The organism is Nocardia violaceofusca NBRC 14427 (assembly GCF_963869435.1).
Lineage (GTDB): Bacteria > Actinomycetota > Actinomycetes > Mycobacteriales > Mycobacteriaceae > Nocardia > Nocardia aobensis.
Genome location: NZ_CAWMPM010000031.1, coordinates 1 through 55625, shown reverse-complemented (window position 1 = coordinate 55625; position 55625 = coordinate 1). Strand labels below are relative to the sequence as shown.

Annotated in this window: 55 protein-coding genes (1 of these 55 running past the window's edge); 26 read left to right on the top strand and 29 right to left on the bottom strand. The window is 68.6% G+C overall.

All coding sequences use genetic code 11. The features are described from left to right. Positions 1-774 carry the 5' portion of a helix-turn-helix domain-containing protein gene (locus AC5592_RS24745; RefSeq protein ID WP_063920376.1) on the bottom strand. Its footprint begins 108 nt before the window's first position, so 774 of the gene's 882 nt are visible here — the first part of the coding sequence; the start codon lies at positions 772-774; its stop codon lies off the left edge, out of view. 298 nt (positions 775-1072) lie between these two features. On the opposite strand from AC5592_RS24745, the gene AC5592_RS24740 reads away from it, so the two are divergent. The 4 genes from AC5592_RS24740 to AC5592_RS24725 all read left to right on the top strand — a co-directional run bounded on the left by AC5592_RS24740 (position 1073) and on the right by AC5592_RS24725 (position 3522). Then, on the top strand, positions 1073-1633 hold the full coding sequence (locus AC5592_RS24740; RefSeq protein WP_036500898.1) for a hypothetical protein: 561 nt from the start codon (positions 1073-1075) through the stop codon (positions 1631-1633). Positions 1634-1639: 6 nt separating this feature from the next. Beyond that, entirely contained in the window at positions 1640-1912 is a 273-nt protein-coding gene (locus AC5592_RS24735) for a hypothetical protein (protein ID WP_036500897.1), read from the top strand. Next, positions 1909-2229 (top strand): hypothetical protein, encoded by a 321-nt coding sequence (locus tag AC5592_RS24730; RefSeq protein WP_036500895.1) that lies wholly within the window; start codon positions 1909-1911, stop codon positions 2227-2229. Before AC5592_RS24735 ends, AC5592_RS24730 begins: the two co-directional genes overlap by 4 nt. Positions 2230-2724: 495 nt before the next feature. Continuing rightward, on the top strand, positions 2725-3522 hold the full coding sequence (locus tag AC5592_RS24725) for an SDR family NAD(P)-dependent oxidoreductase (protein ID WP_036500891.1): 798 nt from the start codon (positions 2725-2727) through the stop codon (positions 3520-3522). A 28-nt stretch (positions 3523-3550) separates the two neighbouring features. On the opposite strand, the gene AC5592_RS24720 is transcribed toward AC5592_RS24725, so the two are convergent. Continuing rightward, positions 3551-4153 carry a TetR/AcrR family transcriptional regulator gene (locus AC5592_RS24720; protein WP_036500890.1) on the bottom strand — a complete coding sequence of 201 codons (603 nt, stop codon included), beginning with the start codon at positions 4151-4153 and terminating at the stop codon, positions 3551-3553. Between the two features lie 102 nt (positions 4154-4255). Between AC5592_RS24720 and AC5592_RS24715 the strand changes: the two genes are divergently transcribed. Both AC5592_RS24715 and AC5592_RS24710 read left to right on the top strand, forming a co-directional pair. Continuing rightward, a complete protein-coding gene (locus AC5592_RS24715) occupies positions 4256-5794 on the top strand; it encodes an MFS transporter (RefSeq protein ID WP_063065554.1) in 1539 nt (512 codons plus the stop codon). A 131-nt stretch (positions 5795-5925) separates the two neighbouring features. Further along, complete coding sequence (locus AC5592_RS24710) at positions 5926-6960, top strand: Gfo/Idh/MocA family protein (RefSeq protein WP_063065553.1); 1035 nt, start codon at positions 5926-5928, stop codon at positions 6958-6960. 7 nt (positions 6961-6967) lie between these two features. Here AC5592_RS24710 and AC5592_RS24705 read toward each other — a convergent pair whose 3' ends face one another. After that, positions 6968-7765: an SAM-dependent methyltransferase gene (locus AC5592_RS24705; RefSeq protein WP_063065552.1), complete on the bottom strand. Its 798-nt coding sequence runs from the start codon at positions 7763-7765 to the stop codon at positions 6968-6970. A 491-nt stretch (positions 7766-8256) separates the two neighbouring features. Here AC5592_RS24705 and AC5592_RS24700 point away from each other — a divergent pair, with 491 nt between their 5' ends. Continuing rightward, positions 8257-9753, top strand: coding sequence for a flavin-containing monooxygenase (locus tag AC5592_RS24700; RefSeq protein ID WP_063065551.1), 1497 nt, complete (start codon positions 8257-8259; stop codon positions 9751-9753). A gap of 138 nt (positions 9754-9891) precedes the next feature. Here the strand turns inward: AC5592_RS24700 and AC5592_RS24695 are convergent, their stop codons facing one another. Then, positions 9892-10500: a dihydrofolate reductase family protein gene (locus AC5592_RS24695; RefSeq protein ID WP_063065550.1), complete on the bottom strand. Its 609-nt coding sequence runs from the start codon at positions 10498-10500 to the stop codon at positions 9892-9894. A 370-nt stretch (positions 10501-10870) separates the two neighbouring features. Here AC5592_RS24695 and AC5592_RS24690 point away from each other — a divergent pair, with 370 nt between their 5' ends. Then, complete coding sequence (locus AC5592_RS24690; RefSeq protein ID WP_051024553.1) at positions 10871-12124, top strand: PucR family transcriptional regulator; 1254 nt, start codon at positions 10871-10873, stop codon at positions 12122-12124. Positions 12125-12133: 9 nt separating this feature from the next. On the opposite strand, the gene AC5592_RS24685 is transcribed toward AC5592_RS24690, so the two are convergent. Both AC5592_RS24685 and AC5592_RS24680 read right to left on the bottom strand, forming a co-directional pair. Then, a complete protein-coding gene (locus AC5592_RS24685; RefSeq protein WP_036500880.1) occupies positions 12134-13321 on the bottom strand; it encodes an AI-2E family transporter in 1188 nt (395 codons plus the stop codon). A 75-nt stretch (positions 13322-13396) separates the two neighbouring features. After that, positions 13397-14419 (bottom strand): alpha/beta hydrolase, encoded by a 1023-nt coding sequence (locus AC5592_RS24680; protein WP_063065549.1) that lies wholly within the window; start codon positions 14417-14419, stop codon positions 13397-13399. Positions 14420-14721: 302 nt separating this feature from the next. Between AC5592_RS24680 and AC5592_RS24675 the strand changes: the two genes are divergently transcribed. After that, entirely contained in the window at positions 14722-15762 is a 1041-nt protein-coding gene (locus AC5592_RS24675; protein ID WP_063065548.1) for an alpha/beta hydrolase, read from the top strand. A 13-nt stretch (positions 15763-15775) separates the two neighbouring features. Here the strand turns inward: AC5592_RS24675 and AC5592_RS24670 are convergent, their stop codons facing one another. Together AC5592_RS24670 and AC5592_RS24665 are read right to left on the bottom strand one after the other, a co-directional pair. Next, positions 15776-16369: a dihydrofolate reductase family protein gene (locus AC5592_RS24670; RefSeq protein WP_063065547.1), complete on the bottom strand. Its 594-nt coding sequence runs from the start codon at positions 16367-16369 to the stop codon at positions 15776-15778. Positions 16370-16392: 23 nt separating this feature from the next. Beyond that, entirely contained in the window at positions 16393-17202 is an 810-nt protein-coding gene (locus AC5592_RS24665) for a metalloregulator ArsR/SmtB family transcription factor (RefSeq protein WP_063065546.1), read from the bottom strand. A 153-nt stretch (positions 17203-17355) separates the two neighbouring features. On the opposite strand from AC5592_RS24665, the gene AC5592_RS24660 reads away from it, so the two are divergent. Both AC5592_RS24660 and AC5592_RS24655 read left to right on the top strand, forming a co-directional pair. Then, positions 17356-17991: an AAA family ATPase gene (locus AC5592_RS24660; protein WP_063065545.1), complete on the top strand. Its 636-nt coding sequence runs from the start codon at positions 17356-17358 to the stop codon at positions 17989-17991. Positions 17992-18053: 62 nt separating this feature from the next. Next, on the top strand, positions 18054-18416 hold the full coding sequence (locus tag AC5592_RS24655) for a GFA family protein (RefSeq protein ID WP_063065544.1): 363 nt from the start codon (positions 18054-18056) through the stop codon (positions 18414-18416). 97 nt (positions 18417-18513) lie between these two features. Here the strand turns inward: AC5592_RS24655 and AC5592_RS24650 are convergent, their stop codons facing one another. After that, positions 18514-19494: a zinc-dependent alcohol dehydrogenase family protein gene (locus tag AC5592_RS24650; protein ID WP_063065543.1), complete on the bottom strand. Its 981-nt coding sequence runs from the start codon at positions 19492-19494 to the stop codon at positions 18514-18516. A 97-nt stretch (positions 19495-19591) separates the two neighbouring features. Between AC5592_RS24650 and AC5592_RS24645 the strand changes: the two genes are divergently transcribed. Continuing rightward, the gene (locus AC5592_RS24645) at positions 19592-20191 is read left to right on the top strand and encodes a TetR/AcrR family transcriptional regulator (protein WP_051024548.1); all 600 of its coding nucleotides are present in this window, start codon (positions 19592-19594) and stop codon (positions 20189-20191) included. A gap of 211 nt (positions 20192-20402) precedes the next feature. Here the strand turns inward: AC5592_RS24645 and AC5592_RS24640 are convergent, their stop codons facing one another. Together AC5592_RS24640 and AC5592_RS24635 are read right to left on the bottom strand one after the other, a co-directional pair. Then, complete coding sequence (locus AC5592_RS24640; protein ID WP_063065542.1) at positions 20403-21269, bottom strand: alpha/beta fold hydrolase; 867 nt, start codon at positions 21267-21269, stop codon at positions 20403-20405. Between the two features lie 4 nt (positions 21270-21273). Beyond that, positions 21274-22068, bottom strand: coding sequence for a dienelactone hydrolase family protein (locus tag AC5592_RS24635; protein ID WP_063065541.1), 795 nt, complete (start codon positions 22066-22068; stop codon positions 21274-21276). Positions 22069-22236: 168 nt separating this feature from the next. Between AC5592_RS24635 and AC5592_RS24630 the strand changes: the two genes are divergently transcribed. Beyond that, positions 22237-23217 (top strand): helix-turn-helix transcriptional regulator, encoded by a 981-nt coding sequence (locus AC5592_RS24630; protein ID WP_036507966.1) that lies wholly within the window; start codon positions 22237-22239, stop codon positions 23215-23217. A 56-nt stretch (positions 23218-23273) separates the two neighbouring features. Next, positions 23274-23900 carry a hypothetical protein gene (locus AC5592_RS24625; RefSeq protein WP_036507968.1) on the top strand — a complete coding sequence of 209 codons (627 nt, stop codon included), beginning with the start codon at positions 23274-23276 and terminating at the stop codon, positions 23898-23900. A 52-nt stretch (positions 23901-23952) separates the two neighbouring features. Here AC5592_RS24625 and AC5592_RS24620 read toward each other — a convergent pair whose 3' ends face one another. The 4 genes from AC5592_RS24620 to AC5592_RS24605 form a co-directional block, all read right to left on the bottom strand. Beyond that, positions 23953-24948, bottom strand: a complete 996-nt coding sequence (locus AC5592_RS24620; protein WP_036507971.1) for a M56 family metallopeptidase — start codon at positions 24946-24948, stop codon at positions 23953-23955. Beyond that, positions 24945-25343, bottom strand: coding sequence for a BlaI/MecI/CopY family transcriptional regulator (locus AC5592_RS24615; RefSeq protein ID WP_036507975.1), 399 nt, complete (start codon positions 25341-25343; stop codon positions 24945-24947). The genes AC5592_RS24620 and AC5592_RS24615 overlap by 4 nt, the downstream gene beginning before the upstream one ends. Positions 25344-25451: 108 nt before the next feature. Continuing rightward, positions 25452-26198: a DUF8020 domain-containing protein gene (locus AC5592_RS24610; RefSeq protein WP_036507978.1), complete on the bottom strand. Its 747-nt coding sequence runs from the start codon at positions 26196-26198 to the stop codon at positions 25452-25454. 400 nt (positions 26199-26598) lie between these two features. Beyond that, positions 26599-28059, bottom strand: a complete 1461-nt coding sequence (locus tag AC5592_RS24605) for a hypothetical protein (protein WP_371507451.1) — start codon at positions 28057-28059, stop codon at positions 26599-26601. Between the two features lie 65 nt (positions 28060-28124). Here AC5592_RS24605 and AC5592_RS24600 point away from each other — a divergent pair, with 65 nt between their 5' ends. Next, positions 28125-29012, top strand: coding sequence for an IclR family transcriptional regulator (locus AC5592_RS24600; protein ID WP_063065539.1), 888 nt, complete (start codon positions 28125-28127; stop codon positions 29010-29012). On the opposite strand, the gene AC5592_RS24595 is transcribed toward AC5592_RS24600, so the two are convergent. Further along, positions 29009-30055 (bottom strand): alpha/beta hydrolase, encoded by a 1047-nt coding sequence (locus AC5592_RS24595; protein ID WP_063065538.1) that lies wholly within the window; start codon positions 30053-30055, stop codon positions 29009-29011. The genes AC5592_RS24600 and AC5592_RS24595 overlap by 4 nt on opposite strands. Before the next feature lie 249 nt (positions 30056-30304). Here AC5592_RS24595 and AC5592_RS24590 point away from each other — a divergent pair, with 249 nt between their 5' ends. Genes AC5592_RS24590 through AC5592_RS24580 form a run of 3 tightly spaced genes read left to right on the top strand, consistent with a single transcriptional unit; the run spans position 30305 to position 34282 of the window. Then, the gene (locus AC5592_RS24590; RefSeq protein WP_063065537.1) at positions 30305-31729 is read left to right on the top strand and encodes a condensation domain-containing protein; all 1425 of its coding nucleotides are present in this window, start codon (positions 30305-30307) and stop codon (positions 31727-31729) included. After that, a complete protein-coding gene (locus AC5592_RS24585) occupies positions 31726-33294 on the top strand; it encodes a glycosyltransferase family 39 protein (protein WP_063065536.1) in 1569 nt (522 codons plus the stop codon). Before AC5592_RS24590 ends, AC5592_RS24585 begins: the two co-directional genes overlap by 4 nt. A gap of 10 nt (positions 33295-33304) precedes the next feature. Further along, the gene (locus tag AC5592_RS24580; protein WP_051025379.1) at positions 33305-34282 is read left to right on the top strand and encodes a glucosyl-3-phosphoglycerate synthase; all 978 of its coding nucleotides are present in this window, start codon (positions 33305-33307) and stop codon (positions 34280-34282) included. On the opposite strand, the gene AC5592_RS24575 is transcribed toward AC5592_RS24580, so the two are convergent. Then, complete coding sequence (locus AC5592_RS24575) at positions 34209-36275, bottom strand: acyltransferase family protein (RefSeq protein WP_232329529.1); 2067 nt, start codon at positions 36273-36275, stop codon at positions 34209-34211. The two genes, AC5592_RS24580 and AC5592_RS24575, sit on opposite strands and share 74 nt — an antisense overlap. 250 nt (positions 36276-36525) lie before the next feature. Here AC5592_RS24575 and AC5592_RS24570 point away from each other — a divergent pair, with 250 nt between their 5' ends. The 3 genes from AC5592_RS24570 (at position 36526) to AC5592_RS24560 (ending at position 41651) form a co-directional block, all read left to right on the top strand. Further along, positions 36526-36990, top strand: a complete 465-nt coding sequence (locus tag AC5592_RS24570) for a nitroreductase family deazaflavin-dependent oxidoreductase (protein ID WP_063065534.1) — start codon at positions 36526-36528, stop codon at positions 36988-36990. Positions 36991-37050: 60 nt separating this feature from the next. Further along, a complete protein-coding gene (locus tag AC5592_RS24565) occupies positions 37051-39474 on the top strand; it encodes a beta-glucosidase family protein (protein WP_232329528.1) in 2424 nt (807 codons plus the stop codon). 113 nt (positions 39475-39587) lie between these two features. Beyond that, complete coding sequence (locus AC5592_RS24560; RefSeq protein WP_167332027.1) at positions 39588-41651, top strand: neutral/alkaline ceramidase; 2064 nt, start codon at positions 39588-39590, stop codon at positions 41649-41651. 9 nt (positions 41652-41660) lie between these two features. On the opposite strand, the gene AC5592_RS24555 is transcribed toward AC5592_RS24560, so the two are convergent. Then, positions 41661-42275, bottom strand: coding sequence for a TetR/AcrR family transcriptional regulator (locus AC5592_RS24555; RefSeq protein WP_063065532.1), 615 nt, complete (start codon positions 42273-42275; stop codon positions 41661-41663). 99 nt (positions 42276-42374) lie between these two features. Between AC5592_RS24555 and AC5592_RS24550 the strand changes: the two genes are divergently transcribed. Beyond that, on the top strand, positions 42375-43208 hold the full coding sequence (locus AC5592_RS24550) for an alpha/beta fold hydrolase (RefSeq protein ID WP_063065531.1): 834 nt from the start codon (positions 42375-42377) through the stop codon (positions 43206-43208). Between the two features lie 25 nt (positions 43209-43233). Here AC5592_RS24550 and AC5592_RS24545 read toward each other — a convergent pair whose 3' ends face one another. From AC5592_RS24545 to AC5592_RS24530, 4 genes are all read right to left on the bottom strand, one after another. Beyond that, positions 43234-44313, bottom strand: coding sequence for a DoxX family protein (locus tag AC5592_RS24545; protein WP_063065530.1), 1080 nt, complete (start codon positions 44311-44313; stop codon positions 43234-43236). Between the two features lie 84 nt (positions 44314-44397). Next, positions 44398-44883, bottom strand: a complete 486-nt coding sequence (locus AC5592_RS24540) for a universal stress protein (protein WP_232329527.1) — start codon at positions 44881-44883, stop codon at positions 44398-44400. A 9-nt stretch (positions 44884-44892) separates the two neighbouring features. Continuing rightward, positions 44893-45312, bottom strand: a complete 420-nt coding sequence (locus tag AC5592_RS24535; RefSeq protein WP_036508520.1) for a MarR family winged helix-turn-helix transcriptional regulator — start codon at positions 45310-45312, stop codon at positions 44893-44895. Next, complete coding sequence (locus AC5592_RS24530; protein WP_063065529.1) at positions 45305-46678, bottom strand: MFS transporter; 1374 nt, start codon at positions 46676-46678, stop codon at positions 45305-45307. The genes AC5592_RS24535 and AC5592_RS24530 overlap by 8 nt, the downstream gene beginning before the upstream one ends. Before the next feature lie 106 nt (positions 46679-46784). Between AC5592_RS24530 and AC5592_RS24525 the strand changes: the two genes are divergently transcribed. Then, on the top strand, positions 46785-48203 hold the full coding sequence (locus AC5592_RS24525) for an amino acid permease (RefSeq protein ID WP_036508525.1): 1419 nt from the start codon (positions 46785-46787) through the stop codon (positions 48201-48203). Between the two features lies 1 nt (position 48204). Here AC5592_RS24525 and AC5592_RS24520 read toward each other — a convergent pair whose 3' ends face one another. The 5 genes from AC5592_RS24520 to AC5592_RS24500 all read right to left on the bottom strand — a co-directional run bounded on the left by AC5592_RS24520 (position 48205) and on the right by AC5592_RS24500 (position 51231). Beyond that, entirely contained in the window at positions 48205-48858 is a 654-nt protein-coding gene (locus AC5592_RS24520) for a hypothetical protein (protein ID WP_063065528.1), read from the bottom strand. Between the two features lie 30 nt (positions 48859-48888). Continuing rightward, on the bottom strand, positions 48889-49446 hold the full coding sequence (locus AC5592_RS24515; RefSeq protein WP_084507094.1) for a TetR/AcrR family transcriptional regulator: 558 nt from the start codon (positions 49444-49446) through the stop codon (positions 48889-48891). 129 nt (positions 49447-49575) lie between these two features. Then, positions 49576-49857, bottom strand: coding sequence for a hypothetical protein (locus AC5592_RS24510; protein ID WP_063065620.1), 282 nt, complete (start codon positions 49855-49857; stop codon positions 49576-49578). A gap of 166 nt (positions 49858-50023) precedes the next feature. Next, positions 50024-50239 carry a hypothetical protein gene (locus AC5592_RS24505; RefSeq protein ID WP_036508533.1) on the bottom strand — a complete coding sequence of 72 codons (216 nt, stop codon included), beginning with the start codon at positions 50237-50239 and terminating at the stop codon, positions 50024-50026. 191 nt (positions 50240-50430) lie between these two features. Then, a complete protein-coding gene (locus AC5592_RS24500) occupies positions 50431-51231 on the bottom strand; it encodes an SAM-dependent methyltransferase (protein WP_036508535.1) in 801 nt (266 codons plus the stop codon). Positions 51232-51651: 420 nt separating this feature from the next. Here AC5592_RS24500 and AC5592_RS24495 point away from each other — a divergent pair, with 420 nt between their 5' ends. Further along, the gene (locus AC5592_RS24495; RefSeq protein WP_030515774.1) at positions 51652-51882 is read left to right on the top strand and encodes a DUF397 domain-containing protein; all 231 of its coding nucleotides are present in this window, start codon (positions 51652-51654) and stop codon (positions 51880-51882) included. 127 nt (positions 51883-52009) lie between these two features. Beyond that, the gene (locus tag AC5592_RS24490) at positions 52010-52909 is read left to right on the top strand and encodes a Sco1979 family transcriptional regulator (protein WP_036508538.1); all 900 of its coding nucleotides are present in this window, start codon (positions 52010-52012) and stop codon (positions 52907-52909) included. A gap of 99 nt (positions 52910-53008) precedes the next feature. Here AC5592_RS24490 and AC5592_RS24485 read toward each other — a convergent pair whose 3' ends face one another. Beyond that, positions 53009-53287, bottom strand: coding sequence for a hypothetical protein (locus tag AC5592_RS24485; protein WP_232329526.1), 279 nt, complete (start codon positions 53285-53287; stop codon positions 53009-53011). A gap of 544 nt (positions 53288-53831) precedes the next feature. Between AC5592_RS24485 and AC5592_RS24480 the strand changes: the two genes are divergently transcribed. Further along, positions 53832-54674, top strand: a complete 843-nt coding sequence (locus AC5592_RS24480; protein ID WP_063920381.1) for an acyl-CoA thioesterase domain-containing protein — start codon at positions 53832-53834, stop codon at positions 54672-54674. On the opposite strand, the gene AC5592_RS24475 is transcribed toward AC5592_RS24480, so the two are convergent. Next, entirely contained in the window at positions 54671-55516 is an 846-nt protein-coding gene (locus AC5592_RS24475) for a hypothetical protein (protein ID WP_063065527.1), read from the bottom strand. The two genes, AC5592_RS24480 and AC5592_RS24475, sit on opposite strands and share 4 nt — an antisense overlap. Positions 55517-55625 lie beyond the last annotated feature (109 nt).

The following is a 55625-nucleotide window of genomic DNA, read 5'->3' as shown; positions in this document are numbered from 1 at the left end:
GTCGGACTTGTCCAGGTACAAAGCGCCAGTGTAGCCCTCGACATATGCGACAGGCGGCTCGGTGAGCGCGGGGTTCGGGTGGTGCGGGAATTCGAGCAACACGAACGATCCGGCCTGCAGCCCGAGGTAACCGCCGAACGTGAGAGGCACGACACTGATGGATACGTTAGGACGATTGCTGAGATCGATCAGATGGCGTACTTGGTCCGCCATTACGGTTCGCCCGCCGATGTGGTGGCGCAGCGCCGCCTCACTGAGCATCACGTCCAGCGTGAAGGCGTCGGCCGAATCTTCGAGGCGTCGTTGTCGTTTGGCGAGGAGCTCGACGTGTCGCTCGATCTCCTCCTCGGTGACGGCGGGATCGAACGCGAGAGCGATCGCGCGCCGGTATTCGGCCGTCTGCACCAGACCGGGCAGCAACGTCAACTGAAACGATGTGATGCGTCGCGCCGACTGCTCGAGGCCGATGAACAGGCCGACGTAGTCCACGATCTCCTCGCGGTACGACTGCCACCAGCCGTCCTTTCGTGACTGTTCGGCAAGCCACAACAATGCGGTCCGGTCGTCCTCGGTTGCTTCGTACACATCACACAAGGCCCGAATGACCATCTTCTTGATCTGGCTGCCTTGGCCGGTTTCCAAGCGCCACAACGTATGTGTGCTGATCTCGGAAAGCTGAGCGGCTTTGTCGCGAGTCAGCTTCGCCGTCTCGCGGAGCTCGAACAAGCGGCGAGCGAGAAGGCGTCGGGGCAGCGTCGTTGTCTGTGCGGGCATGCATCCACCTCGTTGACAGAAGCCGTTGGATCATTGCAGCTGATTTGCACTGATTTGAGTTGCCATGAATCGTAGTGCAAGTAGTGCAGTTTGGGCTCGGGCAATGGTCTACTCGACGTGTGCAAGCGGTGGGGCGGCCGACCCGGCAATCCGTAAGCACCTCAACCACATCCCCGTCTTCGGAAGCCCGAACATGTCGAAATTTCCCATGCTCGAACAGCCGGACACACAACCGGACACCGATGGAGGACGACGAAATGATAAGCGCCCCAGAGCTATCGGGCTTGTTCTACCCGGCGTGTCCGGCGCGGACACATCCCGCCACGCACTGGCGATCGAACGGCATGCCGAGCGGCTGGGTTATCACTACGTCTACACCGTGCGGCCGCCCGAGGATCGGCCCGACCCCGTCGGTTACGGTCTGGCGATCGCCCTCGGTATCGACGCTGCGGCGGTCGTGGTCTACGACTTGAGCACCGTCGACCACAGTCCGGCGCGGGTGTGCGATTGGTGCGATCTGGAAACGGTGTGCCCGCCCGAGACGTGGGCGCGCAGCCCGATCTCACCGGAGTATGCCGGTCCGCCGCATCCGCTCACCGAGTCGATCGCTGGGCGAATCATGCAGCAGCACAAGGCGTGTAGTGCCCATCATTGTCCCCGTAAAGCCGCTGCGTTCGGGTTCCTCGTGCGGGCCGGGAAGATCGTTCCGCCGGTTCACACGCTGCGAGAGCGTGCCGCGGCGCGCGGTATCCGGCTCGACCCGATCGGCAGCGAACTGCCGGTGGCGGCGGGTCCGGACCTCGGCACGCTCCTGAGCGTGCTGGACGGGCTGCTCACCGATATGCGGGACCAGGGGTAGGCGGTGATGGACGACAGGACCAGGTGTACCGAGGCGGACGGCCTGGAAGCGGTCTGGGCGATACAGAAATTCCGTCATATCGAGATCAGGCGGGCGCGCGACACGGCCACCGGCGAAGTGATCGAGTTCGCGCCGGGCACCGATCTCGCGGCGGCGCGGGAACAGACGGCGCGCCGCTGGACTGCTGTCTGGGATCGCGTCGCCCACGAGATGTGGACCGAATGGATACCGGGACACCGCAATTCGGAATCTACGCCCATGACGCGGTTCCTCGGATGAGCGCGGAGCTGGACAAGTCGAAGTGGCCCAAAGCAATCGGATACGTTCGCTCCGATCTGGCGGGCGGTCGGCGAACCCGGATCGAAGCCGCGATTCGCCGGCGCGCGACCGAGGCGGGTTATCGCTTGCTAGGGATCGTCGCCGACGTGCAGGTGCCTGATCTGCTGGTCGCCCTGCGCCGGGTCGACGCGGTGGCGGTGATCGTCCATGATCTGGAGCATGTCGGCGGCAGTCCGCGATCGGTCTGCGGATTCGCGGCGCTGGTCACGGTGGAGCCCGCAGACATGTGGCGCTGGGGCTACCAGCCGGATTGGTAGTGCGGTCGGGAACGCTCGTCGCGGTGATGTGTCTGCGGTGCGACGTCGGTGATTGCCGGGCCCGCAATCCGCACACCCGAATTTTTCGTGCAAACCTCCGCGAAAATGCGCGAAAACCGCCAAAAACGCCGGGGTTTGCACGATTAGTTCATCGTCACGGACGCGGTCCGGCCGAGCGCGGCTACACGGTGACCTGCGAGGAGGACGGGCGTGGTGCGATGGGCGACCTGCACCACCTCCGGATGGACGAACGATTCGATGGCGGTGCCGGGCCGGCGGGCCGATGCGGTGGCGACCGAAACCCCCGGCCGATCGGCTCGTCACAGTGGGGCTGCGGCTCAGTAGGCCCGGAGCCGTGGACGCGGCCTCGATCCTCGGGGTCATCGCGGGGTGGTCCGGGCCGATACCGGCGAGAGCGAGGACTACCGAACCGGATTCTGTTCAGCCCGATCCGGATCGGCGACGCGCCCGGCGAGCGTTGTTACCGTCGCTGCCATGGATTTGCAGCTGAGCGGTAAGCGGGCCATCGTCACGGGCGGCAGTAAGGGAATCGGCCTGGCCGTCGCGCGCGGACTCGCGGCCGAGGGCGTCGACGTGGTGCTCGCCGCCCGATCCGCCGAACCGCTCGTGGCGGCCGCGCAGGCACTCGCCCAGGAGAGCGGGCGGCGGATCGTCGCGGTGCCCACCGACACCGGCGACGACGAACAGGTGCGGGCGCTGGTCGAGCGCACCGTGGCCGAGTTGGGTGGGGTCGACATCCTGGTCAATGCCGCGGCCACGCCGTGGAGTGCCGGCGCGCCCGCGGATCTGAACGCCACCAGCGACGACATCGTGCGCCGCGAGGTCGAGATCAAGGTGCTCGGATATCTGCGCACCGCCCGCGCGGTCGCGCCGCATCTGATCGCGCAGGGCTGGGGACGGATCGTCAACATCAGCGGACTCGGTGCGCGGCAGGCGAATTCGATCGCGCAGACGGTGCGCAACGTCGGCGTCTCGGCCCTGACCAAGAATCTCGCGGACGAACTCGGCCCGCACGGGATCAACGTGACGGTCGTGCACCCGGGCCTCACCCGGACCGAGCGGCTCACCGGACGGCTGGCCGCCCAGGCCGCCGAATCCGGCGCCACCGTCGAGGAATTGGAGGCCGGTCTGGTCGCCAACTCGATCCGCCGGGTGATCGATGCCCGCGAGGTCGCCGACGTGGTCACCTTCCTGGCCTCGCCGCGCAGCATCGCGATCACCGGCGATGCCGTCGCGGCGGGCGGGGGAGTGCCGGGGCCCGTCTACTACTGAGGCGAAACCGACCTGCGCGCAAGACCTTTCAGCGTTCGCAGGCGGCGAGGAAATCGTCGACGATGCGGGTGCAGTCGGCGCGCCCGGCGCGGCCGATGCCGGTGAGCCGCACGAAGACGATCGGCCCGACGAGCTGCGCCAGCACCGCGGTGAGATCCCGATCGCCGAGCAGTGCGCGCGCCCGCGGGTCGTCGAACAATTCGTCGAACGGGCGGCGGTAGGTGTCGATGAGATGAGCGCGCAGCGAACCGGACCGCACACCCTCGCCGTGGGCCTGCGCGTCTCCGGTCGCCAGCCACGCCAGCGTGGTCAGATGCAGCGGTACGTCGTTGATCGCCGCGGCCTGTCGGGTGAGCAGTTCGATCAGCCGCTCCCGCAGCGGACCCGCGTCCGGTATCTCGACAACCGGCGGCATCAGCTCTTCCAGCGTCGCGGCACGCAGCCGCGCCACGGTGTCGAAATGCCGGTACAGCGTGGTGCGCGCGACGCCCGAGCGTCGCGTCACCGCATCGATGGTGACCGCGTCCAATCCGCCGTCGCGCAACAATTCGGCCGCGGCGGCGAGCAGGCGGCGACGTGAGCGCGCCTTGCGCGGGTCGTCCTCGGATTCGATCGCGGCAGTCGATGTCATGGTCTCAGGATTCCTCCTCGGCAAGATCGGCGGCCGCACGGGACGGAAACGATACTTCGAGTAGCATAGCGAAACTAAAAGTATCGTTTCTCGGGAGGCGCGATGAACGCAACCATGACCGAGCTCGTACCCGTGCGCACCCGATGGGTGATCGTCGTGTCCTGCCTGGCCGTCGCGCTGGTCGTCGCGTCGATGGCGGCGCTCTACACCGCCCTGCCGCAGATCGCCTCGGCCACCGGCGCCACGCAGTCCCAATTGACCTGGATCATCGACGGTTACACGCTCGCGCTGGCCTGTCTGGTACTGCCGGCCGGCGCCCTGGGCGACCGCTACGGCCGCCGCATCGTCATGATCATCGGACTGGCGGTGTTCGCGATCGCCTCGGCGATCCCGCTGGTGGTCGCCGGACCGGAATGGCTGATCGGCTCGCGGGCAATCGCCGGAGTCGGTGCGGCACTGGTGATGCCGTCGACGCTCTCGTTGCTCACCGCCGGGGTCGAGCCGGATCGCCGCAACGTCGCGGTCGGCATCTGGGCGGGCACGGTCGGCGGCGGCGCGGTCATCGGCATCCTGGGCTCCGGAGTGCTGCTGTGGCGCTGGTCGTGGCTGTCGATCACGCTCGCGATGGCGGTCTCGGGTGCGGTTCTGGCGGTCGCGGCGTGCACGGTCCCCGAATCGCAGGACGGTGAGCGCGCGCGCTTCGATCCGTGGGGTGCGGTGAGCGGCGCGGTCGCGGTCGGCCTGATCGTGATCGCGGCACTCGAGGCCCCGCAGCGCGGCTGGACCGATCCGATGGTGCTGGGCGCGGTCGTCGCCGGGTTGGCGGTCGGCGCGGCCTTCGCCGTGATCGAACTGCGCGCCGAGCACCCGCTTCTGGATGTGCGGCTGTTCGCCGGGCGCGGCTTCGGCACCGGGACGCTGTCGGTGGCGGTGCAGTTTCTGGTCTCGTTCGGGTTGTTCATGGTGATCGTGCAGTTCTTCCAATTGATCCTGGGTTATTCGCCGCTGCTCTCGGCGGTCGCGATGGCGCCGATGATCGTGCCGATGGTGGCGCTGTCGGTGATCGCGCCGTGGCTGGCTCAGCGGTTCGGGCTGCGGCTGCCCACCACGGTCGGGCTGGTCGTCGTCGGGGCCGGGCTGCTGTGCCTGTCCCGGCTGACGTCGGTGAGCACCTTCGTGGATGTGCTGTGGCCGCTGCTGATCATGAGTACCGGCCTCGGCTTGGCCGCGGCGCCGGCCACCGCGGCGATCGTGGACGGCGCGCCGGCCGACAAACAGGGTGTGGCGGCCGCGGTGAACGACGCTGCTCGCGAGATGGGCGCCGCGCTGGGCATCGCTCTCGCCGGCAGTGTGCTGGCGGCCGGTTACGGCCACCGCATGGCCGAGATCGCCGACCGGATTCCCGAACCGATCCGCGGGCCCGTCACCGGCTCGCTCGCGGGTGCGCTGGTCGTCACCGAGCGCATCGGCCCACAGGCGAAACCGCTTGCGGAACAAGCGAAATCGGCCTTCGCACACGGCCTGCACCAGGCCACCCTGGTGCTCGGAGTGGTGACTCTCGTGGTCGCGGCGATCCTGGGTGTGTGGGCGCCCGCGCGGGCGCGCTCCGCCGCAGAGCCCGCCGGCGCGGCGCAGCGCTGAGCCGGTGTGTCGGGGCCGTCGTCCCCGCGCCGGAGTGCGCGGCCGTGTTGTGATGGATGCGGGCCGGGCACCGGTCACCCGCGGGTGTGCTGGCCGGCCCGCGCGAGCGGAGGTCGAATCGAGGAGCGGCGATGGCGCAGGCGAATGTGGCGGTGATCGGATACGGATTGTCCGGGGCAGTGTTCCACGCCCCGCTGATCGCCGCCGACCCCCGGCTCCGCGTGGCCGCGGTGGTGACCTCCTCGCCGGAGCGGGCCGACCAGGCGCGCGAGGAACATCCCGGCGTGCGGGTGTTCGCCACAGCCGACGAATTGTTCGGCGCCGCAACGGATATCGATCTGGTGGTGATCGCGAGTCCCAACCGCACCCACAGCTCCCTGACGCTGCAGGCCGTGGCGGCCGGGCTGCCGGTGGTGGTCGACAAACCCTTCGCCCTGACAGCCGCCGAGGGCGAGGCGATGATCGAGGCCGCCCGGAGGGCCGGCACCATGCTGACGGTATTTCAGAATCGGCGCTGGGACAGCGACTTTCGCACGGTACGCCGGCTGATGACCGACGGCGCGCTGGGCGAGGTGCGCCGCTTCGAATCCCGTTTCGAGCGCTGGCGGCCGCGGATCAAGGGCGGGTGGCGAGAGGTCGGTGGCGCCGACGAAGGCGCCGGCATCCTCTACGACCTCGGCAGTCATTTGATCGACCAGGCGCTCGACCTGTTCGGCCCGGTCGACGACGTCTACAGCGAACTCGACGCCCGCCGCCCCGGCGTGCGGGCCGACGACGATGTCTTCGTGGCGCTCACTCATGCCTCGGGCGTGCGGTCGCATCTCTGGATGAGCGCCGTGGCGCCCCAGCTGGGTCCGCGCTTCCGGGTGCTCGGCTCCGAGGCCGGTTACGTCTGTTACGGGCTGGACCCGCAGGAGGCGGCGCTGCGGGCCGGTCGTCGCCCCGGCGACGGGCAGCCGTGGGGGAGTGTCGATCCCGTCGACTGGGGTCAGCTCGGCGCCGAGGGTGATCTGCGCCTGATCCCCAGCGAACCCGGTGCCTATCCGGACTTCTACGCCGGGGTCGCCGCCGCCCTGCTGGACGGCGCCGAACCGCCCGTGGATCCCGCCGATGCCGTTGCGGCCCTGCGCATCATCGAGCGGGCGCGCGCGGTGGCGGCGCGTTGAGCGGCCGTCAGGGTTTGCGGGCGACGCCGCCGTAGGCCGCGATCTCGGCGGTGCGGCCGACCTCACTGGAGTCGGCCTGCCACTGTGTGATGCAGGTGAAGCCGGGCTCGACGAATTCGAGTCCGTCGAAAGCCGCGGCGATCTCGGCACGCGTTCGCGGATAGTACGGTGTGCCACCGGTTTTCGCGTATTCCGCGCACAGGTCGACATACGGCTGACTGTCGTCGGTGCCGTCCCAGAGCACGAGGTAGCTGCCGGAGGGGACCGCCGCCAGCACCGTGCCCACGATGCGCAGCATGTCCTCGTAGCTGCGGGCGTGGCCGAGGACGCCCATGAACATGACGGCCACCGGCTCCTGCAGATCCAGGATGGCCTCCGCCTCGGCGATGATCTTCTCCGGCTCGTGGAAATCGGCGTTGACGTAGGTGGTCACGCCCTCCGGAGTGGTGCTGGTGAGCAGCGCGCGGGCGTGCGCGAGGACCAGCGGGTCGTGGTCGACGTAGACGACCTTGGCGTCGGGCACGACGCTCTGCGCCACCTCGTGGGTGTTCTGCATCGTCGGCAAACCGGTGCCGATATCGAGGAATTGCCGGATTCCGGCCGCACCGGCCAGGTGGCGCACCGCCCGGATCAGGAATTGCCGCGACTGCACCGCCATGGTCGCGATATCCGGATCGATCTGCAGACTCGCCTCACCGACGGCGCGGTCGACCTCGTAATTGTCCTTGCCGCCCATCCAGAAATTCCAGATGCGCGCCGAGTGCGGGATATCGGTGCGGATCTGCGCCGGATCGTCGATGGCCATAAGTGCTGAGCTCCCGTAGGTGTGGGGCGCCGCCGAACCGCGCGGCATCTCGTCGGTGCGAACTACGCGAGTATAGACCTCCTCGCCGCGGCCATGTCGGAATATGTTGCAGGGCCGAAATATTCGCAACCGATCTGAGGGAACGGCGGTGCGGACCGAGCGGATTAACCGGTACCTGTTGCGCGGCAACGTCATTCAGGGAGCCGGCGCGGCGGCACAGGGGGCGACGGCACCTTCCTGTCTAGTTAGCTGAAAGTGTGCCAATCGTCTTGACTGCGCGCGTCGGCTGTCGGCGTCGTACGCACTCGCCCTCGCTTTCGACGGCGGAAGCCTGGTGTCTCTCAACACTAATCAAGCGTCCAATCTGGAAAGTTGTCCATATCCGCACATCGAATCGACTCGTCCCCATTCGGTCTGTGCAGGCGTGGTTTTAGGTTTTCCTTGCCTCGGGACGTAAGGTTGCCGATCGGTTACTGGATATCTCTTCTCACATGGAGGTGGTAGAGGGCTTGCACAGCACAGTGGTCGTCGTCGGGTCCGGATTCGGGGGGATCGGCATGGGAACGGCGCTGCGGCGCGCGGGGATGGACGATTTCGTCATCCTGGAGGAATCGTCCGAATTGGGTGGCGTGTGGCGTGACAACACGTATCCGGGGTGCAACTGTGACGTACCGGCGCACCTGTATTCGTTCTCGTTCGCGCCGTATCGCGATACGGCCGTCCGTTTTCCGGCCCGCCGCCGGACCTTGGAATACCTACGGTCCGTCGCCGCCGCCGAGGGCCTACCCGCCCACCTGCGCACCGGCACCGCCGTCACCGAGGCGACATACTCGGAATCGGAGGCGCGCTGGGAACTACGGACCGCGAACGGGATTCGGCTCACCGCCGACATCGTGGTCTTCGCCGTCGGCCAATTGCATCGCCCCAACATTCCGGAGATCCCGGGCCGCGACGAATTCGGCGGCGCGTCGTTCCATACCGCCGGCTGGGACCACGCCGCAGCACTGCGCGGCCGGCGGATCGCCCTGATCGGCACCGGATCCAGTGCGGCGCAATGCCTGCCGACGCTCGCCGACACCGCCGCATCCGTGCGGATTTTCCAGCGCACGCCGCAGTGGATCCTGCCCAAACCGGCCCCCGAATTCGGCCCGGCGACCCGTGCGGCGCTGCGGCTGCCCGGTGCGCAGCGCGCCTACCGCTGGGGTCTGCAGGAAGCCGCCGACTCGTTGCTGGCGCCGATGATGCACCGCCGATGGCCCGCCCGGCCCGCGGAATGGGCGGCGCGGCAGTATCTTCGACGGAGCATCGCCGATCCGGTGCTGCGCGGCCGGCTCACCCCGGATTATCCGATCGGCGCCAAACGGATCGTCTTCGACAGTCACTTCTATCGCACGCTGCGCCGCGACAACGTGGAACTGACCACCGCCGCGATCGCGCGCATCACCCGCGACGGCATCGTGACCGCCGACGGCGGACGCTACGACGCCGACGTCATCGTCTACGCGACGGGTTTCCGCGCCTCGGAATTCCTGGCCCCGATCACGGTGCGCGGCCGCGGCGGCCGGTCCCTGCAGGATCGATGGCGTTCGGGGCCGGATGCCTTCATGGGCCTGGCGGTGCCGGGATTTCCCAACGCCTTCCTCATCGCCGGACCCAACTCGTTCACCCCGGCGGGTAGCAATCCGGCGATGAAGGAGCATCAGATCGCCTACATCATGCGCTGCCTGCGCTGGCGTGACGAGATCGGTGCGGCGGCCATCGAGGTACGCGCCGACGCGATGGCGGCGCATCGGGAATGGCTGGCCGACGCGCTCGCGACCACGGTGTGGTCGACGGATGTGCCCAGCTGGTACACCCACGACAGCGGCGCGATCACCAATCCCTGGCCGGCCTCCGTGCGCACCTACGCCCGAATGCTGCGCCGCCCGCCGGCGCTGAGCTTCGCACCGGTGCACCACACCGCGACCGCCGAAGCGGTCGGCGCCTGACCCGGATCGCACGAAAGGACCGCCCGGTGCGAAAGTCATCGCGCCGGGCGGTCTTCCGGTCAGGCCACGGTGGCGTTCGCCGGGACGCGCCGCCGCGCCCGTCGGGTGACGCAATCGGTGTACGTCACCCGGTCGCGATCAGTCCTCGTGGGCCAGATGTTGCTTGGCCTGGTCGTAGTCGCCCTCGAGCTGCTGCCCGGGTCCGTAGATGAGATGGATGACACCGGTACGGAAGGCGGTCGAGCGCAGCAGAGTGAGCGGGAGGGTGGCGTCGGCGTCGTCGAACAGGCGCATGCCGGACCGCACCGCGATCGGATGCACCAGTAGATGCAGTTCGTCGAGCAGCCCGGCGCCGAGCAGTGCGCGCACCACCGACACCGAGCCGGAGATGGCGATATCTCCGCCGGGTTCCCGCTTCAACGCCGTCACCCCGGCGATCAGATCACCCTGCAGCACTTCGGAATTGCGCCAGGTGAAGGTGTGATCGCTGCGCGACACCACGATCTTGCGGGCATCGCCCAGCTTGCGGCCGAAGTCGGCGTCCGGCCCGCCCGCGGCCTCGCGTTCCGGCCAGGCGCCGGCGAAGCTGTCGTAGGTCTTGCGTCCCAGCAGCAGGGTGTCGGCGGCGCCGAGTTGAGCATCGACCGCCGCGCCCATCTCGTCGTTGTAGTACGGAAAGTGCCAATCCTGCGGGTTCTCGACGACGCCGTCGAGAGCGATGAACAACCCGGCCGTGATCGTGCGCATGATGTCTCCTGAATCCGAAAGTCCCTGTCGCACAATTCGACGGCGCGAGCGCGCCGAACTCATCGCCGCCGGAGAAGGCCGCGTGGATGCGGACGCGGCGGCGGGAACGGAGCAAAAAGTGAGCGGTTCCCCATATTTTGTCGGCAAATATCCCGTTCGTCCCATGCTGTCGGCGATCCGCCCAGGTCAGCGGCAATGCCGCGAGGTGTCGAATATGTCCAAAACGGAGTAGAAGGTGAGCGGAGGCTCGCATTACCGTTCCATCAGGTAACACCTACGGCCGGTGATCGGGCGGTGTCGATATCGCCCGATCACCGATCCGGCAGATCTCGCGAAGGCTGCGGATCCGGTCGGTGACAAGGAGGTCAAAGTGACTACAGCAAGCACAGTCGGTGCTGAGCGCGCGATATCCGGCCGCGCCACCTCGCTGTCCATGCGGGATGCGCAGACCATGTCCCGGGAACTGGTCCTACACCTCGGCGGATCCGTGGCGCCGTTCACCACCCTGCCCGCCGACGTGATGTCCGGTGACGTGTCGGCGGTCGCGCGGATCTGTGTGGAATGGTCGATCCGCCGAGTCAACGGCGGCGATCTTCCCGAACGCACCGATCGCCTGCGGGCCGCGGCCGCGCGCTGGTGCCGCGCCGGTATTCCGATCGAAGTGGTCGTGCACGCCGTCCACGAGGGATTCAAGGCCGGACTGGACCTGCTGTTCGCCCGAGCCCAGGCCAGCGATGCCGAACTCGTCGTCAAGGGCACCGCCACCGCGCTGGAACTGCTGGACCTCATCACCGCGACCGTCAGCAAGGCCTATGTCCAGGAGCGCCGCGCCGACGCCGTCGAGCATCACACCGCCGTGCACACGCTCACCTCGGCGCTGCTCGGCGGGCACGCCACCACGAAGATGGCGCGCGAATGCGGGATCCGGATCGCCGAGCGGTATCACGTTCTCGCGCTGTGGATTCCGCCGCATCCCGACGAGACGCATCCGCGGCTGGATCGCAACGTGGTCGCGCGCCGCAAGCTGCGGCGGGTGCAGGCCGCGCTGGCGAAACTGCTGCGCAACCAGCCGCTGGCCATGCTGTCGGTCGACGGCGGCACCGTGCTCGTCCCCGAAACCGCCTGCACCGAACCGGAATTGGACGATCTCGTCGCGCAGCTGTCGGAGCTGGCCGGGGTGCCGCTGACCGCCGCGGTGGTGGGCGCCGCCGCGGCCGACGTCCCGGCCGCGGCGCAACAAGCCCACGATCTGCTCGACACGGTGCGCCGGCTCGGACGCGGGCCCGGGGTCCATCGCTTCGCCGAACTCGCGCTGCAATACCAGCTCACCCGGCCCGGGATCGGCCGCGACATCCTCGATGCTCGCCTCGCGCCGCTGGACGACCACCCCGAACTGCTGGAAACGCTGCACGTGTTCTTCAACACCGACCTCAACCGGCAACGCGCCGCGCGGCAGCTGTGCATCCACCCGAACACCATCGATTACCGGCTGCGCCGCATCGGCCAGCTGACCGGCTTCGACCCGTCGCGCACCACCGGATTGTGGTATCTGCGTTCGGCATTGATCGCCCGGCTCAGCATCGCCGACCGCGAGGCGTCGACGCCGGCGCGCCGGCCCGCCTGAGCCCGGACGTCACGCGTCGGGGCCGGCCGGTGGCGGGTCGGTGGTGCCGTCCAGGTGCGGGTACACCACCTCCTGCACGATCAGCAGGACCGCGGCGGCGCACGGTATCGCCAACAGTGCGCCGAGGACGCCGAGCAGGGCGCCGCCCAGGATGATCGCCACCACCGTGACCACCGCCGGCACCCGGACGGTGCGGTCCATGATGCGCGGGACGAGCAGATAGTCCTCGAGCAGCCGCATCGCGAGGAAGAATCCGGCCGTGGCGATGCTGACCGGCAGCGAAACGGTCAGCGCGACGGCGGTGATGATCAGCCCGGCGACCGTCGAGCCGATCAGTGGCACCAGGTCCAGCAGCGCCACCAGCACCGAAAGTATCAGCGGGTACGGCACCGAGAACACCGTCAGCCAGACGAAGGTGGCGATCGCGGTGATGAGCGAGATCAGCAGATTGCCCAGGACGTACCCGCCGACCTTGGCGAAGATGGCGTCGCCGAGCAGGATGGCGCGAGGTCGGCGCGACTGCGGGAAGAACCGGTACAGGCTGTGCCTGATCCGCGGGAAATTCGCCGAGAAATAGATGGTCAGCACCGCGACGATCAACGCGCTGGCCAGCGCGCCGAAGACCCGCTCACCGGCGCCGAGCAGGCCGTGCCGCAGCGAGGGGTTGTCGGTGAGCCCGTGTCGGAGTTCCTGATCCAGGTGTAATCGCTGCGACCACGATCGGATCAGCGGGTACTGGTTCTCCAGGTCGTGCAGCTGGTCGGTGGCGTGATCGACCAGATCGCCGCCCTGGATGATCAGCGGTGTGATGGCCGCGGCCAGGAATCCGGCGACGAGCAGTGTGGCACAGCCGAATACGACGGCCACCGCCGCCCAGCGCGGCAGCCGGTGCCGATGCAGCCAGGCGACCACGGGCTCGATGCCGATCGCCAGGAACAGCGCGACGCCCACCAGGACGAGGGCCTGTCGCGCGGTCGCCAGCATCTGCACGATGCCGATCGCGAGGAGTACGCCGAGGCCGCCGGTCACGCCGATCACGAACGGAGAATTGCGGTCGAACCGCGGGCCCGGCCGCCCGTGGGGGTGCCGCGCACCGGCCGCCTCGGAGGCCGCGCGTTCGGCTGCCGCGATCGGCTCCGGGACCGACGGTTCGCCCTGCGGGCCGCGCTCGGCGTCCGAATCGGCGGAACTGCCCATTCTTGGCAGCGTAGTGCCCGTGCGCCCTGCTCGGGCCGGACTGGGTGAGCGGGCCCGTACCGAAACCGGGTCGGCTCACAGTCCGAGTGCCTGCGTGAATACCGGCCAGCCCCGGTGCAGGTCCTCCTGCCAGTAGCCCCAGGAATGGGTGCCGGTGGGACGCATGTCGAAGGTGGCGGGGATGGCGAGCTCGGTGAGTCGGGTGCGCAGTTCGCGCGTGCAGCGGACCGCGCCGGTTTCCAGTGCTCCGCCGACGAGGATCTGATCGGCCAGTTTCGCCGGGCTGGAACGGATTCCGGGACCGTCCAGGGTGTCGAGCGGCCCCGGCAGTCCGGTGCCGGTGGAGACATAGATCGCGGTGCCGCGCAAGCGATCCGCGTGCAGATAGGGGTCGTTGGCCGCCCATGCGGGGTCCGTCGGCGGGCCCCACATGTTCACCGTATTGCCCATACCGCCACCCACGACCGCGTCGACGATGAGCTGGCCGGCGGGATCGCTGGTGCGTGCGCAGCCCGAGTACGACCCGATCGCCCGGTACAGGCCCGGGGCGGCCAGTGCCAGCTGAAAGACCGAGGTCCCCGCCATGGATATGCCGATGATCGCGTTCGTGCCGTTCCCGCCGAAACCGGAATCGATGATCGGCGGCAGTTCCTCGGTGAGGAATGTCGTCCACCGCTGCCGGCCCAGGACCGGATCGTCGGCGCGCCAGTCGGTGAAGTAACTGCTGGCTCCGCCGAACGCCACCACCACGTTCACCTGTTCGTCGGCGAAGAACTGCGCGATATCGGTCCGGTTGATCCAGTTTCCGTCGGCGCCGCCGTCGATACCGTTCAGCAGGTACACCGTGGGGGCCGGGCGCGAGCGATCGGGCGCCGGAAGGACCTCCAGGCGGATCGGGCTGTTCATCGCCGCGGAGTGGACGGTGACCGTGAGGGCTCGCGGCGAACCGGGCGCCGCGGTCGTCAGGACGGAACCGTCGGGGGAGGGGCGGGCGTTCGTCATGGCCTGTGTGGCCGAAACCGAGGCGGTGGCAGGCGAATTCGGGGCGGCGGCAGGAGGCTGGGCGGCGGCTGACCCGCAGGCGAGCCCGGCCGTCATCGACAGCGCCGCGGCCAGTCGAGCCGAGGTGCGGCAGATGCCGTGTGAGCCAGCAGAATTCACGCGCCGCCTTTCCTGGGTACGAAACCGCGGAACCGCTGACGCCGACGATAGGGCGGTACAGTGTTGCCCGACAATCACATCGCGTCGGTTTTGGTCCGTATGCCAGCGCGGGCGCGTCCGGTCTGGTAGTGGCCACAAATTCCGCGGTATCGGCTACCGGGGTGGGGGCCGGCGTCGTTGACTGTGGTCGGCCGTCGGGGAGTCGTGCCGCGAACACCTGTCGAGATCGGAGTGCGAGGATGGTCAGCCGTCCGCCGAGAATGCGCATCGCCCGTGCCGTCGCCGTCCTGTCGGCCGTCATCACCGTGGCGGCAGCGATCACCGCCGCGAACGATCGCGCGGGCGCCGACCCCGACGATCCGGCGACCGTCACCGCGCCCGACGGATCGCATATCAGCGATATCCATCGGCGTGACGACCGGATCCTCGATATCGGCGTGTACTCGGCGGCGATGCGCACTGTGACTCGCGTACAACTGATTCGGGCCGCCGACCCGGACCGGCCGGCGCCGACGCTGTATCTGCTCAACGGCGCCAACGGCGGCATCAGCGACGGCAGTTGGTCCGATCGCACCGATATCGCCGAGTTCTTCGCCGACAAGCAGGTCAACGTGGTGGTGCCGTTCGGCGGAGCCAGCAGCTACTTCACCGATTGGCGCGCCGACGACCCGGTGCTGGGCCGGCAGCGGTGGCGTACCTTCCTGACCAAGGAATTGCCGCCGATCATCGATTCCGGATTCGGCGGAACCGGAGTGAACGCGATCGCGGGAATTTCGATGGCGGGGACCTCGGTCTTCCAGCTGGCGCTGGCCGCCCCGGGTTTGTACAAGGCGGTCGGCTCGTACTCCGGATGTGTGCGCACCAGCGACCCCCAGGGCCAGTTGATCGTTGACGCCGTGGTCGGAAATCGGATGGGCAATACCGTGAACATGTGGGGGCCGCCGACGGATCCGGCGTGGGCGGCCAACGACCCCTACCTGCACGCGGACCGCTTGCGCGGCACCGCGATCTACGTCTCCACCGGCACCGGGCTCCCGGGACCGCTCGACACCTTCCAGGGCGCTCACGGCGACCCGACGCAACTCGCGTACCAACTGGTCTTCGGCGCGGCCCTCGAAGGGATGACGAATATCTGCACCCACCAGTTGCACGACCGCCTGCAGCAACTCGGCGTGCCCGCGACCTTCGACTTCCGGCCGACCGGTACCCATTCCTGGGGCTACTGGCAGGACGACCTGCACACCTCCTGGCCGCTGTTCGCCGACGCCCTCGGCGCGTGAGGACGCGACCCGGTCAGCGCACGCGGTCGTAGACGACGGCCATCTCGCCCAGCTCACCCGTTTCCTGATGGGAGAGCGTCCAATTCGTCGCCGGCAGGCCGTCGTCGAACAGACGCGGTCCGCCACCGGCGATCTCGGGGCAGACGGTGAGGTAGAGGCGGTCGAGCAGATCGGCGGCGAGCAGATCCTTGATGACGCTCGCGCTGCTGTTGACCAGGATGTCGCCGCTGCCGGTGCCGCGCAGGTCGGCGATCAGGTCGGCGGCCGGGGCGTTCACGATGCGGGTGCGGTCCCAGGGGGCGTCGGTCAGTGTGCGGGACAGCACCACCTTCTCCGTATCGACCAACCACTTCGCATATCCGCGGTCGCGCGGGTCGGCGGAGTCGTCGGCCGCGACCGAGGGCCAGAAGCCGAGGAAACCCTGCGCGTTGAGCCGGCCGAGCACCGCCGTCGTGGCGTTCTCCCGCATCCGGGTCATCTGGTCGCGCGCGACCTCGGTGGTCGCGTAGCGCACGATCGGGCCCATATCGCCCGGGCCGGCGGGGCCGTGGTACCGGCCGTCGAGGGTGATGCTGAGGTTGGCGGTCACTTTGCGGGTGTCGCTCATCGTGGGGCTCCTTCGTTGTTTCGTTATTCGGTGGACGTGGATGCGCCGACGGCGTCGGCGAGGTTGTCGAGGACTGCGGCCCAACCGGTTTCGATTCCGGCGATGAAGGCGACCGCGTCGACGGTGGTTTCGGTGATCGTCAATTCCATGTACATGCGGGTGCCCTCGGCGGTCTCGGTGAGGGTCAGGGAGTAGCGGCCGGTGAAGGCCACGGAGCCCGCGGCATCCAGGACGGACAGCTCGAAGACCAGGCGCTCGTTCTTCTCCGCGGCCAGCACGCGGCCCTGCGAGCGATACCGATGTCCCTCGGGGTCGCGATAGTCCAGCACGGCCCGCCCGCCGGGTGTGGGTTCGAGTACGCATTCGGTGATGCGCATCGGCGCCGGCGCCCACCAGGCCGCCAGCAGGTCCGGATCGATCCAGTGTCGCCACACGGTGTCAGGCGGTGCGGACAGCATGCGCTCGAAGTTGAACGTCCGCCCGTCCGCCCATCGGTCCTGGTGCGCCGCAGCGGTTTCCGCGTCGATCGCCGCGCGGTAACGGGCAACCACATCCCGCTCACCGGCATGCGCGTCGGCGGTCTCCGCCACCTCGCACAGCCGCCGCCCCAGCTCACGCAGCGGTCCCGCCTCGAGGGCGTACACCCGCCGCTGCCCCAGCGGAAAAACCGCCACCACCCCGGCCCGCGCCAGCGTCTGCAGATGTTTGGTCGTCTGCGGCTGTCGCAACCCGGTCGCCTCCGCCAACTCCCCGACCGAGCGAGGCCGCTCGGCCAGCAGCTCGACGATCCGCCACCGCGAACCGTCGCCCAAGGCGGAGAAGATCTGATCCATGAGCTAAGTATTCACCTAAAAGAATATTCCTGTCAAGGAATATCTTTCTGGCGGGTGGAGCAGGGCTCGCGGTGTGTCAGCCTGGCCCCGGTTCCGGCGAACTGCGGACTGGAGACGAGGAGCATCGTGCCGTGCGCCGATAGTGTTGGGACCATGCTGCTGTGGATCAATGGGCCCTTCGGCGGGGGTAAGACCCAGACTGCATTCGAGCTGCACCGGCGTCTTCCCGGCAGTGTCGTCTGCGATCCGGAAGAGGTGGGTTTCGGACTGCATCGAATGATGCCGTCGGCGTTGCGTGGCGACTTCCAGGACTTTCCCGGCTGGCGGCAGGGTGTGTACGAGGTCCTCGACCACGTGCTTCACAAGCACGAAGGCGTGGTGATTGCGCCGATGACGGTCGCTGATCCTCGGTATTTCGAGGAGACGGTGGGACGGCTGCGCTCGGCGGGACACGCGGTGCGCCATTTCGCGCTGCTCGCCGAACGGGAAACCGTTCTGAATCGTCTTCGTGATCGTGGACTCGGGATCGCGCCCCTCCTCCGCTCGGTCGGTCGGAGCGATCTACTGCTGCGCCGAGAACAGTTCGCGGTGGACAAACTCGACTACTGCCTCGAACAGTTGAGCAAGCCTGAGTTCGCCGAACATATTTGGACCGACACCACCGCGGTGACGGCAGTAGCCGACCGTATCGCCACCATGGCCGGCTTGACGCCGGCCCCCGACACCGACGGTCGGCTGCGCGGCAGGCTGCGCCGGATGGCGGTCACCGTCCGTCACGCCCGTCGATGAACACGAATTCGGCGGGCGACGGCCGTACCGGAGTTCAGTTATCGTGCGCGTGAAGGAGTGATATGGACGGCGGCTGTCTCTGCGGCAATATCCGGTTCACCGCGACCGGTGCCCCGGACTTTCCGCACCTGTGCTCGTGTGAGCACTGTCAGCGGCTCTCGGGCGCGCCGGTGATGGCGTGGGTGTCCTTCCCGGAGAAGGGATTCGCGTGGACCGGTCCGGGCGGCGAGCCGACCTGGTTCGAGACGTTCCCGCAGATCTGCCGTGGGTTCTGTCCGAAGTGTGGTTCCTCGATCGCGTCCAAGGGCGATGAAGCCGGTCTGGTGGGCGTCACGATCACGGCGTTGGACGATCATTCCGGGCTGATTCCGGTCAAGCAGAGCTTCGCGCACAACGCCGTCCCGTGGTTGGCGCCGTTGAACTGAGACACCGCTCTCGCGGGGCGGGTCCCGCGCATGTGCCAGGACCCGTCGGGTGCCGAAATGCATGGGGGCGTCGCGGAGGTCGGTGGCACGGTCGGTGTCAGATGGTGACCACGATTTTGCCGATGTGTTTTCCCGCTTCCAGGTGGTGGTGGGCGGCGACGATGTCGTCGAGGGGGAACACGGTGTCGATCGTGGGTTGTAATGCGCCGGTGCGGATTCCGGCGTTGAGGAAGGCCGCGATGCGGTGGACCGCTGCCGGATCCAGCGTGTGCTCGAAGCTCATGTACCGGATCATCGTGATCGGGGCGGCGGGGAACGGTGCGGGTCTGGGGTCGAGCCAGCCGACGGTGATCAGGGTGCCGCTGAACGGTGTGGCTGCGCTCGCCAGTTCCGCCAGGCCGGGGCCCATGACGGAGTCCAGGATGATGTCGGCACCGGCGCCGTCGGTGTGCCGGTGCGTCGCCTCGACGACATCGTCGTGGTCGGTGACGATGACCGCAGAGGCGCCGGCTGCCAGCAGGGTGTCCTTCTTGGCGGTATGGCGGGTGACGGCGAGGGGGATGGCGCCGATCTGATTGGCGATCTGGATGGCGGCCAGGCCGACAGCGCTGGAAGCCGCGGTGATCAGAACATGGTCGCCCGGTCGCATCGCGGCCTTTTCGACGAGCGCGCCGTAGGCGGTGGAGTACGCCACCCACAAGGCGGCAGCGCCGGTGGCGTCCAGCCCGGCGGGACGGGCGATGATCCGGTCGACGGGGAGGACGAGGTGTTCGGCGTAGGTGCCGTTGGTGTCCATGTCGGGTACGGCGGTGACGATGACCGGATCGCCGACGGCCCATCGCTGTACGCCGGCGCCGAGGGCGTCGATGGTGCCGGTCCCCTCGACGCCGAGACGGGCATGCGGCAATCGGATCGGCCGCGGTGACATGCCGGTGCGTACCATCTGGTCGAGCCGGTTGATGCCCACGGCTTCGATCCTGAGGCGAACTTCGCCGGCGCCCGGGGTGGCGACCGGCTCGTCGACGATGTGCAGGACTTCGGGGGTGCCGGTTTCGTCGAACACGACGACTCGTGACATGAGGTCTCCTGATCACGCTATTTCTAGTGCATTCGTTCTATAAATAGAGATAGTACAGTCGTTCTAGAAATGTCAATCGCACGCGAGGGAGGTGGCGATGGCGGGGCGCCCGGTCGACCGTCAGCGCAGGGACGAACTGCTGGACGCGGTGGTCGATTACACCGTCGAACACGGGTTTTCGGAGTTGTCCTGGCGGCCGGTAGCCGCCGGTGTCGGGGTTTCACCGACCACGCTGGTGCACCACTTCGGCACCAAAACGCGCATGCTCCAGGCCATCCTCGAGCGTTTGCGACAGCGGATGTTCGACGCCACCAGCGATGCGGCCGGTGCGCATCCCGACCTGGCGACGGCGGCGCGCGCGGTCTGGGCGCGGACGTCGGCCCCGGATCGGGAGGCGGAGTTCCGGTTGTTCTTCGCCGTCTACGGACGTGCCCTGCAAGCCCCCGAACAATTTCCGGACTTCCTCGACCACGTCGTCACCGACTGGCTGGCCTCGCTGCGCGATGCTCGAGCCCCGGGCGCTGATCCCGAGACAGCAAGTCGCACAGCGACATTGGTCATCGCGACGATTCGCGGGCTGTTACTCGATCTGCTCGCCACCGGCGACCGCGACCGGGTCCAGGATGCTGCCGAAAGCTTCCTGAGCACCCTCGAAGATCAACCGCGGCCCGCCCCGGCCCCCGGCGGACGCACTTAGCGCCATCAGTCTCTCGACCGCGCCGACCCGCTCAGCACCCACGTACCCACGACAGCCGCTCCGCGGTGCGCACGACTGCTGGAACACGAATCAACACCAGCGCGCAGCTGTCGGTGATCGCTCGAACCGCCGGCTGAGCGCGGCCGGCACGAGGGGGCCGTCACGGCGAGATCGCGGGGTCGTAAAGCGCTCGCCGTGAACGGTTTCCGGATCAGCGGTGGGCGTCGAGTACCTCTCGCAGCCGCTGTGCGAATGCCTCCGGCTGCCCCGCGTAGCTGGCGTCGCCGCCGGCGAAACCGCTGTGATGGCTGGGGAATACGGTGGGCTGCTGTCCGAGGAGGGCGGCTGTCGCTGCCGCGGTGCGGCCGGTCAGCACGTTCCCCGTCTCCTCGCCGACGGCGATGAGGACGCGGGTCGGGGCCTCCGTCAGTGCGGCGACGTCGGGCCGGTAGCCGCTGACCGCCCAGGACCGGTCCGAGACCAGCGGATCGTCGCGGGAGCCGTCGTCCTCGGTGGGCATTCCGAACTGCGCCGGGTCGGGGGTGGGCAGGGTGAAGAAGTCGTCGGTGAATTCGCCCTGCCAGGACGCCATCGCAATGAATGCGGCCATACCGGCGCCGAATCCCTTGGCCTCGTACGCATCTCGCACGCCGATCTGTGCGCGACGGGCCGCTTCCGCGTCGGGCAGCGCCGGCAGGATCGGCGGTTCGTGCGCCACCAGTGTGGTCACATCGCCGGGGTGGGCGGCCACCAGGGCCAGGGCGGTCACGGCTCCGCCGCTGCTGGCGAAGATCTCCACCGGGCCGCCGATGTGCTCGATGAGCGCGTGTAGATCCTCGGCCTGCACGACGGGTGAATTATCGGTGCGCCCGTCCTTGCGCACGCTGCGCCCCAGCCCGCGCGGGTCGTAGGTGATCACGGTGCGGTCGGGGAAATAGGAGGCCAGGGTGGCGAAACCGTCGGCCGTCATCGGCTGGCCGACCATGAGCAGCGGCGCCCGGCCGTCGGCGGTGGGCAGCGGACCGCGGACGTCGTAGGTGAGATCGGCCTCGGGGGTGCTGAGGATTTCTGTCTGCATGCTCCTAGGACGAGGCGGGCGCCGGAAATTCATCGGTCACCGCCCCCAGTGTCGCGGCGAACAGTTCGGTCACGCGCTGCCAGGAATCGGCCGCGGCCGCCGCGTCGTGCACCGGACGTCCGGGGAAGAAGTAGGCGTGCTGCGCACCGGGGTAGACGACCACTTCGTAGTCCGCCCCCGCCTGGGCGAGTGCGGCGTCGATGGCCGCGCGCTGCTCGGCGTCGATCACATGGTCGCGCTCGGCGAGCAAGAGCAGCAGCCGGGTGCCGCGTTCGGCGATCGACGAGGTGTGGGCGAGCAGCGGATCCGGGATGCTCAGCGCGGTACCGGCGACCGGCAGCCAGCCGGGGTAGAAGATCGCCGCGGCGTCCAGATCCAGCCTGGTCGCGGCGAAGTAGGTGATATGCCCGCCGAGGCTGAAACCGAGTGCGCCGGTGGTATCGCCGCCCGCACCCTGTTCGCGGGCGAAGGCCACGGCCGCGCGCAGATCCGCTTCCACGCCGTCGCGGGTGAGCGTGCCGAGCAGCTCGAAGGCCCGCGCCCGATTCTCGTCGGATTCGGCCAGTCCGGCGGCGGTCTCCGGTCCGCACCGGTGATACAGATTCGCGACCACCGCCACATATCCCAGCGCGGCCACCCGGTCGACCACTGCCCGCACTTCGGCTGTCAGGCCCCACAATTCGGCGCCGACCAGCACCACCGGCAACCGGCCGCCGTGCGCCGGTCGCGCGAGATAGACGGCCATCGGTGAACCGTCCACCTCGACCTCGGCATGCCGGCCCACGATTTCCTCGGTCATTTCAGCCTCCACTGTGCCGCGACCTGCCGATCAGGTTGCGCCCCAGGCATTCTGCCGTAGGCCGCGCGCTGTCCCCAGTGCTGACTCGGCGACGTGGCCGACCACGCGCTCGGCGAGCAGCGCGCATAGCGGCCGGAAACTGTCCTAGTTCTGCGCGAGAATGGGCCGGTGACCGATACGACGCAGCGCCTGCTCACCCTCCTGTCGCTGCTGCAGACACCGCGCGAATGGTCGGGGAGTGAGCTCTCGCAGCGACTGGGCGTCAGTCCCCGGACCGTGCGCCGCGATATCGATCGGCTGCGCGAGCTCGACTATCCGGTGCAGGCGACGATGGGCGTGTACGGCGGATATCGGCTGGCCGCGGGGACGGCGATGCCGCCGCTGCTGCTCGACGACCACGAGGCGGTGTCCACCGCGATCGGGCTGCGGACCGTCGCCGCGCACGCATTGCCCGGTGCGGACGAGGCGGCGGTGCGAGCGCTGGCCAAACTCGAACAGGTGCTCCCGACCCGGCTGCGGGCCCGCGTGCGTTCGGTGAGCGCGGCCACCGAAACCCTTGCCGCCGAATCGGATTCGCCGGTCGACACCGCCGTGTTGACGGTGCTGGCGGCCGCGATCGGCGGGCGGGAACAACTGCGCTTCGGTTACGTTTCGAACTCCGGTGCGCGGACCCGGCGGCTGGTCGACCCGCATCGCCTGGTCGCCGCGGGGCAGCGCTGGTATCTGGTCGCCTTCGATCGCGAGCGCGACGATTGGCGGATCTTCCGGATCGACCGCATCGAGAATCCGCAGCCGATCGGCTTGCGCTGCGAGACACGGGAACTACCCGCCGAGGACGCGGCCACCTACCTTCGCGATTCGTTGTATTCGATGGCGCCGGTGTACCGCGCGGAGGTGACGGTGTTCGCTCCGGCGGCCACCGTCCGCGCCACGGCGGGTGCGCTCGGCGAGATCGAGGACGTCGACGAGCACACCTGCCGGCTGCGCACCGAGGCGGACACCGTGCAATGGCTCGTCGTGCGACTGCTGCGGCTCGGCCACGACTTCCGCGTCGATGCCCCGCCCGAGCTCGCCGACCATGTCCGCGAACTCGGCGCCCGTTTGCAGCGCGCCGCACCCGCGCAATCGGGGGCGAAAAAGCTACGGTGACCGGATATACGCAATTTCTCAGCAAGCTGTACCGGAATACTCGAGGAGAACTGGTTATGCGTCGACTGAGTGTCACCCGTCGTCTCACAGCGGCAGCGGCGGCAGCCGCGGCGGCGTCCGTGGTCTTCGCCGGTCCCGTCGCGGCGGAACCCGCTGCCGTGGACTGGTCCGCGGCGACCGCGCATCTGCGTGCGGCGGCGGCCGGGAATCCGGCGGCCGAACAGGCAATCGATCGGCTGCTCGCCGCCGGTCCGACCGTCGAGCAGGCGGCTCTGCCCGCCCAGCCGTTCCAGATTCCCGCCCAATCCGACATCGGGCGCGGCACCGGCCCCGGCGTCTACGGGTCCGGAATCGCGTTGAACTACGACGGTTTCCGCCTCGGCTTCTTCGGTGGCCCGGGCACCATCGCCCCGAATCAGGGCGGGGCGAATCTGCAGGTCGTCTGGTACAACCTGTCGAACGGGCGCAGCGGCACCCAAACCCTGCTCGAACACAACGACGTGCCGGTGGACACCACCATCCGCACGCCGGTTTTCGATCCGGGGGCGGGCATGGTCGTGGCCGCGGTGTACGGGACGCTCTGGCACCGGTGGCCGGTCCCCGTTTCCGATGCCAACCCGGACGGTTTCCAGTACCAACTGGGCACCATTTCGGTCCCGTCGTTCGGCGCCTTCTACAACTGAGCGAACGACAGTGCGCGGGACCGGTTCGCAGCGAACCGGTCCCGTCGCCGTTTCAGTGGATGAACGGCAGACAGCTCGCCATCCCGAAGTGCACCAGCAGATATCCGGACGCCGGTACCGCGGCGACGAGAGCGGCGAACAGCGCGAGCGGAATCCCGCGCCCGGCCCGCCGCGTACGCGAGTCGGCGCGCACCAGCCGGTGCACCCGGTCGGCGACGGCGAGTGTGCTGGTGCCCAGCGCGGTATCCGGTAGCAGCGAGCGGATCTCGGCATCGCCGGTCGCTCCGGACAGCGTGAGCAGCGCGGTGAGTACGGCGGTGCGGCTGTGGCGACCGGCGGCGCGGTCGTCGGCACACATTTCCAGCAGCTGGGCGATGCGGTCGTCGGCGGCCGCGAACAGCGGAATGCGCGGCAGGGTGGTGGTCAGCGCGCGGGTCGACGCGCGGATCAGATGATGCCGCCCGGCCAGATGCGCGTCCTCGTGGGCGAGCACCGCCGCGAGCTGCGGCCGATCCAGCGCGGCGACCGCGGCACTGGTCACCACGACCGTCCCCGGTCGCCCCGCCACACAGTAGGCCGCCCGTTGCGGCGCATCGATGACCACCGCCGCGGCCGCACCGGTGTCGTCGTCCAGGCGCCGTCCGACGAGCGATGCCGAGCGTGCGTGCCGGGCGCTGCTGCGTCCCGCGCGCACCACCGCGCCGATCACCCGCACGCCCCGCACCGCGACGAATCCGATCAGCGCGAGCGCCGAGATCAGCGCCGCGAACTGCGCGACCGGACCGTGGCTGCCGTCGGCGGTCGCGTGCACGGCCACCACACAGTCGTCGAACAGGTGGGCCATCGGCAGATCCCAGGTGTGGGCGACCTGCACGGCCAGAGCCACCGCCGCGGCCGCCCACGCGCCGAGCACGGCGGCGATCGCGGTCAGCCAGGCCAGCACCCCGAGTGCGGGGACGCTGCCGTGCGCGGTGAGCCGGGTCAGGATCGGCGGGCCGAGAACGCAGACCAGTGCCGAATACCCCAGCAGGCACAGCGCGAGGGTCACTCGGCGACCTCGGTGCCCGGCTGCTCGGTAGGGGCATTGCGGGTCTTCGCGCGGCGCAGCACCTTGCGCAGGGCGGCGGTGTCGTCATCGGAGATCTGTTCGACGAAGTGGGCGAGCACCAGATCGGAGCGACCGCCGCCGAGCGCCTCGCGCATCAACTGGGCGCTGTACTGTTCGCGGCTCAGGCGCGCTCGATAGCGATAGGCCTTACCCTCGCGTTCGCGTTCCAGCCAGCCCTTGCGATGCAGATTGTCCATGGTGGTCATGACCGTGGTGTAGGCGATTTCCCGGCTGCGCAGCAGATCCTCGAACACGGTCCGCACGGTGATGGTGTCGGGAGCGGACCAGATGCGGTCCATCACCACCGCCTCCAGATCCCCGAAACGATGTGCCATCGCACCTCTCCACCATCGACTACGTACCGGGATAGTACCCATTCCCAGCCCTCGGGAACGGCTGTGGCCCCGCCGCAACGACGGGGCCACAGGGTGGGAGAGCCGATTTCAGGAAGCGGCCGGAGCAGGTGCGTTGAGGGTGTTGTACATCTGCACCGCGCTCGCGATACCGACCGGGACGCCGAGGATGGCGGCGCCGATCAGCGGTCCGACGGTGGCACCGAGTCCGGCCCCGACCAGGCAGCCGGCCGCACCGCTACCGAGGAAGAACTCCGGCACCAGGGCGAAGCCGATCGTCGCGCCGAGCACGCAGCCGGTGATGCCGCCCACCGCGCCGCCGGCGAGGCTGCCGATACCGGTCGCCAGCCCGAACTGGGTGGCGGCCACGCTCAGGGCGGAGTTGAACTCGTCCTGGGTGTAGATCGGCTGGGCGGAGGTGACCGGTTGTTCGACGGCGGCCGGCTGGGGCGCCGGCTGCTGAGCGGCCGCCTGCTGGGTCTCCGGCAGCGAGGCGGGTGCGGTGGCGGCCTGTTCGGCCTTGGGCGAGGTGGCCAGGGCGGTACCGGCGACCAGGGCGCCGCTGCCGTCCTTGACCTGGAACTGGGTGCCCACCGTGGTGAGCGAACCCAGTCCGGTCTGAATGCTGACCGAGCCGTCCTGCGTGTTGCTGGTGTAGCGCACGCCCGGAAGGATTTCGGTCGTCAGTGTGAACGGGTCGGCGGCGATCGGTGCGCCGGCGGCGGGGGCCGCGGGCGTGCCGGTGGCGGCGTTCGCAGTGGTGGCGGTGGTGGCTACGGCACCGGTCACCATCAGAGCTATGGTCGCGCCGGAGACCAAACGGGTGGTCTTGTTCATCGGATCCTCATCGTGGTCGATCGGATAAGGCGGCGAGCGATCGGGAATTCCAGAGGGAGAATTGCCGAATTATCCGCTGCCGGTGCGAAATCCGGATTATCCGGACCGCGCGAACCGAGATTAACGAGTACCGAACCCGCGTAAAGGTACGACGCGAAAACGTTTACGGTTGAGAAATGTTGCTAACCAAGCGGATACAGCTGCGTAATAAGCCTTTAACGTGAGAACCGAATGGGCCGAGCGGTTTCCGGACATCGTCGCGGTCATTCGACTATGTACGTACGCATTTAGTAGAGGATCGTACGTATCCGTCGGCGACAGTAGCAATCTTCGAGCGATCCGAAAAATCGCAGGGGCGAGACCGGTAGCGGTCTCGCCCCTGTGGCAGCCGAAACGTCGTTCAGCTCGGTGTGATCCGGAACAGTCCGGTCGTGGTGCCCTGGTATTGCACGCGTCCCGGTGCGATCGTGCCGACCATCTGCAGGGTGTCGTGCACGGTGCTGGTGCCGATCAACCGGCTGGAATTCTCTATGCCGGTTTCCGCGTCGATCGCGACGAGGTGATAGGTGTCGATCACCGCTCCGGCGCTGCCGGTATCGATGCCGGCGATCTGATTCTTGCGGGCGACCGTGTAGATCTTGCCGTCCGCCAGGGAAAGCCGGGGGACCGCAGCGGATTTCACATCACTGGTCCATTTCCGGGTGCACCCGCTACCGTCGGCCTTCACATCGATGCGGACCATACCGCCGGTGAAGTCGGCTTTGTCCGGCTCGCTCGGACCGGCGTTGTCCGGCAGCGCCGGATACGGATAGCCGTAGGTGCTCGCCACGAAGACGCTGTCACCCGAGCCGATCGGCGAGTTCTCGGTGCCGTCCACCGCGGGCATCGAGCAGACCGCGCGGCCGGTGCGAGTGTCGTAGACGAGCAGATTCTCCTGCGGCACCGCATTGTCGGTGATCGCCAGATAATCGGTACCGTCGCGCGGGCCGAAGAAGGTCGGACTGGCCCCGCTGCCCCAGCTGAGTTGCCCCGGTTTGCGTGCCGGGCCGCGATCGTAGGGCTGGCGCCACACCTGGTGCGGAGCGCCCGAGGCGTCCGCGGTGAACAGGTAGGTGGCGTGATCGGTGGTGACGGCGGTGCCCTCGGGGGCGGTCGAGATGCTGTTGTCGACGTGTTCTCCCGGCAGCGTGATCGACTGTGCGGAACCGGTTTTCGGATCGACCGCACCTACCGCGCCGTTTGCGGTGGCGAACCACACCCGGCCGTCGCGATCGGGCATCAGCGAGGCGACGCTGTCGCAGCCGTTCCCGCCGCAGTGGCCGGTCACCGCGGCGGCGAGGGGAGTCGAGGAGGCGATGGCCAGCTTCCAGCCATTGCCCTCCTTGGTATGCGCGACCCGCACCAGATTGTCGTCACCGTCGACCATGACCATGCGATCGGCATTGTCCAGATAGGCGTAGACCCCGCCGAGCAGACCGCCCTTGGGCAGTGCCAGCGACGTGAGCGGCTGACCGCTGTTCGGGTCGAGCAGGAATATCTTGGGCGAACGGTCGGTGACGGTGGTGCACAACGCCTGCGGCATGCCGTCGGCGCCCTGCAGGATGGTCGGGCATGCGGCGGCCAGTTCCCGGAACTGCGCGTTCACCGCGCCGGTACCGACACCCGGCAGCGGAGTGCTGTCGGAGGACTCCGCATCGCCGTGCATGGTGGCGGTGCCGACCGGCCCGAGATACGGATCGACCGGAGGGGGTGGGCCGAACGCGGCGTTCGCGGTTCCCGCGCCGATGGTCAGTATCGCCGCCGCGGCGGCAGCGATCGAGGTGATCGCGCCCTCGATAAAGCCCTTACGTCGCACAAGCACTCCTCGATATGATTATTCGTATCGAATGATTCAATTATTCGTATCGCGACAGGTTAGGAGACCCCGTGCCGACTGGCAACACCGGACGGGCCGAAAGCTCGCCGCCGACCCGGCGGGTGGTGTCGGTGGTGGAACTGCTCGCCGCGCACGACGGTGCGCTGACCTCGGCGGAGATCGCCGATACGCTGGGGTTGAGTCGCTCCACCATGGGAGCGATCCTGGGCACTCTGGAGGAAACCGGTTGGGTGCGGCGGCTTCCCGACCTCGGCTACGAACCCGGTCCCGCGTTGCTCGTGCTGGGCGGACGGTTACGGGATCGCCTGCGCGATCACGACCGGGTGGAGGCCGAACTGCGGCGGCTGGCCGAACGGGTGGGCTGCGGCGCCGCCCTCACCTCCATCGCCGGCAGCGAAGCGATCTTCGTCGCGGTGGCCGGCGGGCCCGGGCTGATCCCGGCCGGAATCGAGGCCGGCACCCGGATACCGTTGCGCCCTCCGGCGGGTGCGGCCGTGCTGGCCCACGCCGGGCTGCCCGCGCAGCGCGCGTGGTTGCAGCAGGCGCCGCCCGAGCGCCGGGCCGAATTCGAACAGGTGTTGGAAACCGTTCGCGCCCTGGGATATTGCGCGTGGGGTCTGGACGCGGCCAGCCTGCCCACGCTGCGAGTGCTGGCCGAGGTGGTCGATCATCTGTCCGACCGGCCCGCGGACAAGGCGTTGCGGGAGCGGGTCCTGGCACTGCTGGCCACGATCGGCGGCACGGCGCACAGCCGAGCCGATCTCGACAGCGATCGCGCACTGCCGATCAGCTATCTCGCGGTCCCGGTCTTCGACGGTGAGCGGGTGGTGATGGAGGTCCAGATCGGCCCGCTCAGTGCCGCCGTCGGTGCAGCCGAGCGCGCCGAGTACGTGCGCGAAACCGTCTCCGCCGCACGGAGAATCGCGGCGGCGCGTTAGCGGTTCAGGGCCTGGTCGAATATCGGCCAGGAGCGGTGCAGATCCTCCTGCCAGTAGCCCCAGGAGTGGGTGCCGTTCGCGCGCAGGTCGAAGGTCGCGGGAATGTTCAACTGCGTCAGCCGGTCCCGCAGCGCGATCGAGCAATTGTGGGTGGCGGCCTCGAGCACGCCGCCGTAGACCAGCTGCTCGATGAGTTTGCGAGTGTTGCCGTGGATTCCGGGCCCGTCCGGATTGTCGAGAGGACCGGGAATTCCGTTGCCGGTCGAGACGTAGATCGCCAGCCCGCGCAGCCGGTCCGCGTTGACGTACGGGTCGTGGGCCGCCCACAGCGGATCGTCGGGCGCACCCCACAGATTCAGCGGATCACCGTGCCACCGCAGTACCACGCCGTCGACGAACGCCTGCCCCAGCGGATCGCTGGTGCGCGCGCAGCCACTGTAGGAGCCGACCGCCCGGTACAGCTGGGGCGCGGCCAGGGCCAGCTGGAAGACGGAGGTGCCGGCCATGGAGATGCCGGCCACCGCGTTCGCGCCGGAGCCGTGAAAGGCCGAATCGATGATCGGCGGCAGCTCCGCGGTGAGGAAACTCGACCACTTCTGCCGGCCGAGCACGGGATCGTCGGCGCGCCAATCGGCGAAATAGCTGCCGTTGCCGCCCATCGGCGTCACCACCGTGACCTGTTTGCCGCGGAAGAAGTCGACGATATCGGTCTGTTCGGGCCAGCTGCTGGCCTCCGAACCGCCGCTGGCGCCGTTGAGCAGATACAGCACCGGCGCCGGGGCCGAACCATCCGGTGCCCGAAGGACTTTCACCTCGATCGCGCGATTCATCGCCGCGGAGTGCACGCGCAGATCCAGCATGCCGTCGGGTTCCTGCTCGACACCGAGCAAATGCGCACCGTCTGCGGCGGGTTCGGCGGCGGCGGTGAGCGCGGTGACGCTCACCGGGGTGGGTGGCGGGTCGTCGGCCACCGCGGGTGTCGCGCACAGCGCCGCGGTCAGCACCGACGCCAGCAGGGCGGTGGGCAGTGAGCGGCGAATCATCCGCCTACCTCTCTCGTTCCGTCGGGTCCGGACGGCGGTCAAGGTAGGCCCGCGAAGGTCACGGTCGCAAGGTATTCCGGCCACTGTTGGGACCGGCGGCCTATCGGACTCGACCGGATCTGGGGAAGGTCACAAACTTCCACGGCGACGGTTGGCGGATGGGCGCGGGTGCCGTTGACTCGGTCCGCGTGATTCGGCGGCGCGGCCGGCGCCGGCGGGTCGTCACATCTGGACGAAACGAGGGTTTCCATGGTCGGTTTCGGCTTCTTCGACGATTGGCATCCGCAGCCCGGCAGACTCATCGCCTGGGCACCCACTGCGCAATCGCGTGCGGCGGTCCTGGCCGCCCCGGAACACCCGGTCGGCCCGTCGTACCAGCAGCGCGAATATCTGCGCGCGGCATATCGCCAGCGCGACAGCGGATCTCGCGCATCCCGGCTGTGCATGATCGCCTTCGACTTTCCCGGCGTGCTGGACCGGGACGCCATGACCCGGACGATCACCGCGTTCGCCCGCCGCCACGACACGTTCTGGAGCTGGTTCTCCTGCGAATCCGGCGAGCGGATCGCGCGCCACGTCGCCGACCCGGCCGATATCGATTTCGAGCCGTGCGACTACGGCGAGATCACCGACAGCGACGCCGTCCGCGACCATGTGCAGCGCCACGCGCGTGATGTATTCGATTGGGACTGTTTCGGTTTCGGCGTCATCGACCGCGGCGACTCGTTCACCGTCTACGCGGCCGTGGACCACCTGCACACCGACGGTGTGGGGCAGGCGCTGTCGTGTGTGGATCTGCTGCTGCTCTACGGCAACGAACTGTCCGGCGGCCAGGTCCCCATCGAACCGGTCGACGGTCATCTCGCCTACTGCGAACGGGAACTGCGCTACAACGCCGAGCTCACCACCGACTCCGCGCCGGTACAGCGCTGGCTGGAGCTGCTGATCCGCCACGACGGCGCGGTGCCGTCGTTCCCGATGGACCTCGGCGTGGCGCCGGGTGCGAGCGGATTCACCCGGGGCGCGCAGATCACCGTGCCGCTGTTCGAGGAGGCGGAGGCGCTGCGGTTCGAGCAGGTGTGCCAGGATTTCGGCGGGAAGTTCCTCGGTGGTGTGTTCGCCGCGATCGCGCTGACCGAACACGAATTGACCGGCAGGGACAAATATTTCGTGTTCACACCGGTCAATACCCGCTCGACCCCGGGGGAGCAGGGTGCGATCGGCTGGTACACCAGCCTGGTGCCGGTCGCGGTGGCGGTACGGCCGGACGAGACGTTCACCTCCCTGGTGGGCCGCGCCCAGGCCCAGGCCGATGCGGCGAAGGAACTGGCGCAGGTGTGCGTGCACCGGGTGCTGGAACTGGCCGCCGGCGATCCGCGCATCCACACCCGGCTCGGGTTCTCGGCGCCGATGGTCTCCTACGTCGATGTGCGGCGGATGGCGGGCGCGGAGATGTTCGACCGCATCAACGGCGGGCTGTACGGCAACCGGGCCAGTTCCAGCGAGGTCTACCTGTGGATCAACCGCTTCCCCGACATCACCCAGCTGAGCATGGTGTTCCCGGATACTCCGCGTGCGCACGAGGCGGTGGCGCAATATCTGTCGACGCTGACGAAGCTGTGCCGCGACATCGCGCTGACCGGCACCGAACGGGTCGATGCCGCATTACTGTGACCGATCGCGCCCCGGGCCACAGCGAGACCGCCTCGGCCGGAATCGGTTTCACCGAGGCCGTCGCGCGTCGCGATATGCCTTCCGGCGCGGTGTGGGTCGGCGCGGTCGCGGTGCTCACGGCGGCGGTGCTCGTGGCCCGGTCCGCGCGGTACGACTGGTTCGGCGACGAGTTGTACTTCGTCGCCGCCGGATATCACCCGGCCGCCGGATACGTCGATCAGGGACCGCTGATTCCGCTGCTCGCACGCGCCGCGCACGCTGTCGCGCCCGACTCCCTGACCGTGCTGCGACTGCCGGCCATCCTGGCCGCAGTGGCGGCGATCGTCGTCACCGCGGCGCTGGCGCGGGAGTTCGGCGGCGGCCGTGCCGCGCGGAGCCTGGCCGCGGTCGGATATGCCTGCTGCCCCTATGTGGTCACCCAGACCGCCTCGCTGTCGACCTTCGCCCTCGACAGTACGGCCGTCGCTGTTCTCGCCTGGCTGTCGGCGCGCTGGGTGCGGACCCGCGCGAACCGGTTGCTGCTGATCGCGGGAGTGGTCGCGGCGATCGATCTGCAGGTGAAACTGCTGCTGCCCGTGGTCGCGGGCGCATTCGCCGTCGGCATCGCCTGCTGCGGGCCGCGGGAGATCGTGCGCCGGCCCGCGCTGTGGGCCGCCGCCGGTATCGCGGCCGTGTCGGCGGCGCCGGCACTGCTGTGGCAGGAACGCCACGGCTGGCCGCAGCTGGCCATGGGCGCGGTGATCCGCGACGAACAGCGGGCGGCGACAGGCGGGACAGCCGGCTTGCCGGTGCAGCTGGTGACGATGGCCGGAGTGCTGGGTGCGGTGCTGATCGTCTGTGCTGCTTGGGGATTCGCGGGTCGCAGGTTGCGCGATCACCGCTTCCTGGCCGTCGCCGTCTGTGTCATGGTGATGTTCGTGGCCGTCACCGGCGGGCGTCCCTACTACCTTGCCGGGCTGCTGCCGGTGCTGTTCGCGGCGGGTGCCTGCGTCCTGGTGGAGCGGTTGCCCGTGCGATGGTCGCGAATCACGGCCTGCACCGCCGCGGCGGTGTCGATCGCCATCGCCCTGGGGGTGGTGCTGCTGTTGCCATCGGGTGACCCGCCGCGGCCGGTGACCACGCGGGCCGAATTGTCCACGCGCATGCGGATTTCGGGCACCACCGGCTGGGACGCGCTCGTCGCCGGGGTGTCGCGCGCCGCCGAACGAGCCGGTCCGGATCACGCCCCTACCGCGATACTGACCCGGACCTATTGGCAGGCCGCGGCGCTGGCTCGTTTCGGGCCGCCGGAACTGCCGCCGGTCTACAGTCCCGATCGCGGTTTCGCGGAGTTCGGCCGCCCGCCGCCCGGCATCACCACGATCATCTACGTCGACACCGACACCGCCGAAACACGGTTGCGCCGAACGTTTTCCATCGTCGAACCTCTCGTCCGGCTCGACGATCCGCGTGGGTTCCCCGGTATCGACGCCCACGTGACCATCTGGCGGTGCACCGGGCCGCGCGACACCTGGGCGCGGCTGTGGCCGGAGCTGACGACCGACATTCTGGACCCGGGTATCTGAGGAGATAGCGATGACGTATGCCGCGGCCGCCGAATCGGCTTGTCCCGCACGCGATGTCGGCACGACCGACCTGACCCGGGCCAAAGGCGACCGGACCGTCTCGGTCGTGATCCCGGCCCTGAACGAACGCGACACCATCGCGGGCGTGATCGGTTCGATCCGGGATCTGGTCGGCGGACTCGTCGACGAACTGGTCGTCGTCGACTCCGGCTCGACCGACGACACCATCGCCCGCGCCCGCGCCGCCGGTGCGAGCGCGGTGTACACCCGCGAGCAGGCGCTGCCCGGGGTGCCGGTGCGCACAGGCAAGGGGGAGGTGCTGTGGCGGTCGCTGGCGGTGACGACCGGCGACATCGTCGTGTTCATCGATTCCGACCTGCACGATCCGGACCCGGGCTTCGTGCCCGCGCTGGTGGCGCCGTTGCTGCGGGATCCGGGCATTCAGCTGGTGAAAGGGTTCTACCGGCGCCCGCTCGGCGACGATCCGCACGGCGACACCGACGGTGGTGGGCGGGTGACCCAGCTGGTGGCCCGGCCGCTGCTGACCGCGCTCGCCCCCGAGGTGGCCGATGTGCGGCAGCCGCTCGGCGGTGAATACGCCGCCACCCGCGCCCTGCTCACCGAGATTCCGTTCGCGCCCGGCTACGGCGTCGAGATCGGCATCCTGCTCGACACCCTGCACCGCTACGGCCGCGCCGCGATCGGTGAGGTCGACCTGGGCGTCCGCATCCACCGCAATCGGCCGACCCATGAACTGGCCGTGATGAGCCGTCAGATCATCGCGACATTGCTCGCGCGCCTCGACATCGCCGATTCGGGGGTGGGGCTGACCCAGTTCCGGCCGGGCGCGACGGGGTGGCGGCGGGTGACGACTCCGGTGTCGGCGGCCGAACGTCCGCCGCTGGCGTCGCTGGTCACCACCAACCCAGCAGCGGGCTCAGCTGCCGGCCGAGTTCGGGGGCCAGCGAACGCGCGTAGCTCGCGGTGAAGTGGTGTTCGTCGTGATAGACGAGGATGTTGCCGACCTCCACCGGGCAGACGTCGCGTTCGCACACGGCGTCGGTGAGGTCGATCGGAAAGACGTTCGGGAAGGCGGCGGACGCGTCCAGGGCCGGGTTGACCGGTGAGAGCGCATCGGCGCGGTGCATGCCGCAACTGATCCGATCGCCGTGGCGGGCCAGGCAGTCGATCGCGCGGTAGCGCACACCGTCGCGGCGCAGCCACGGGGTGTCGCGGACCGCGATCACCCGGATGCCCTTGTCGGACAGGGCTTTCCACACATCCTGGTAGTCGGCCGGGGTTTCGTCGCCGCCCGCGTCGACCGGACGGGTGCCGGTGGTGAACACCCACTCGGGCCGCTCGTTGCCCAGCAGATCGATCACCTCGTGCGACCAGTCGCGGCAATCCGGATTCGGTTCGCCCTTGTACATCGCGTTCTGATCGAGGGTGAGCGGACAGCCCATCTTCAGATGCACCAGGATCTTGAAATTGTGCTGTGCCGCCAGCTGCTGCAGCGCCGGCATCCAGTGCTCGGCATGGGAGTTGCCGACCACCGCGAGCGTGTGCGGGGCATCGGCCGCCCCGTAGGTACAGGTGACGACCTCGCGGTGATCCCAGTCGGCGATACATCCGTCGACGGTCGGGCTGGGCAGTTCGGCCGGCGCCTCGTACAGCGTCGGCCGCATGCGCGCCTGCGGGACCGACGCGCCGCCGACCAGTGCCTCGGCGCCGGGATACTGCATCGGGTCGAGGGCGCCCACCGCGCGCGGCGGATGAGTCTGCACGACCGCACTCCAGGTGACCGCCGCGCAGGCGACCACCGCCGCGATCACCGACAGTGCGACCCCGGCGGTGCGGCGATACCGCGGCCCGAACATCGGTGCGTCGCTCTCCTGGCGGGGGCGCAGGCGCAGCGGCTGCTCGATGTAGCGATGGGTGAGGTAGGCCAGCCCCAGGGAGACGGCGATCACCGCCGCGCCGCCGCTCACCCCGGCGCGGGAGCCGCCGCGTTCGGCGAGCAGGAAGATCAGCAACGGCCAATGCCACAGATACAGCGAGTAGGCCAGATCGCCGAGCCGGACCAGCGGCGGCGAGGCCAGGAGCCGGGTGAGCCGCGGCTGGTGCTGGGGACCGACCCCGGCGCCGGCGAGGATCAACGCCACGGCCGCACCGACCGGCAGCAGCGCCGGCGGCCCCGGGAACTGATTCGCGCCGTCGGTGATCCAGCCACCCACCGCGACCACCAGCAGGCCCGCGGCCGCCAGCACCGCCCGCACGACCCGCGACACGCGCAGCGAGGCGGCGGCCAGTGCCAATCCGGCGCCGACCAGCAGTTCCCACGCCCGGGCCGCGCTGTCGTAGTAGTTCCAGCCCTGGTGGGTCGCCGAACCCTGCGCGGCGTAGAGGAACGAGGCGAGGGCGGCGACCACGATCACCGCCGCCAGCGCCGGCCGCATCGCGCGCTCGCGCCCGAACCGACGGCATACCCATACCGTGGCGGCCACCACGAGCAGGGCCACAAGGTAGTACTGCCCCTGCACCGACATCGACCACAGATGTTGCAGCGGGCTCACCGAGGGATCGGCGGCCAGATAGTCCGACCACGTCGTCGCCAGCCGCCAGTTCTGGTAGTAGAGCAGCGAGGCCAGGGTCTGGCCGGCCAGATCACCCCACTGCGTGTACGGCCGCATCGTGACGGTCGCCACGACGACGGCGCCGAGCACCACGACGAGAGCGGGCAGCAGCCGGCGGGCGGTACGCCGCAGGGTGAGGCCGATGCCGACCTCCCCGGATTCGGCCCGGCGCAGCAGCGATCCGGTGAAGAAATAGCCCGAGAGCACCAGGAAGATGTCCACCCCACCGGACACCCGGCCGAACCAGATGTGGAACACCACCACCAGCGCGATGGCCAGTCCGCGCAATCCGTCCAGGTCCCGGCGATAGCCCACCGCTCGCGCGCGATCGATGGCCGCCTCCGTCATCGTCGCGGGCATGACGTCGCGGCGGTGTAGACGGGATGAACGGAAGGGGTGCATGACACGACAATTCCCTATCACACCGTCCTTACCCGGGACCAACTCCGCGAGCGTGGCGTGCGGCAAGTCGACGGCCTCTTGTGACCACGGACAATGTCGAACAGGGCCGCGAGACGCGGGTCCGGCTGATGGACACCGCGACGGAGCTGATCGCCGAGCGCGGCTGGGGAGCGGTGACGACCAGGAGGAGACCGCCATGGCATTCGCCGAATTCGCCGCAGGGCTGGGTGCGCGGGCGCTGCACACCCGGGCGTTGGTCCGCGCACCCATCGGGCTGTACCGCGCGGGTCTCGGATTCGTCTTCGAGCAACGCCTGCTGATGATGGAACACATCGGCCGCACGAGCGGTGCGAAGCGGCATGTCGTGCTGGAGGTGGTCGACCACCCGGGCCCGCGCGAGTACGTCATCGTGTCCGGCTTCGGCACGCGCGCCCAGTGGTACCGCAACATCCAGGCCGAATCGACGGTCCGCCTGTGGGTCGGTACCCGCCGCGCGGTGCCGGCGACGGCCACGGCGATGACCGAGGCCGACTCCGCGACGGCGCTCGCGCACTACATTCGCGAGCACCCGAAGGCCTGGCGGAATCTGCGCGCCGTGATCGAACGAGCGACCGGCGCGCCGGTCGATACGCTGCCGATGGTCCGGTTGCGGCTGCGGTAGTCCCGACGCGCGGCGGCCGATACGGCGCCGACCCGCCGATATCCCGTAGCGTCGAGGCCGATGCGCAGTCGAGACGAAACGGGGCACCCGATGGACGACCGGATCGAGCAGCTGGCAACACAATTGGATCCGGCGGCCGAACTACGACTCATCTCCGGCGCCGGAATGTTCCGCATGGCCGGGGATTCCGCGATCGGCCTCGCCGAGATGCCGGTCTCCGACGGGCCCTCGGGCGTGCGCGGCGAGAACTGGGACGAACGCGATCCCTCGATCAGCCTGCCGTCCGGAACCGCGCTGGCCGCGACCTGGGATCGCGACCTGCTCACCGAGATCGGGGCACTGATCGCGGCGCAGGCCCGGCAGAAGAACGTCTACGCCGTCCTCGGACCCACCGTGAACCTGCACCGATCGCCGCTCGGCGGAAGGCATTTCGAATGCTTCTCCGAGGATCCGATGCTCACCGCGGAGATCGCGGCCGCGTATGTGCGTGCGGTGCAGGCACACGGCGTCGCCGCCTGCCCGAAACACTTCGTGGCCAACGATTCCGAGACCGACCGCTTCACCGTCGACGTCCGCGTCGCCGCGCGCGCACTGCACGAGCTGTACCTGTATCCGTTCGAACGCGCGGTGCAGGCCGGCGCGTGGATGGTGATGGCCGCCTACAACAGCGTCGACGGCACCACCATGACCGAATCACCCCTGCTGGACGAACCTCTCAAGGGCAGTTGGGGATTCGACGGTGTGGTCGTTTCGGACTGGACCGCCGTGCGCAGTACCGAAGGCGCCGCCCGCGGTACCGACCTGGCCATGCCGGGCCCGTCGCCGCTGTGGGGTTCGGCCCTCGCCGACGCGCTCGCGGCCGGCACCGTGCCGAAGTCCGCGATCGAGGACAAGGTCCGGCGCATCCTGCGGTTCGCCGATCGCGTCGGCGGGTTGGCCCCGCACGAACTCCGGCCGGTTCCGGACTTCACCGCCGAACAGGCCCACGATCTGGTACGCCGGGCCGCCGCGGCCGCGATGGTGCTGGTGCACAACGACGGTGTGCTGCCGCTGCCACCGCAGACCTCGGTGGCGCTGCTCGGGCCCGCCGCCGCGCAGCCGCGGTACATGGGCGGCGGCAGTGCGACCGTGATCCCCGACCACACCGTCACGCCGGTCGAGGGTCTGTCGGCGGTGCTGCCGGTCACCCACACTCCGGGTGTGCGCACCGGCGACGACCCGATTCCCGTGCCGCTGGAGCTGGTCACCGACCCGGCCACCGAGACGCCGGGACTGTGCCTGCGCTATCTCGACGGCGACCGTGTCCTCGACACCCAGCACCGCACGGCGGGCCGGCTGGTGCTGTTCGGTGATCCGCACGCGGCCGCCGCGTCGGCGATCGAACTGCGCGCGCGGCTGCGCGCCGATGTGGCGGGTGAGTGGCGGCTCGGTGTCGCGGCCCTCGGTCACTGCGTGGTGGAACTCGACGGTGCGACCGCGATCGACACCGAGATCGCGTTCGATGGCTCGGATCCCGTTGCCGCGCTGCTGGATCCGCCGCAGCGCTGCGTCGCGCGCGAGCTCGCCGCCGGTCAGGAGGTCGACGTCCGGATCACGGTCGGTTCGGGTGCGTCGGCGGCGGCGGGGCTGGGCATGATTCTCGGTGCCGGCCTGGTCGTGGCGCGGCCGGAGCGCGCGCCCGAGGAGGAATTCGCCGCGGCGGTCGAGGCCGCGCGCCGAGCCGAGGTGGCCGTGGTGGTCGTCGGCACCACCGAACAGCTGGAGAGCGAGGGCCGCGACCGGACCACGTTGGCGCTGCCCGGCCGCCAGAACGACCTGGTCGCCGCTGTCGCGGCCGTCAATCCGCGCACGGTGGTGGTCGTGAATTCCGGTGCGCCCGTGGAGATGCCGTGGCGCGAGGACGTGGCGGCGGTGCTGCTGTCCTGGTTCCCCGGTCAGGAATTCGGCGCCGCGCTGGCCGATGTGCTGACCGGTGCGGCCGAACCCGGCGGCCGGCTGCCGACCACCTGGCCGAAGGAACTCGCCGACGTGCCGGTCCGTGGCACCACCCCGGCCGCCGACGGCACCCTGACCTACGACGAGGGCGTGCACATCGGCTACCGCGCCTGGCTGCGTGCCGGTGTGCAGCCGGCGTATCCGTTCGGCCACGGGCTCGGCTACACCGTATGGGAACTGAGCGATCTCGCGGTGGACGGCCGCGAGGTCGAGGTCACCGTGGCCAATATCGGTGAGCGGACCGGTAAGCAGGTCGTGCAGGTCTATCTGTCCCGTGAGGATAGTGCGGTCGAGCGGCCGGTGCGCTGGCTGGCGGCCTTCGCCAGCGTGACCGCCGAACCGGGTGGGGTGCGCCGCGTGCGAATTCCGCTGCCGCAGCGGGCGTTCCAGCACTGGACGGATGCGGGCTGGGATACCGAACCCGGGGCCTTCACCGTGCACGTCGGCACCTCGGTGATCGCCCTGCCACTGACCGCGCCGATCGAGTAACCCGGGCTCCGCGAAATCGGGGCTAGCGTACTGGACGAGTGACCAGTAATCTCCGGTGCACACGGTTGGAGGAGGCGGTCGCAGCGTGGCGGCCGGAATCGAAGGAGCGATCAGTGACGTTTACCCGGCGATCGATGCTGGCCGGCACCGTGACCGCGGCCGTGGCAGTGGGTGTGGGGGCCACCGCTTCCGCGGGGGCGGCACCGATCCGGGTCACCGGCGACGAGGCGGGATATCTGGTCGGCGCGGGCATCGCCGATGTCACCGGCGCGGTCGCCGGGCAGGGCATGATGGGCTACTCCGAACTCGACCAGGTCGCGACCGGTCTGCTCATGCGCACCTGGGCGCGCGCCTACATCGTGGTCGACCGGGCCAGCGGTGAGCGGGTGGCCTTCGTCAACGCGGATATCGCCTGCCTGTTCCAGTCGGTGCATCTGGCCGTGATGCAGCGGCTGGCACAGCGGTTCGGTGCGCTGTACACCGAGCGCAACGTCAACCTCAACGCCACCCACAATCACAACTCCTGCGGCGGCACCGCGCGTGAATACGCGTATTCGCTTGCCGCATACGGCTTTCAGAACAACTCCCATCAGGCCGAAGTGGACGGTATCGTCGCGGCACTGGTCGCGGCGCACGAGAATCTGGCACCGGGCACACTGTCGCTGGGGCACGGCGAATTGCACGACGCCTCGGCCAACCGGTCCCGGGTGGCCTTCGACCTCAACCCGCCCGACGACAAGGCCGCCTTCCCGAACGCGATCGATCCGCAGGTGACGGTGCTGCGATTGCGGCAGGGCGGCAACGACATCGGCGCGATCACCTGGTTCGCGACACACGGAACCTCGCTCACCGACGCCAACACGCTGATCTCGGCCGACAACAAGGGCTATGCCAGCTATCGCTGGGAACACGACGAGATGGGGGTGCGCCCGGGCACCGGAAAGCCCGGTTTCGTGGCGGCGTTCGCGCAGACCAACGCCGGCGATATGACGCCGAACATCGGCCTCACGCCGTGGCATCCGTCCGGGCCCACCGAGGACAACCGGCTCAACTGCTCTCTCATCGGCGAGCGTCAATATCGCGCGGGCCGTGCGGCTTTCGACGCGGCGCGGCCGATGCGCAGCGGGGGAGTGGACGCGGCCCTGCGCTATCTGAACATGGCCGACATCGCCATCGACGGGTCCTACACGCCCGACGGCAAACCGGCGCGCACCGCGCCCGCCATGATGGGCGCCGCGGCCGCAGCGACCAGTTCGGAGGACAACTGGAAGACCCAGCTGTCGTTCCTGCAGGAAGGCAATGCGGATCCGGTCGTCGCGGCGCTCGGCGGACTGGACGGCCCCATCGAGCAGTGGATGCGGGATGTGCAGGCGCCCAAGCTGATCGTGGCGCCGCTGGGTGTGCTGCCGCCGCGCCCGTGGGTGCCGCTGACGGTGCCGATCCAGATTCTGCGGATCGGCGATCTGGTGCTGGCCTCGGGTCCGGCGGAATACACGGTGGTCTCGGGATTGCGCATCCGGCGGGTGGTGGCGCACGCACTGTCCGTGCCGCTGGAAAACGTGCTGCTGCAAGGGTATTCGAACGGCTACTGCGGCTATGTGACCACGCCGGAGGAATACGCCTCCCAGCAGTACGAGGGCGGGGAGACGCTGTACGGTCGCTGGACACTGCCCGCCTATGTGCAGGAATTCGATCGACTGGCCCGCGCGGTGGCCGCGCGCGTCGACCTGGGCCGCGGCCCGGCCCCGCTGGACTGGACGGCAGGCATACAGCCGAATCTCCTGCCGCCGGTACCGGCCGACGCGCCGATGACCGGGCGCACGTTCGGTGAGGTGATCACCGCGCCGAAACCCGGCTACGGACACGGCGATACGGTGACGGTCGAGTTCTGCGGCGCCCACCCCGCCAACGATTTCCACACCGGCGGAAGCTATTTCGAGGTGCAGCGCGCCGAGGGCGAGCAATGGCACGCGGTGTTCGACGACAACGACTGGTGCACCGAACTGCACTGGTCACGCCCGCCCGGCCAGCCCGAGGCCTCGCGCGTCGCCATCCACTGGACCGTGCCCGCCGATGCGGAAGCGGGGCGCTATCGCATCGAATACCGCGGTGACCGCCGCGACGGCGCCGCGACCGTCCCGTTCACCGGCACGACCGCAGAATTCGCCGTGGGCTGAGCGCCTGTTTCATTCCTCGGAAACCGTTGCCGGGGAGCGCGTTTCGGTGAGCGTGTCGAGATAGGCGGCCATCGCCAGGCCGGCCGATTCGATCGGGCCGGTCGAGCGCAGGGTGCGGCTGAGAATGAACGCGCCCTCCAGGGCGCCCAGGACCGCGATCACGAAGGTGTGGGCCGTGGGCGCGGACAGCCCGCGGGCCCGGAAGTACGCGCTGCCCTGGTCGATCCAGGACTGCATCACCTCGGCGGTCACCTCTCGCAACGCCGGTTCGCTGTCGGCGATCTCGCCCGCGACCGTGCCGACCGGGCACATGTTCATCCAACCGGACTGCTCGATCTGTTCCGCGGCGGCGGTGAACGCGGCCACCACCGCCACCCGCAGCTCCGGATACGGGTCCATCAGCAGCGGTAACAGCTGGATGTAGGCGGCGCCGCTGGTTCGCAGCGCGGCGGCCGCGATCTGCTGTTTGCCCTGCGGGAAATGGTGATACAGCGATCCGATCGGGGCCCGCGCGGCGGCGGTGATCTGTTTGACGCTGGTGGCGCCGTAGCCCTGACGGCGCATCAGTTCCGCCGTCGCGGTGACGATGCGCTCGGCGGTCGGGGTTGACACGGTCTCGGACATGCTCCCATACTAGAACACACGCTCTAGAGCGAATGTTCTAGCAGGTGGACGCGTCTTTCCGGACGTGGCCGCAGGTGTCCGATGTGGAGGTGGCAGCGCATGCCGGTCGTCGAGGTTCCCGCCGGGCGGATCCACTACGTCGAGGAGGGACAGGGTCCGCCGGTCGTGCTGCTGCACGGACTGCTCATCGACCACACGGTGTGGGATCGTGTGATGCCCTTGCTGCCCAGCGGTTTTCGCTATGTACGGCCGGTGCTGCCACTCGGCGCGCATCCGGAACCGATGCGGGCGGACGCCGACCTGAGTATGCGCGGCCAGAACGTGGTGCTCGCGGACTTCCTCGACGCGCTCGATCTTCGCGATGTCACCCTGGTGCATTCGGACTGGGGTGGCGGACTGTTCCTCACCGCCTACGGTCTGGACAAACGCGTCGCCCAGTTGATCGTGCTCCCGTGTGAGGCCTTCGACAACTTCCCGCCCGGCCTGCCCGGAAAGCTGGCCGTGCTCGCGCTGCGCGTCCCGGGTGCGCTACCGATCGTCCTGCGCCAGTTGCGGATCGGGCTGTTGCGCCGCTCGTCGCTGATCTACGGGCAGATGGCGCGCTATCCGGTACCCGACGAGTTGATGCGCGGCTGGACCGAACCCGCGCTGCGTAATCGGGACATCGGCCGCGACGTGCGCAAATACGGCCGGGTGCTGCCGCCGGCCGCGCAACTGATCGCCGATACCGAAGCCCTGCGGAACTTTCCCGGCCGCGCCCTGGTGCTGTGGTCCCCGGCGGCCGCGCCGATGCCGCGCGAACACGGGCGCCGCCTCGCCGAACTCCTGCCCGCGGGCGGGCTGGTGGAAATCGAGGACGCCTACGTCCTGTCGATGCTGGATCAACCCGAGGCCGTGGCCGCGGAAATGACGGCGTTCCTCACCGGCGCCTGATCCGGCGCCGGTGAGAAATCCGGTGTCACTTGCCGTTTCGGGCTTCGGCCAGACGTTCGCGGGCGGTGTCGGCGGCCTTCTCCGCACGCTCGCGCGCGGCCTCGGCCGCCTTCTCGGCGCGCTTGCGCGCCTGGCGCGCGAAGATCGACCCGCGCTGCTTGGCCACCTCGGCCCAATCGCCACCGTGTTCGCGGGCGGCCTCGGCCCATTCGGTGCCGCGGTGCTTCGCGAGCTCGGCCCAGTCGCCCCGATGATCACCCGCGGTGTCGGCGAGTTCGGCACTCTTGCGCTTGGCGAGCTCGGCCCACTCACCGCCGTGTTCGCGCGCCGCTTCGGCCAAATCCGCGCCGCGCCGCTTGGCCAGCTCGGCCCACTCACCGCGATGGTCGAGTGCGGCGCCGGCCCATTCGGCGCCGCGGTCGCGTGCCAACTCCGCCCATTCGGTGCCCTGCTCGCGAGCCGCCTCGGCGAGTTCACCGCCGCGAGACTGGGCCACCGAGGCCAGCTCGGCGCCACGCGATTGCGCCACCGAGGCCAGGTCGGCGCCCTTGTCCGCGGCGACCGAGGCCAGTTCCCGGCCGCGGACGGCCTGCTGCTGCAGGCGATCCCGCACCGTGTCGGCGGTGGTGGCGGTGAACGGGAGGGCGGCGGCTGCCTTGCGCGCGGCCCGGCGACCCCGCCAGCCCAGCGAGGGCTTGCCCTCGGTATCGGCGGCGGCGATGAGCAGGCCACCGAGCAGGCCGACGTCCTTGAGGAAGGCCGTGCGCTTGGCGGCGCGCTGCTGCGCATCCGATTCGTTCCAGAAGTCCTGCTCGGTCACGGTGGCCGGGACGACGGTCACCGCCAACGCCAGCGACGAGAGCCGGGGTGCGCGGTTCAGGGCGAGCAGGGTTCCGGCGCCGACTCGGACGATGGCATTGATCCGCACTATTTTCGCCGGATCGGAGGGCAGTTTGGCCGATACCGAATCCGGCAGACGCTGTTCCCCATGGGATACCAGGGTGGTGGCGGCCTGCGCCCGTGGCTCGGGATGCATCAGAGTGTCGACTCCGTCGACGACGAACACCGATGCCAGTAGCGGCCGGGCAAGGCGGCGAATCAACATAGTGAAAACCCTTTCCTCAACGGTCTCGTTCCGGCGGGTTCCCCCGATGCCGCGTCCCAATCACACTCGGGACGCCGACGGAGCTCAGGGCACGACAGTAACCGGCCAGCGGCCCGCTTTCACCAGACGCACCGCGACCGAGCCGATAATTCGATGCCCGGCCTTCTCGGACGCGCCGACCACGACGCCGTCGGCCTTCAATTCGTCGGCGGCCTCGGCCAGCACGGTGAACGGATCGCCGCGGCGGGTGATGAACTTCCAGCGGGTGCGGTAGACGTCCTTGACCTTCTCCGCGTGCTCGCGTACCTCCCGGGCCAGATCCTCGGCCATCTCCGCGGTCGCGCCCTGGACGTCGACGCCGTAGGCGCCGGCCATGGCCATCCAGGGCTGGACGTAAATCATTGCCAGCAGGGAGTTCTGGCGCCGGGCCAGTCCCGCGGCATAGGCGGTCGCGCGCCAGGAGGCATCGGATCCGTCGATGCCGACCATGATCACCCGGGGGCCGTCGGTGCCCAGTTCGAAACCCGACGACAGGCCGGGCGCCCACTCCGGTGTTGTCTCTTCGGCCACGACCCGAGCCTAGAGCAGGCGCAACAGATCGTGCAGCGCGCGCAACTGCTCGGGCGGCAGCGCGGTGAGGGCGGGCGGCGGCGGATCGGGAGTGGCCATCGCCCGGGCGAGCACCTCCCGCCCGGCATCGGTGATCGTCACCAGTTTGCGCCGCCGATCGTCGGCAGCGGTGTCGCGCGAGACCAGACCGCGGGCCTCGAGATCGTTGACCACCACGGTGGTGGCCGGCGCGTCCATGGTGGCCACCCGGGCGAGTTCCTTGAGTGGCAGCGGGCCGGGCGCCAGCCGACGCAGTACTCGAAACCTGCTGAACGGCATGCCCGTTCGATCGACCACCGCGCGCTTCCAGGTGTCGCGGGTGTCCTTGACCACGTCGGTCAGTACGCGCCAGACCTCGTCCGGGCTCGGGGCGAGCGGACCGTCAGACATGAACGGGCTCCTTGTGTTCGAGCAGGGGAGAGATCCGGTCGCGCGAGCGCAGCGCCCAGCCGGTGTTGGCGGCGATGCCCAGCACCACGACGCCCGCCGCCAGTGCCGCCACGACCCACCACAGTCCCGCCCCGGCCAGCAGGCCGCACAGGGCGACACCGACGCTGACGCCGATCTGGCGGCTGGTCGAGGCGACCGCCGAGGCCGCGCCCGCCCGATCCATCGGCATCCCGCTGACCGCCGCCGTGGTGATCGGCGGGTTCACCGTCCCGAAACCGGCGCCGAAGATCGCGAACATCACCACCAGTTGCCAGACCGGGGTATCGGGTCGCAGTGTGGTCAGTAGCGCGGCGGCTGCCGTCATCAGAATTCCGGCGGCGACCAGCGAGGGCCGGGTGCCGAAGCGGCCGACCAGCCGGCCCGACAGCGGCGAGCAGATCAGCATCGCCAGCGCCATCGGCAGGTAGAGAAGTCCCGTGTGCACAGCCGAATAATGCCGTACGCCTTGCAGATACAGCGAAGCGCTGAAGAGGAAGGCGCCCAGTCCGGCGAAGGCGCAGATCGCGGTGACGGTGGCCGCCGCGAACGGCACGCTGCGGAAGAATCGCAGATCGATGAACGGCGAGCGATGGCGCCGTTCGGCGTAGAGGAATCCCGCCAGCGCCACGGCCGTGATGCCGGAGATCTCCGGGCGATGTTCGATCAGCCCGAAGACCAGCGTGAACATCACCACGACCGCCAGCACCTGGCCGAGCGGATCGATACCGCGTGCCGTCCGCGATTTCGATTCCGGGACGTAGACCGTGGTCAGCACGAGCGCGACGGCGCAGATCGGCAGATTGATCCAGAACACCGACTGCCAGCCCAGCGCGTCGATCAGCACGCCGCCGACCATCGGGCCGATCGCGGTGGAGATACCGACGACCGCGCCCCAGACGCCGACCGCGCGAGCCCGTTCGACGCGGCCGGTGAAGACCGTGGTGATGATCGACATCGCGATGGGATTGAGCATCGAACCGCCGATGGCCTGGATGAAACGTGCCCCGATCAGCATGTCGATATCGGGCGCGAGGCTGCACAGCAACGAGCCGAGGGCGAAGATGCTCAGCCCGATCCGGAACATGCGTTTGCGTCCGAAGCGGTCGGCGGTCGCACCGGACAGCATCAGCAGGCTCGCCAGGGTGAGGGTGTAGACGTCGACGATCCACTGCAGCCGCGACAGCGGCGCGTTCATATCGCTGCGGATGGTCGGAATCGCGACATTGACGATGGTCGCGTCCATCGACGAGATCAGCAGGCTCAGACAGCAGGTGACCAGCACGATCGTCTTGTGGCGCGGCGTCAGCCCGGAAACAGTTGTAGGCACACAATGATTGTGCGCTCACAACTATTCGCTGACAAGGACTGTGAACTAGTTCACTGCACGGTTGCACCGGTCGCATACCGGCCCCGACCCGGTACGGTGCTGCGATATGACGACCGACCGGAAACCCGAGGAGCCGGGCGCGCCCGCCCTCGCGTCCGCGGGTGAAGAGGGCTACCAGCGCGGCCTCAACCCCCGAACCATCCAGATGATCGCCATCGGCGGGGCGATCGGCACGGGACTGTTCTACGGATCCGGTGGGGCCATCGAACAGGCCGGCCCGGCGCTGATCCTGTGCTACCTCGCCGCCGGCCTGGCGATCTTCGTGATCATGCGCGCGCTGGGGGAGTTGCTCACCTACCGGCCGGTGTCGGGCAGCTTCGGTGAATACGCGCACGAATTCCTCGGTCGCTTCGCCGGCTTCGTCACCGGCTGGACCTACTGGGCGGTGTGGGTGGCGACCTGCATGGCCGAGATCACCGTCGCCGGCAAATACATCAAGTACTGGTTCGCCGTACCGGAATGGGTGACCGCGCTGGTCGTGCTCGGCGTGCTGTTCGCCGCGAATTTGATCTCGGTGAAGCTGTTCGGCGAGGGAGAATTCTGGTTCTCCACCATCAAGGTGACCGCCATCGTCGCGATGATCGTCATCGGTATCGGCGTGCTGATCTTCGGTTTCGGCCACGCGCCCGATCCGACGGTGACCAATTTGTGGGCCGACGGCGGTGTCTTCCCGAACGGATTCGGCCAGGCGCTGCTGGCGTTGCAGATCGTGCTCTTCGCCTATGTGGGCGTCGAACTCGTCGGCGTGACCGCGGGCGAGGCCGCCGATCCGCGCCGCACCCTGCGCCGGGCGATCAACTCGCTGCCGCTGCGGATCGGGCTGTTCTACGTGGGCGCGCTGATCGTGATCATGTCGGTGTCGAGCTGGCGGGTCTTCCACTCCGGGCGCAGCCCGTTCGTGGAGGTGTTCGAGCAGATCGGCATTCCGGGGGCGGCGGGGATCATCAACTTCGTGCTGCTGACCGCGGCGCTGTCGTCGTGCAACTCCGGTATCTACTCCACCGGGCGCATGGTGCGCAGCCTCTCGCTGCGCGGCGAGGCCCCGGCCGCGCTCGGTGGTCTGAGCAACCGCCGGGTGCCGTTCGCGGGCATCGTGCTCTCGGCGGCGATGATGGTGATCGGTGTGATCGTCAACCTCGTCTCACCGGACAAGGCGTTCAACTACATCACCTCGGTGTCGACCATCGGCATCATCTTCGTCTGGGGCATGATCCTGGTCTGCCACCTGATCTATCGTGTCCGTGTGCGGCGCGGCGAGCTGCCGGCCAGCGACTACCGCCTGCCCGGGGCGCCCGTCAGCTCGGTGCTGGCGCTGGCGTTCCTCGGATTGGTCGTGGTGTTGCTGTTCTGGACCGACAGCGGCCGCACCGCGCTCGTGGTCGGCCTGGTGTGGGCGGTCCTGGTGTGCGCCGGATACCCGGTGGTGAACCGGCTGGCGCGCCGCCGGGCCTCCGCGGCGAGCTGACCTACTTTCCGTCCGGATGGCCGACCGCGGCCAACGCGGTGGTCCAGTCGCCGGCGATGGCGTTCTGCGCGTCCGTCAGGCCGACCGCGCCGGAGCAGATCAGCGAGTGCAGTTTGTTCTCCACCGAATCCTTGGGGTTGTTCGGCCCGGACCCGGCCTTGTGGTCGGGCGAGGGCGGTTCGACCCAGAGGTTGCGCGGATCGTTCGGGTCGCCGCCGAGTTCCAGTGAGATCAGGTGGTCGTATTCGGCATCGTGCAGATTGCCGGTGTAGCCGTAGGATTCGGCGTTGGCCTTCTTCTCCCGGTCGGTGATATTCGCCGGCGGGCGGATGGACTGGGTGTATCCGCCCACGCAGATCGTCGACTTCACGGTGTCGGGCGTGACCTTGGGATTGGTCGCGCCCGGGGTGCAGTGCGGATCCGGAAGTGGCTGTCCGTCAGCGGATTTGCCGACATGGCAGGTGCCCGGCGGCGGTTGCGCGGCGACGGTGTAGGTACCGGAGGGACCGGGACCGACCGCGGGTGTGCCCTGATGGGCGATGGAAACCGGATGTGCCGCCTGGCTCACCGGCGACGAATTCTGGTGGGAGCACCCACATATCAGCAGCGGCGCCGCGAGTGTCGCAGCGGCCAGGAGGGTTACGCGTGTATCCATGATGTCCTCGGGCCGACCTTCATCAGGCTCTCATTGTGCCCGTTCGTAGATGGCCAGCGCGATATCCTCTGCGGCCCGGCGACATTGCTCGTCGGTCAGCTCGACGTCACCCATCATCCCGATACTCCACGAGATGGCCAGCAGAGCTTGGCGGGCATGGAAGACCGCCAGGGGATCGTGGCCGGGTGCGGTCATCGCGTCGGCGACCGCGCGGAACTGGTAGCGCAGCACCGATCCCACGCCGAGCCGGCGGAACGCGGGCTGGTTCTCGTACATGAACCGCGTCATCTCCCGCCCGGTGTCGTGCAGCACGGCGCCGTAGCGGCGCAGGATCTCGCGGCCGGTCTCCGGTCCGGGCGGTTGACCCTCGGCCCAGGCCAGCAGGTCGTCGATGCCCGTGCGCAGATCGTCGGCGAGGCTGACGACGATGTCTTCCTTGGATCGGAAGTGGTAGTAGACCGCGGCTTTGGTGATGGCGAGCCGATCGGCGATCTCCCGGATCGAGGTGTGTTCGTAGCCGTGCGCGGAGAACAGCTCCATCGCGACCGACCGGATGCGGTCCCGGGTGTCGGTCCGCCTGCCGGCCACGGGCCCTCCCTTCTCGACCGAGGGACGGCACCGGATCCGCCGGTGGTCCGCGTTCACCCTACTGGGACGGTGCGCGGAGGCGGGACCGGACCGTGCCGTTTCCGGGTGAATCGTCCGGAATGTCGGGAACTACTGCGTCAGAATCGAATTCATCAGAGTTCCGGCGCTGGTCGCGACCAGGCCACCGACGAGGGCGCCGGCCACCATTTTCGGCGACTGCAGCGGGCCGCCGTTCCACTTCTCCCAGGCGAACCGGCCGCCCGCGAAGATGATCGCGCTGGTCCCGGACAGCAGCATTAACCAGGTGAAGTAACGCACCAGTTTCAGGAGTTTGTCCGCCGCCGGAGGTGTCTCGGGCGTCGGATTGCCGACCTGGGCCACTATGACGTCGTGCACCGCGAGAAGGATCATGATGCCCTCGTTCCACAAGATGGTGTGGTGCGGGTACCACCATCGTAGGGCGCGTATTCGTCCTGATGGCAAGCGAATGCGAGCCGGGATGCGGAATCGCGGTGTCGGAGACCGGTTTCGAGGCGTTCAGCCGTCTTGACGGGGTCCCCGCCGAGCGTGGAACGAACTACTCGTCGTCGAGTCCGGCGGACAGATACGCCGCGGCGGCGATCCACTGCCGGCACGACAGGTGCCGATCGTGTGCGTAGAGAATCGCGCGAGCGCGGGGATAGGTGAGTTCTCGGGGTTCGGTGGCGCAGTCACCGACCTGATCGGCACCGGGCGCGCGGTGCTCGGATAGGCCGTGATCGCATGTACCGGAATGCTGGAGCAGTTGGTTCATGGGATGCCCTCGACCGTTGGCGAAAGATTGCGGAAGCGAACGTTTCGGCACGGCCTCCCGCTGCTTCCGGCCTGCCTGCTCCGGCGTGGTCCGGCCATGTCGTGCGGTCGAGTTTACGGCGCTGCAAGGAGCAAATGCAAGTACATCTGCACACTCGCCGGTGATCGGAAGTGTTGTGCCGCAACGGGTGATCACGGTTTGCGCGCCACCGCGCCGTAACCCGACACCGGCACGGTCGGTACCGGTTCGCCGACCGGTCGGCGCCATCGAGTCAGTGGGACGAAGCCGGGTTCGAGCAACTCCAGCTCCGCGAAGATGGAGCGCAGCTCGCAATGGTCGCGCGGGAAATACGGTACGGCCGTGACATTTTCGTACGTCGCGCACATCCGGACGAAATCGGCGCTGTCGGTGGTCCCGTCCCAGTAGGCGAGGTAGCTGCCCCGGCAGACCCGCGCCATCGAATCCGCGACGACTCCACGCAGTTCGCCGATGCGCTCGCAGTGGCCCAGCACGCCCATGAACATGACCGCGACCGGCTCGTCGAGATCGAAAATGTCTGCGACACGGTCGAACAGGAGATCCGGTTCGCGTAGATCCGCGTCCAGATATACGGCCCGTGGGTCGGTCAGCAGGGTCCGGCCGTGGGTCAGCACCAGGGGGTCGTTGTCCACATAGACGACCCGCGCCGCCGGATTGCGCCCGCACGCGACCTCATGGGTGTTGTCCGTGGCGAGCAGTCCGGCGCCGATGTCGAGAAATTGCCTGACCCCGAGGTCGCCGGCCAGATGGCCGACGGCGCGCCGGAGAAAGCGGCGGCTCTCGGCCGCCAGGGCGGTGATACCGGGATCGAGTTCCGTTGCCGCGCTGCCTACCCGGCGGTCGACCTCGTAATTCTGCCGTCCCCCCATCCAGTAGTTCCAGATTCGCGCGGTATGCGGAATATCGGTCCGAATCTCACGCTGCCGGCTCGGCTGCTGCTGTCTTGGCGGCACCGATTCCCTCCTGCTCCCGGTTCCGACGTTCGAGTCCCGTCCGGCGGTTGCCGATGACGGGTGGGCGAGACGGTAACCGAAACGTTCGCATCCGGTGGGCCGATCCGCGCGGAATGTGCCATCCGCCCCGGTCCGGGCCCGAAACCGACCGGTCGGACACCGCTTTCGGGCGCCCTCGGGGCGATTCGAAAGATGACGAGTCAATGGAAAAGGCCTTGTCGCCCTTGGTTTTTTGCGATTTTCCGCAGGGCTCGATCCGGGCCAACCCCCGTGCTATCGTTCAAAGCGTCGGTTTCAAATGCAAGTACATTTGCTCGAACATATGCAAGAGCTGAAGATAGGCATCAGCTCGTTCAATCCGGATCGCCGAGTGTGGGCCTCTGCTGCCGAGCTCGGCCACCACGAACCCTGGAGACAGTCATGACCGATTCCACTGCCACCACAGCCGGCCGCCTGTCCGAAGCCGCGTGGCGCAAGAGCACGTTCAGCAATCCGAGCGGGAACTGTGTCGAATTGGCCGATTTGTCCAATGGCCTGGTTGCCGTGCGCAACTCGCGTGACCCCGAGGGTGCGGTGCTCGTCTACACCCGCCCCGAGATCGATGCGTTCCTGCGTGGCGCCAAGAGTGGAGAGTTCGACGATCTGGCCTGATCGGCGGTAGCATGGCATTCGGCGCGGTGTCGGTACGCGACGAGGCAGAGATTCCTGATGTTCGACCAGCTGCTCTCGATGGTTGTACCCTCATTGCCGGTGATCGTCGAGCATCGGAGTAGACCTCATGATGGCAGAGCCCGTCCGGATCGGCCGTGTGGATTCGCTTGTCGCCGAACGCGGTCCGACAGCGCTTCGGATCGCGGTCGGCGGACAGCTCCGCAAACTGCGGGAGGGCGCTGGCATCACGCGTGAGGCGGCCGGCGAGCACATCCGTGGTTCACACGCGAAGATCAGCCGACTCGAATTGGGCCGCACCGGTTTCAAGGAACGCGACGTTCGCGATCTGCTGACGCTCTACGGCGTCGAGAACGCCGAAGAGCGTGAGATGTTCCTGGATCTGGTGAGTCGCGCGAACCAGCCGGGGTGGTGGCACAGCTACAACGATCTGCTGCCCCAATGGTTCGAGACCTATCTGGGTCTGGAACACGCGTCGAAGTCGATTCGTACCTTCGAAGGTCAGCTCGTTCCCGGTCTGCTGCAGACCGAGGAGTACACCCGCTCGGTGGTGGCGCTCGGGCATGAGAACGCCGAGGCCGCTCGCCGAGTGGAACTGCGCAAGAAGCGCCAGGAAATCCTGGACCGCCCCGGAGCGCCGACGCTGTGGGCCGTCCTCGACGAAGCGGTGCTGCACCGGCCGATCGGCGGTGAGCAGGTGCTGCGCGCACAGCTCGACCATCTGGTCGCGGTCTCGATGAAACCGAACGTGACCATCCAGGTGCTGCCGTACGCGGCCGGCGGTCACGCGGCGGCGGGCAGCTCGTTCACCATGCTGCGCTTCGCCGAACCCGAACTGCCCGACATCGTGTATCTCGAACAGCTGACCAGCGCACTGTATCTGGATCGTCAGCAGGATCTGGAGCTCTACCGCCAGGTCATGGATCGGCTCAGTGTGCAGGCCGAACCGCCGGAGCGGTCGCGGGAGATGATGAAGAAGGCCGCGGCCGACCTGCCCGACCTGGCCTAGGCGCTCGCCCGGGTGGTTCGGGTCCCTGAAGACCGCAGTAGCCGTAAGACAGCAGTAGCCGCCGACCCGAAGGCCGGCGGCTACTACTTCCGTCCCGATCTATTGTTTGATGAAGCTGGATGCGATGCGCCAGAAAGCTTCCGGTTGCATCGCGTCGAAATCCCAATCGTTCACCAACGCGTGCGCGGTGGTGACGATGCGATCGATATCGAAATCATCGCGTGTGGCCGCGCCGGTGGACTCGACCGCACTGATGACGAAAGATGTTGCGGTTTCCCGCGAATAGATGTGATGCCCGGTCCGGTTCCTGTCCATCACTCCGAGCCGACCGAGACCCATTGGCTGGTTCATACGAACGCCCCTGACGCCAGGCCGCATGATTTCCTTCGGCGAAAATTGGCTTCCGGTTCACCCTGCGGCTCACGGGTAGTCCCCTGCATTGCCTTGCAGCCCGAGTCTAGGGTGGCCGCGAGATCATATGCAAGCACATCTGCAACATCGAATCCCCGGTCAGAGCGTGGTTTTCGGCTGCTGACGGGTTGCTGTGAACCGCTGCCGGAGGCCTCCCTTCGGACGGGAATCCGGGGCCGATTCCGATAGCGGGGGAGATATACCGACCGGCACGGCGGCCCGGGCGGGCGGGTGGCTTGCTGCACTGTTTCCACACGGACCGGACGGCTGGTTCTCTCGCCGAAAAAATGTGGTATTGCCGCCGGAAATCGACATGCCGATCATGATCGAACACGCTGCCGAGCGTGTCGAACGTGTCCCGCGCTGCGGCCCCGGCGTGGAACCGGTTCTCGTTGCCGTGCTATATCTGCCTGGACCAGCAAGATCAGTCGCCGACGGCGAACGCGCGCTGTCGCCGACGGCGGCCGGTGCGGTACTCGCGGGCGGTGACCCGAGGAGACAGGCACGCGCAGTGGACAGCTCGCACGGATATTTCGCGGTGGACGGCCGGGGCTTCACCCCGAACCGGATGGCGGCCAGTCAGTGGTCGGCCGATCAGGTGGTCGGACCGGCGCTGTGCGGGCTGCTGGCGCGCGCGCTCGACAACGAGCACGCCACCGACGGGTTCGTGCCGGTGCGGCTCACCGTGGACCTGTTCAAACCGGCGCGCATGCACGAGCTGTCGGTCTCGACGACCCGGGTGCGCAACGGCAAGCGCATCCGGCTCGCCGACGCGGTCGTCACCCAGGACGGCGAACCCGCGGCACGCGCCTCGGTGGTCTTCCTGCAACCGTCCGAGCAACCGCCGGGCGAAATCTGGACCCGGGACCGGCAGCCGGTGCCGCCGTCGCTCGAGGTGGCGCCGCCCTCCGATCTGCCGACCGCACCGCTGTGGCACAGCGACGATTCCGCACACTGGTCGCGGGTGCCCTCGGAACACGAGAACGGCAGTCGCAAACGCAGCTGGCAGCATCCGGTGAACGTGGTCGACGGGGAGCGGCCCTCGCCGTTCGTGGTGGCCGCGATGGCCGCCGAGCAGACCAGTATGGTGACCAACTGGTCCAGTGCGGGAGTGGGTTTCATCAACACCGATCTGACGCTTGCTCTGGTGCGGATGCCCGAGGGGGCCGACATCGGGCTCGAGGCCGATAATCACTTGAGCCGCAACGGAATCGCCGCCGGCACCGCCACCCTGTTCGATCGCCACGGCGCCTTCGGCAGCGCGATGATCACCGCGGTCTCCAACGCCGCCCGCCAGATCACCGCGAGTCACCTCGACGGTGTGATCGCCGCGGCCAACGGCGCGCGCCGCTAGTCCGGCGACCCGCGCCGCTCACCGATACGGTGGGCGGCCCACCGGCGGGCGGCGTCGCGCAGGCCGTGAGTCCACACATTGGGGCTGCGGTTGGCCGTGGCGGTCCACTCCGCGGCCAGTGCGGTGGAGAAGATGCGCAGGTCGCGCTCGGATGCGGCATGCCAGGCCGGGACCTGGGCCGCCCACGACTCGGCGGCGCCCGGATCGTGGCCGGCGAAGATGAGCCACACGATCCAGCATCCGGGGTCGATCCACGCCGCGCCCCGGGTCGCCCACGGCCAGTCCACCAGCCGGGCCTCGTCGTGATCGACGATGACGTTGCTGTAGTTCCAGTCGGTGTGCAGCAGGGCGTCACCGGCGAACACCGCGATGTCGGCGTCGTCGTCGAGATAGGCGCCCCAGCGCACCTCGGCATCCTTGAGCTCCACCTCGGCGGGCGGGTGCAGCCGGCTCAGCGCGGACATCGCGGCCGCGGTGGCGGCGAGGTCGGCGTCGACGCGATAGTCCGCGAAATGCCCCGCGATGAACTCGAATCCGAGCAGATCCCATCCGCCGGCCGCGATCTGCCACCGTAACCGCGGGCCCACCGGGGTCACGTGACGGGCCAGGGCGGCCTCGCGGTGCTGGGTCCACACCTCCGGATCTCGTTGCGGCACACCCTTGATGAAGGTCCGGCCATCGGCCGTCTCGATCACCGTCGCGAGTTGACTGCTGAAGCCGGCGATCACCGAATCGGCCCGCGCGACCCGGCCCGTCACCGCTTCGACCGCTGCCCGGGTCGCCGAGGGCAGTTGTTCCCAGTTGCGCCGGCGCGAGGAGGTCTGCGCCCGATCGACTGTCACCCTCGAAGAATTACCCCCGATGCCCTGCTCTGGCAAGGGAACTCGATCATTCCACAGCCGCTTCCGGCAGCGTTCTTTCAGCTGTGTTTTCAGGTGCGGTTTTCACGCC

Bases quoted from the DNA above. Each gene is read 5' to 3' on its own strand.
- AC5592_RS24735 (WP_036500897.1), top strand. From the start codon at position 1,640: ATGGACGACAGGACCAGGTGTACCGAGGCGGACGGCCTGGAAGCGGTC.
- AC5592_RS24730 (WP_036500895.1), top strand. From the start codon at position 1,909: ATGAGCGCGGAGCTGGACAAGTCGAAGTGGCCCAAAGCAATCGGATAC.
- AC5592_RS24725 (WP_036500891.1), top strand. From the start codon at position 2,725: ATGGATTTGCAGCTGAGCGGTAAGCGGGCCATCGTCACGGGCGGCAGT.
- AC5592_RS24720 (WP_036500890.1), bottom strand. From the start codon at position 4,153: ATGACATCGACTGCCGCGATCGAATCCGAGGACGACCCGCGCAAGGCG.
- AC5592_RS24715 (WP_063065554.1), top strand. From the start codon at position 4,256: ATGAACGCAACCATGACCGAGCTCGTACCCGTGCGCACCCGATGGGTG.
- AC5592_RS24710 (WP_063065553.1), top strand. From the start codon at position 5,926: ATGGCGCAGGCGAATGTGGCGGTGATCGGATACGGATTGTCCGGGGCA.
- AC5592_RS24705 (WP_063065552.1), bottom strand. From the start codon at position 7,765: ATGGCCATCGACGATCCGGCGCAGATCCGCACCGATATCCCGCACTCG.
- AC5592_RS24700 (WP_063065551.1), top strand. From the start codon at position 8,257: ATGGAGGTGGTAGAGGGCTTGCACAGCACAGTGGTCGTCGTCGGGTCC.
- AC5592_RS24695 (WP_063065550.1), bottom strand. From the start codon at position 10,500: ATGCGCACGATCACGGCCGGGTTGTTCATCGCTCTCGACGGCGTCGTC.
- AC5592_RS24685 (WP_036500880.1), bottom strand. From the start codon at position 13,321: ATGGGCAGTTCCGCCGATTCGGACGCCGAGCGCGGCCCGCAGGGCGAA.
- AC5592_RS24680 (WP_063065549.1), bottom strand. From the start codon at position 14,419: ATGACGGCCGGGCTCGCCTGCGGGTCAGCCGCCGCCCAGCCTCCTGCC.
- AC5592_RS24675 (WP_063065548.1), top strand. From the start codon at position 14,722: ATGGTCAGCCGTCCGCCGAGAATGCGCATCGCCCGTGCCGTCGCCGTC.
- AC5592_RS24670 (WP_063065547.1), bottom strand. From the start codon at position 16,369: ATGAGCGACACCCGCAAAGTGACCGCCAACCTCAGCATCACCCTCGAC.
- AC5592_RS24665 (WP_063065546.1), bottom strand. From the start codon at position 17,202: ATGGATCAGATCTTCTCCGCCTTGGGCGACGGTTCGCGGTGGCGGATC.
- AC5592_RS24660 (WP_063065545.1), top strand. From the start codon at position 17,356: ATGCTGCTGTGGATCAATGGGCCCTTCGGCGGGGGTAAGACCCAGACT.
- AC5592_RS24655 (WP_063065544.1), top strand. From the start codon at position 18,054: ATGGACGGCGGCTGTCTCTGCGGCAATATCCGGTTCACCGCGACCGGT.
- AC5592_RS24650 (WP_063065543.1), bottom strand. From the start codon at position 19,494: ATGTCACGAGTCGTCGTGTTCGACGAAACCGGCACCCCCGAAGTCCTG.
- AC5592_RS24645 (WP_051024548.1), top strand. From the start codon at position 19,592: ATGGCGGGGCGCCCGGTCGACCGTCAGCGCAGGGACGAACTGCTGGAC.
- AC5592_RS24640 (WP_063065542.1), bottom strand. From the start codon at position 21,269: ATGCAGACAGAAATCCTCAGCACCCCCGAGGCCGATCTCACCTACGAC.
- AC5592_RS24635 (WP_063065541.1), bottom strand. From the start codon at position 22,068: ATGACCGAGGAAATCGTGGGCCGGCATGCCGAGGTCGAGGTGGACGGT.
- AC5592_RS24625 (WP_036507968.1), top strand. From the start codon at position 23,274: ATGCGTCGACTGAGTGTCACCCGTCGTCTCACAGCGGCAGCGGCGGCA.
- AC5592_RS24615 (WP_036507975.1), bottom strand. From the start codon at position 25,343: ATGGCACATCGTTTCGGGGATCTGGAGGCGGTGGTGATGGACCGCATC.
- AC5592_RS24610 (WP_036507978.1), bottom strand. From the start codon at position 26,198: ATGAACAAGACCACCCGTTTGGTCTCCGGCGCGACCATAGCTCTGATG.
- AC5592_RS24595 (WP_063065538.1), bottom strand. From the start codon at position 30,055: ATGATTCGCCGCTCACTGCCCACCGCCCTGCTGGCGTCGGTGCTGACC.
- AC5592_RS24590 (WP_063065537.1), top strand. From the start codon at position 30,305: ATGGTCGGTTTCGGCTTCTTCGACGATTGGCATCCGCAGCCCGGCAGA.
- AC5592_RS24580 (WP_051025379.1), top strand. From the start codon at position 33,305: ATGACGTATGCCGCGGCCGCCGAATCGGCTTGTCCCGCACGCGATGTC.
- AC5592_RS24575 (WP_232329529.1), bottom strand. From the start codon at position 36,275: ATGACGGAGGCGGCCATCGATCGCGCGCGAGCGGTGGGCTATCGCCGG.
- AC5592_RS24570 (WP_063065534.1), top strand. From the start codon at position 36,526: ATGGCATTCGCCGAATTCGCCGCAGGGCTGGGTGCGCGGGCGCTGCAC.
- AC5592_RS24565 (WP_232329528.1), top strand. From the start codon at position 37,051: ATGCGCAGTCGAGACGAAACGGGGCACCCGATGGACGACCGGATCGAG.
- AC5592_RS24555 (WP_063065532.1), bottom strand. From the start codon at position 42,275: ATGTCCGAGACCGTGTCAACCCCGACCGCCGAGCGCATCGTCACCGCG.
- AC5592_RS24550 (WP_063065531.1), top strand. From the start codon at position 42,375: ATGCCGGTCGTCGAGGTTCCCGCCGGGCGGATCCACTACGTCGAGGAG.
- AC5592_RS24545 (WP_063065530.1), bottom strand. From the start codon at position 44,313: ATGTTGATTCGCCGCCTTGCCCGGCCGCTACTGGCATCGGTGTTCGTC.
- AC5592_RS24535 (WP_036508520.1), bottom strand. From the start codon at position 45,312: ATGTCTGACGGTCCGCTCGCCCCGAGCCCGGACGAGGTCTGGCGCGTA.
- AC5592_RS24525 (WP_036508525.1), top strand. From the start codon at position 46,785: ATGACGACCGACCGGAAACCCGAGGAGCCGGGCGCGCCCGCCCTCGCG.
- AC5592_RS24520 (WP_063065528.1), bottom strand. From the start codon at position 48,858: ATGGATACACGCGTAACCCTCCTGGCCGCTGCGACACTCGCGGCGCCG.
- AC5592_RS24510 (WP_063065620.1), bottom strand. From the start codon at position 49,857: ATGATCCTTCTCGCGGTGCACGACGTCATAGTGGCCCAGGTCGGCAAT.
- AC5592_RS24505 (WP_036508533.1), bottom strand. From the start codon at position 50,239: ATGAACCAACTGCTCCAGCATTCCGGTACATGCGATCACGGCCTATCC.
- AC5592_RS24495 (WP_030515774.1), top strand. From the start codon at position 51,652: ATGACCGATTCCACTGCCACCACAGCCGGCCGCCTGTCCGAAGCCGCG.
- AC5592_RS24490 (WP_036508538.1), top strand. From the start codon at position 52,010: ATGATGGCAGAGCCCGTCCGGATCGGCCGTGTGGATTCGCTTGTCGCC.
- AC5592_RS24485 (WP_232329526.1), bottom strand. From the start codon at position 53,287: ATGCGGCCTGGCGTCAGGGGCGTTCGTATGAACCAGCCAATGGGTCTC.